The organism is Pseudomonas sp. M1, from assembly GCF_022760135.1.
Classification (GTDB): Bacteria; Pseudomonadota; Gammaproteobacteria; order Pseudomonadales; family Pseudomonadaceae; genus Pseudomonas; species Pseudomonas citronellolis.
On record NZ_CP094343.1, the window covers coordinates 2,707,372 to 2,762,883 of the forward strand.

Here is a 55,512-nt window from a genome sequence, read left to right on the forward strand (position 1 = left end):
CCAAGTCCCGCGAGGATAAGTTCAACGGCGTCGAGCACCACGACGGCCACGGCGGCGCGCCGGTGCTGGCCGGCGCGGCGGCGCACCTGGAATGCGAGCAGGTGGCCGCCTATCCCAGCGGCGACCACCTGATCTACATCGGCCGGGTGCTGCGCATCGGCCACGCCAACCGCCGGCCGCTGGCCTTCGCCGGCGGCCGCTACATGCTCGCGCATTCCTGGGACCTGGAGGCTTCCTACCTGCAGTTCGAACAGGCCCCGGCCTTGCCGCCGCAGGCCCTGCGCAACGTCGTCGCGGCGCTGCCGGAGCTGGCCGCGAGCCTGGGCGAGCACAGCCTGTGCCTGGCGGCCTGGGGCAACCGCGGGCCGGTGGCGCTGCACTGGGAGGCGTCGCGCCAGCCGGTCAGCGAGCACCTGGTCAGCGGCCTGGTCATGCCGGTCACCCGCTCGGCCACCGGCCAGGCCTTCGCCGCCTTCCTGCCGGAGGCCTGGACCACGCCCTTCATCGAGGAGGAACTGCGCCAGTTCGCCGAGCCCGGGCAGGACCTCGATGCACGCCGCGAGCAGTTCCGCGCGGCCCTCGACGAGGTGCGCCGGCGCGGCCTGGCCCGCGAGCTGGGGCCGGCGCCGGCGCGTTTGCACAAAACCGCGGTGAATACTTTCAGCGCACCCATTCGCGACACGAATGGTGACATGATCATGGCGTTGACCTTGGCAGGCAGCCCGGCACGCCTGGGTGCAGACTGGGAGGGCGAGGTTCCCCGGCGCCTGCTCGCGGCCGCCGCCGAACTGTCCCGGCAACTCGGCCACCCGGCGGCGGGCTCCGCGGCCTTGCCGCGCTGAAGCCCGGCGTGCCGGTGTCCATGACAACAAGAACAAGGGAAACACCATGCAGCAGCACAGCCAGCAGGCGGACAATGCCTGGCGCATCCTCTTCCTGCTTTTCCTCGCCAACCTGTTCAATTTCTTCGACCGCACCATCCCGGCGATCCTGGTCGAGCCGATCCGCCACGAGTGGAACCTCAGCGACTTCCAGCTGGGCCTGGCCGGCACCGTGTTCACCCTGGTCTACGCCATCGCCGGCCTGCCCCTGGGGCGCATGGCCGACCGCGGCTCGCGCAGCCGCATCATGGGCTGGGGCCTGGCCACCTGGAGCGGGCTGACCGCGCTCAACGGGCTGGCCTGGAACTACACCAGCTTCCTGCTCATCCGCATGGGCATCGGTGTCGGCGAGGCCAGCTACGGGCCGGCCGCCAGCTCGCTGATCGGCGACCTGTTCCCGGCCCACAAGCGCGCCCGCGCCATGGGCATCTTCATGCTCGGCCTGCCGCTGGGGCTGATCCTGGCGTTCTTCACCACCGGCGCCATCGTCAAGGCCTTCGACAGCTGGCGCGCGCCTTTCTTCATCGCCGCGGTGCCGGGGCTGCTGCTGGCGTTCTTCACCCTGCGCATCCGCGAGCCGGCACGTGGCGCGGCCGACGGCGTGGTCGCCGACAGCACGCCGGTGGCGCGCCCCATGCGCCGGGTGCTGGCGATCCGTACCTTCTGGTGGCTGATCCTCGCCGGGCTGGCGTTCAACTTCGCCAGCTACGCCTGCAACTCGTTCATGGTGCCGCTGCTGCAGCGCTACTTCCTGCTGCCGCTGGAGCAGGCGGGCATCGCGACCGGGCTGATCGTCGGCCTGACCGGACTGATCGGCCTCACCGCCGGCGGCTGGGTCGCCGACTACCTGCACCAGCGCAGCCGCAGCGGGCGCCTGCTGTTCGCCGCCTTCAGCATGCTGGTGGCCGCGCTGGCCACCGGCGGCGCCTTGCTCGCCGGGCGCATCGATACCGGCCTGTTCATCGCCGTGTTCGGCGTCGGCTGGCTGTTCTCCTACGCCTTCTTCACCTGCGTCTACACGGCGATCCAGGACGTCATCGAGCCGCGCCTGCGGGCCACCGCGATGGCCCTGTACTTCATCTTCCTCTACCTGCTCGGCGGCGGCCTGGGGCCGATCGTGGTGGGCCTGCTCTCCGACCACTTCTCGCACCTGGCGATGCTCGCCGCCGGCACCGGGCAGATGCGCGAGGAGTTCCGCGCCCTGGGCCTGCACGACGCCATGCTGCTGATCCCGGTGTCGCTGCTGCTGTGCATGCTGGCGCTGCTGATGGGGGCGCGCACCTACGCCGCCGATGCCCACCGGCAGAGCGCCGCGCTAAGCGAGGCCACGCCCCAGGGCGCCAGCTGAGGCCCGGTCGGCCGAGCGCCGCGGCCGACCAGCGCTCGGCCGGGCCACTGCTGTAGAGTACGCCTTCGCAAAGCTCCGCCCCGCGGAGCGCAAGGGCGTGATCGAAGGACGGCGCATGTCGAGCAGAAAGCCACACAACCAGCCCGGGGCGCCCGCGCCCCAAGCGGATGCCGGCGCGGCCACGCGCAACGCCAAGGCGCGCTCGCGCACCCGCGCCAAGCTGATCCGCGCGGCGCGCGAGGTCATGGGCCGGCAGGGCATCGAGGCCACCGCCATCGGCGAGATCACCGAGCGCGCCGAGCTGTCGCTGGGCTCGTTCTACAACTACTTCAGCAGCAAGGAAGCGATCGCCCGCGCGGTGTTCATCGAGGACGCCCTGGCCCTGGCGGACCTGCTGGACGCCGAGGCCGCGAACAGCCGCGACATCGTCGAGCAGGTCGGCCACAACATCCGCAGGACGCTGCACCATGCGCTGCACGACCCGGTGTGGGGCTGGTTCTTCATCCACTCGGCGCACAGCATCAACGACCTCGGCGCCACCCTCGGCAGCCGGCTGCTGCGGGACCTGCGCAGCGGCGCGCAGCAGGGATCGTTCGCCATTGCCGACGCGCAGGCCGCGGCCGACTGCATCATCGGCGGCTGCCTCTACCTGTTGCGGCAGATTCTCGAAGGCGAGCGGCAGGCCAGCGCCATCGAAGGCGCGGTGGAGTTCTTCCTGCTCGGCCTGGGCGTTGCCGGGGAAGCGGCCGGGCGGGTGGCGCACCGGCCGTTGGCGGCGGGTTCCAGCGCCTGAGGCTGGATGAGGGGAACCCCGCGCGGCTTGTGGCTGCGCGGGGTGGGCGCGGTCAGCGCGGTTCGGCGATGACGCGGTTCTCGATGTGGCCGATGCCGTCGATCTCCACGCGCATCACGTCGCCGACGGCGAGGAAGCGCGGCGGGTCCATGGCCAGGCCGATGCCGGCCGGGGTGCCGGTGATCAGGATGTCGCCGGGCTGCAGGGTCATGACCTGGCTGAGGTAGGCGATCTGCTTGGCGACGCTGTAGGTCATCTTCGCGGTGGAGGATTCCTGGCGCGTCTCGCCGTTGACCTGCAGGCGGATGTTCAGCGCCTGCGGGTCGGCGATCTCGTCGGCGGTGACGATCCACGGGCCGATCGGGCCGTGGGTGTCGAAGGACTTGCCGAGCGTCCAGGTCGGGCTCTTGGCTTGCCAGTCGCGGGCGCTGACGTCGTTGGCGACGAAGTAGCCGGCGACGTGTTCCAGGGCCTGTTCCTCATCGATGTAGCGCCCCGGCTTGCCGATCACCACGCCCAGCTCGGCCTCGTAGTCCATGCGCTCGCACACGGCGGGGTAGTGCACGTCGTCGAACGGGCCGGTGATGCAGGACACCTGCTTGCTGAACCACACCTGGGAGGTGGGGATGGGTACGCCGGCGCGGCGCGCTTCGGCTTCGTGGTCCTTGTAGTTCATGCCCAGGGCCATGAACTTGGACGGCCGCAGGATGGGCGCGCCCAGGCGCACCTCTTCCAGCGCCAGGCGGTTGCCGGCGTGGCCCCGCAGGGTGCGCGCGGCTTCCAGGGCCGCGGGCGAGGCGAGGATGTCGGCGACGTCGCGGGCGCCGGCGGGCAGCACTTCGGACAGGTCGATCAGGTATTGGCCCTCGACCTTGCCCAGGGAGGTGCGGCCGTTGTGGCTGTAGCGTGCGAGTTTCATGGGGTTTCCTCTTGTGCGTTGCCGCCCCGGGCGGTGGCCGGGGCGGGGCTGGGGTGGGGACGGCTCAGTTCAGGAAGTCCGGCGACAGCGGCGGCGCCCATTGCGCGAAGGCGTCCGGCGTGAGCGGCTCGTGGGTGGTGGGCGTGGCGTCGTTGACCAGGTCGCCGTCGGTCCAGTGCTCGATCTTGTTGCCGAAGGGGTCGCGCCAGTAGTCGAACACCTGGCTGCCCTGGATGTGCCGGCCGATGCCCCAGGCGTGCTGGCGCTCGCGGGCCGCCAGGTGCTGGTTGCCGCGCACCAGGTCGTCCCAGTCCAGCACCTCGAAGGCGCTGTGGTCGAAATCGCGCTCCTGGCTGCCGATGTTGATCAGCGCCACGGTGTGGTGGTCGGTGTAGTGCTCGCCCAGGCCGCAATGCAGGAAGGCGGCGACCATGTTTTCCGGCGCCTGCGCGTAGTAGCTGTCGGAAATCCGCAGGCCCAGCACCTTCTGGTAGAAGTCCATCATGGCCGGGAAGTCGACGGTCTTGAGCACCACGTGGCCCAGGCGCATGACGTGCGAGGGGCCGGCCGGCACCCGCGCGGCCTGGCCCAGGCGCGGGCGCTGCTGGGCGTTGTTCAGGCGCAGCGCGGCGCGGGTGGGGGCGGCCTGGACCACTTCGCCGCCGTGCAGCAGGTCGACGCGGAAGCCGTCGGGGTCGGCGAGGGTGACGATGGAGCCGGCGCCCAGTTCGTCGTTGTCACGCACCTGGGTGCCGAACTCGGCGGCGATGCGCTGCAGGTCGGCCAGCTCCTGGGCGATGAGGCCGATGCCCAGGGCCTGGCGCGGGCCCAGCTGGGAGATGTGCAGCGGATAGCCGCCGGCGTAGGAGCCCATGTACAGGGCGGTGTCGGTCCTGCGTTGTTGCCGCATGCCGAAGTCCTCGAGGAACGCGGCCTGGGCGTCCAGGTCCGGGACCTGGTAGCGGACGTAAGCGATGTCGCGCACGCTGATCATGTTTGTGCACTCTTGTTGTCGTTCGTGAAGGAAAGGCGGCTCAGCCGAAGTCGTGCCAGCAGTGGCTGGGGTCCAGGGCATGCAGCTGCTTGTAGGCGCCGGAGAAGAACAGCAGCGGGCGGCCATCGGACTCCTCGATGGCCTCGACGTCGGCCGTGTAGATCAGGTGATCGCCGCCGGGGTACACCGCGTTGGCGCGCACCGCCAGCTGTACCAGCGCGCCCTGCAGCAGCGGGGTGCCGCGGTGCTCGCCGAAGGCGACCTGGCAAGCCGCATCCGGGCGGCCGCCGAAGTGCCGGCTCAGCGCCTCGTGCTCCTCGCGCAGGAAGGCGATGCCGAAGCCGTCGCCGGGCTTCACGCTGCCGGCGAAGCGCGACTCCTTGCGGATCGACACCAGCACCATCGGCGGGTCCACCGAGAGCGACATGAAGGCGTTGGCGGTCATGCCCGCCGGCTGCCCCTCGTGCTGGTAGGTGATGACGGTGACGCCGGTGGCGAACTTGCCCATCACCCGGCGAAAGCGCTTGGCATCGAGTGCCGCTGTCTGCATGTCCATGGGCTTCTCCTGGCTGGCCACGGGTTCAGATGAAGGGCGTGCCCGGTTCCATGCCGCAGAGGATGCGGCCGTAGGTCTCGAAGTTGGTGGCCGGGGTGACGATGCCGTGCAGCGAGGCGATGCGCGCGTCCTGCCAGAGGCGGTTGAAGGGGTTGCCCACCGTGGCCAGGGAGCCGCCGGAGGCGGTGGCCAGCATGTCCACGGCTTCCCACAGCAGCTTCTCGGCGAAGCCGACGTCGCGGCGCACCCGGGCGCGGTCGAGGAACTCCATGTAGCGGCCGTCGCGGGCGCAGGCGTCCAGCGCGTCGGCGTGCTTCTCCAGGATGGCGCGCGCGCCCTCCAGCTTGGCCGAGGCCTCGCCGAGCATCAGGTGGGTGACCGGCGCCTCGGCCTGCTTGGTGTACCAGCTGTACTGGATGCCGCGGCGCGGCAGGCCTTCGAGGAAGGTTTCCAGGGCGGCGACGCCCAGGCCCAGGGCGGGGAAGGCGAGGATGATCGCCAGCATCGGCATGCAGGCGACGCTGTACAGCGGCTCGTCCGCCAGATGCGTCGACTCGTAGTCGCCGACGATGGCCTTGCTCACCGAGGTGACCCGCGCATCCGGCACGAAGACGTTGCTCACCGAGACGCTGGAGCTGCCGCTGCCGGAAATGCCGATCACGTTCCAGTCGTCGAGGATCTTCACCTGCGAGGTGGGGACCAGCGACACGCCCTGGTCGATCACGTTGCCGGCGGCGTCGACGATGGGGATGCCCAGCAGGTCCCAGTTGGCGTGGTAGATGCCGGAGTTGAAGCCCCACAGGCCTTCCTCGATCAGGTAGCCGCCCTCGACCTTCTTCACCACCGCCTTGCGCGGCGAGAGCACGCCGACCACGCGGGCCTTGGGCCCCTCGCCGAACAGCTCCTCGGCGGCTTGCTCGCCGAAGAAGGTCGCGGCGCTCCAGGTGCTGACGTTGGTCAGGGCGGTGACCCAGGCCACCGAGGCATCGGCCTTGCCCAGCTCGGCGACGACTTCCAGGAAGGTGCGCACCGACACCGAGGGGCCGCCGTACTTGCGCGGCGTGGTCATGCTCAGCAGGCCGCCGGCCTCGAGGTCGGCGATGGTCTCGGCGGGCAGCCGGCCGAGGGCGGCGGTTTCTTTGGCGCGGGCTTTGAGGGTGGGGGTCAGCGAGGCGGCGTAGGCACGCAGGTCGTCGGCGCTGCGCTCGGTTCTGGCGGGTGTTGCGGCATAGGCGATGGTGCTCATGGAAATACCTTTGTCTTGTCGATTGTTATCAAGGCTCTTCTGCGCCTCCCCCGGCTGAGCTGGGAGGGGAGGGTGGTTTGATACTAGCATCAAATTTGAAGGATATTCAAAAAATAAAATCGACGAGATGAAGGTGAGGATTGGAGGGCGTGTGGTGGGTGGCTGGTGTGGCTTTTCGTAGGAGCTTGCTCGCGAACGGGGCTCGCCGGTGGCTTCGGTGTTTTGGATTAACTCCGCTCCCTCTCCCTAACCCTCGGCTGCGCGCCCCGCCCTGAAGGGAGAGGGGACCGTTCGGAGTGGACTGGCTTTCCCGAGTTAGCCGGCAAGCGCGGTGGTTTCCGGCTGGAACCATTCCTTCTCTCGGCACGGACTAGCCCCCTCTCCCTTCAGGGCGGGGCGCGCAGCCGAGGGCTGGGGAGAGGGTGTTCTTGGTCCTGGCGCCGAAGCCCCCGGAAGCCTCGTTTGCGAGCTTGCTCGCTCCTACGAAAAGCAACCTCTGCCGCGGTGCACGAAGTCCTCGATGCCTTCCCGGGGATGTCTGCGCGCCGCTGCGGCGCCCGTGCCGGCGGCGGAAAAAAAGCAGCCACCTGGGTGGCTGCAAGGCGTTGCGTCAGGAGTTGCAGGGGCAGGCCGGGGCCCGCCCATGCCCGGGGCGGCGTGCTCAGCGCACGCCGGCATTCCTCAGCGCGGTCGGGGTGAAGTCGGCGGCCACCGCCTTCACGCCGAACTCGATGGCGTTGCGTTCCTGGTTGCGCATGCCCGAGGCGATGTAGCGGCCGTTCTGCAGGTCGTACAGGGTTTCCACCGCCAGCCACGGCACCTTCACGTCGTAGAAGGGTTCCATGTGGCCCTCGGCGACGCGCCACAGGTTGCCGCGGCCGTCGTAGTGGTCGGCCAGGGCGATCTGCCAGGAGTCCTCGTCGACGAAGTACACGCGCTTGGCGTAGATGTGCCGGGCGCCGGGCTTGAGGTTGGCCTCCACCACCCACACGCGATGCAGCTCGTAGCGGGTCAGGTCGGGGTTGAGGTGGCCGGCCTTGATCACGTCGGTGTACTGCTTGCCGGGCGCGTCCAGGGCGAAGGCGTTGTAGGGGATGTACATCTCGCGCTTGCCCAGCAGCTTCCAGGTGTAGCGGTCCTGGGCGCCGTTGTACAAGTCGAAGTTGTCGCCCACGCGCTGGCCCTCGGAGGCCGGGTAGGGGCCGTCGTAGGCCACCTGCGGGGCGCGTCGCACGCGGCGCTGGCCGGCGTTGTAGATCCACGCCTGGCGCGGCTCGGCGACCTGGTCGATGGTCTCGTGCACCAGCAGCACGTCACCGGCCAGGCGCGCCGGCGCGGTCACCGCTTCCTTGTAGTAGAAGAGCACGTTGCCGGGGTTGCCCGGGTCGAACTCCTTGAGCCGGTCGCGGTAGGTGAACTGCAGCTGGAAGAACACCGGAGTGAAGCCGCCGTCCTTGTCCGGGGTGGCCTGCACGCTCAGGCGCTTGACGCTGCCGCCGCGGTAGCGGGTGGTGTGGTTCCACATCACTTCCTGGGCGTTCTGCGGGATGGGGAAGGGGTAGGCGGTGAGGAAGTCGGCCAGGCCGTTGCCGTCCTTGACCATCTTCGCGTGCAGGGCGTTGGCCTTGGCGTCGTTGTAGATGGCGTCGGGCAGCGAGACGCTGCGGTGGCTCGGGTACACCGGCATGCGGTAGCTGTCCGGGTAGCGCTTGAACATCGCCAGTTGGCCGGGGCTGAGCTTGTCCTTGTACTTGTCGACGTTCTTCGCGTCGATGACGAACAGCGGTTTCTCCGCCGCGTAGGGGTTGCTCAGGAAGCCCGCGCCGTCCTTGCTGCCGGCGTTGCTGGGCAGCCCGCCGGTCCATTCGGGAATGCTGCCGTCGGCGTTGCCGGCGCGCTCGGCGCCCAGCGGGGTGAGGCGCTTGCCCAGCTCCGCGGCCTGTTCCGGGGAGACGGCGGCGAGGGCGCTGCCGGCCAGCAGTGAGAGGCCGAGGGTGGTGCCTTTGATCAGGTGGTTCATGAGGGGACTCCGGCTCAGAAGGACATGCCGACGCTGAAGGCGACGAAGTCGCGATCGACGTTGGTGTTGTAGCGGCCATCGAAGAAGTCGGTGACCGACAGGCTGGCGCTGTAGGTGTTGCGGTAGTCGGCGTCGATGCCGAGGCTGACGGCCTTGCTGCCTTCGTTGAAGCCCGGCTCCGGCGCGTAGCCTTCGACGTCGTGGGACCAGGCGATGTTGGGCTTGAGCGTCACCGAGGGGATCAGGTTGCTGTACTCCCAGATGGCGCGCATGCGGTAGCCCCAGGAGAAGTCGGTGGTGAAGCCGTGGTCGTTGCAATTGCGCGCGGTCGCCGGGCTGTTGGAGGCCTGGCACAGGCTGTTGTCGGGGTACAGCGCACCCTGGCCGAACACCGGGTCGCGGCCATAGCGCAGGCCGCCCTTGCCTTCGAGGTTGCCGACGTGGACCGCGCCGACCTCGCCGATCAGCGTCACCCGGTCGGCGCCCATCACCTGGTCGAAGAACTGCACGGCGGTGACTTGCGCCTGGGTCACCGGCTTGCGCTGGTAGCCCTGGATCAGTGCGTCGTCGGCCACCGGATAGGCGCCCGAGGACAGCAGCGGGGAGAGGGCGGAGATGCCGCTGGAGGCCGACACCTGGTCCACCGCGTTGAGCTGCAGCGGCATGTTCGGCCGGTAGCTGATCTCGCCGGACAGCGCCGTGCCGGTGGGCAGGGTGGTGGCGAAGCTCAGGCCGTAGAGGCGGATGTCCTCGGGGTAGGTGACCTGGTACCTGGAGGTGCCCAGGCGGTAGGCCACCGCCAGGTCGTTCAGCGCAGGTCCCAGGGCGCCGGCGCAGGCGCCGGGGTCGCCGATGCCGAGGTTGCCGCACAGCTGCGGGACGAAGTTCAGGTTGTCGGCGTTGGGGCTGGAGTAGGAGTTAACGTAGGGCTGGCGGCTGTGGTAGTTGATGAAGTAGGCGCCGAACTCGGTGTCCAGGCTCGGCACCATCCAGCGCAGCGCCACGCCGAACTGGCCGCTGTCGCGCGCATCGTCGTCGCCCAGGCGCGGCACCACGATGCCCTGGCGGCTGAGGTTGATGCCGAAGGGCGTCAGCGCCGCCATGGCCGCCGGGTTGCCGGTCAGGTTCGGGCCCACCGGCACGCCGTTGCAGCCGTCGGGGACGAAGTCGTTCTGCGAGAAGAAGGTGCCGCAGTTGTCGATCACCGTCTGCTGCCAGCCGAGCTGGTAGAAGCCCTCGGCGGACAGGTCGTCGGTGATGGCCTGGGACAGGTAGAACATGTTCACCGGGATCAGGCCTTCCTTGATCTCGGCGCCGGGGCGGCGGAACGCCGAGACGTCCACCGGGTTGATGCTGTTGATGCCGCCCTGGATGAAGGTGCTTTCGCCCCAGCTGACCACCTGCCGGCCCAGGCGCACGGTGCCGGGCAGGTCGGCGATGCTGTAGTTGTGGTAGAGGAAGGCATCGAGCAACTGCCCGCCGGAGGACTTGGCGCCTTCCTCGCGGCCGTGGTCGTCGATGTCCTGGACGAGGCGGTGCTCGTCCTTGAGCTCGAAGTCGTACCAGTACTTGCCGCGGACGAACACGCCGCTGTCGCCGTATTTCAGTTCCAGTTCGTGCAGGCCCTTGAAGATCTTCGAGAAGGTCTCGCCCTTCTTGAAGTTCAGGCGGCCGTCGTCGGTACCGGTGGCGAGGCCCTTGCCGCCGTTGTTCTCGCCGACCAGCTTGGAATCGGCGTCACGCAGGGCCCAGCTGGCGCCCAGGCTGAAGGTGCTGTCGAACTGGCCTTCGATCTCGCCGGCGTTGAAGGTCACGCCGTAGGCCGGCACGGCCAGACTGCCGGCCAGGCCGAGCGCCAGGGGCACGCAGGCGCGGTACCGGAACATGGGTTTGTGGTTCATGACTCATACCTTTTTGTTGTTGTGTGGCATGCAGTGCACTTTTTTCGGGGCAGACAGGTCCCCTGCGAGGAACGCGGCGTTCTTCGCGGCGGCGACGTGAAAGGTTCCCTTGCTCGAGAAAATCCGGAAGCGGCAGGCACTGGGCTCATCCAGGGCAATGGCTGTGCCAGGCGCGGTGCGCGGCGCCTTGCCCGGCCAGTGCCGGTGAGGGCTTCCTATTGATTCCTATGGTGTTTTTCCGTGGTCTGGGCCCTCGCTCGGTCGGTTGCGGTCAAACTTCGGTGGCGCCTTGCTTGCGACTTACAGCAAATCCCCGGCTTTTCCCGCCGGGGCGGTTGGCGAAAATTCGTCAATGCGCGGGCAGGGCGCGGTCGTTCATGGCAGGCATTCGACCTGGAAGGCGTAGCGCCCCAGCGCCGCAGCCAGGTCGTGGCGGTCCGGGCCCTGGAGCCGGGCGAGGGTGCCGCGGCGGCCGTCCTGGACGACTTCCACTTCCACCGCGTAGCCGGCCTGGGCGGCCTCCTGGCGCACCACGCGCTCGATCTCGCGGCGTTGCAGGGCGGGCTTGAACAGCTTGCCCACCGGCGTCACCGGCAGGCTGGCGAGAATCTCGATGCGCTTGGGCACCGCGGCGCGCTCGCTGACGTGGCGGGCGGCGAAGGCCAGCAGTTCCTCGCTGTCGGCCCGGGCGCCCTGCACCAGCTGCACGTAGGCCACCGGCACCTCGCCGGCGTAGGCGTCCGGGCTGCCCACCGCGGCCGCCAGGGCCACCGCCGGGTGCCCCTGCAGGGCCTCCTCGATCTGCTTGGGATCGATGTTGTGGCCGCCGCGGATGATCAGTTCCTTCTTGCGCCCGGTGAGCCAGAAGTAGCCCTCGGCATCCAGGCGCCCGAGGTCGCCGCTGTTCAGCCAGCGCTGGCCGTCGATGTCCAGCCACACGCCACGGTTGTGCGCCTCGTCCAGGTAGCCGGCGAACAGGTTGGGCCCGCGCAGGACGATGGCGCCCACTTCATCCACCTCGGCGTCGCGCAGGTAGCGGCCGTCGTCGTCGAGGACCACCGCGCGCATCGGCTGGTAGGGCAGGCGCAGGCCGATGGAGCCGATGCGCCGCTCGCCGTCGGGCAGGTTGCAGGACGATACGCAGGTGCCCTCGGTCAGCCCGTAGCCTTCGAGGATGCGCACGCCGCTGACGCGCTCGAACTCGCGGAACAGCTCCACCGGCATGGGCGCGGCGCCGCACAGCGCGTAGTCCAGGCTGGAGATGTCGGCATCGCCCACCGGCTGCTGCAGCAACGTGGCGTAGACGGTGGGCACGCCGGAGAAGAAGGTGATCCGGTAGTGCTCGACGATCCGCCAGAAGCGCGCGAGCAACCCGGCGCTGCGGTAGCCCTGGGGCGTGCCGAGGATGACGTGGCCGCCCTGCAGCCAGGGGCGCAGCCCGGTCACCAGCTGGGCATTCACGTGGAACAGCGGCAGGCCGCAGAAGTAGCGCTCGTTGGCTGGGTCGCCGGCCAGCACGGCGCCCAGCGCCCAGGCGTCGAAGACCTCGGCGCCGTGGGTGCGCACGGCGATCTTCGGCAGGCCGGTGGTGCCGCCGGTACAGAAGTACGAGGACGGGTCCGTGGCCTGGATGACGCGGCCGCTGGCCAGGCGGTCGGCCGGCTGTTCCGCCAGCAGGCCATGCAGGTCGTGGACGTTGCGGCCCTGGCGTTGCCGCTCGACATGCTCGCGCAAGGCCTGGGCGCGCTCGGCGTCCAGGTAGGGCGCGGTGCTCACCCAGACCACTTCGCGCAGCGCCGGCAACTGGTCGAGGTGCGGGGCGAGGCGCTCCCAGGTGTCCTGCCCCGGCGTCGGTTCCAGGGTCACCAGCACCTTGGCGTTGGCCGCGCGCAGCAGGTCGGCCATCTGCGCGCCATCCAGCAGCGGGTTGATCGGCATGACGATGCCCGCCGCCTCGCCGCCCCAGGTGCAGAAATGGGTTTCCGGCAGGTTCGGCAGCACCAGCGCCACCACGTCGTCCGGGCCGACGCCCAGCGCGTGCAGGGCGTTGGCCGTGCGGGTGATGCGGGCGAACAGTTCGGCATGGCTCCAGTGCCAGGCCTGCTGGTAATGTTCGGCATCGAAGAAGAAGCTCAGCGCCGGGGCCTCCGGGCTGCGTTGCGCGCTGCGCTGCAGGGCCGCGTAGGTGTTCTGCGGCAGGTCGTGGGCGGCGAGCGGGGTGCGTTCCAGGTGTTCGATGTCGGCCAGGTTGCGCAGGATCATGCGGCGCACCCTCCGGCGGCGACGTGGCTGCCGGCAGATACCGGCAGGCGGGAGCGAAGGGCACTGGGGCTGCACGCAAAGGCAATGCGTTGTTGGATGGGCATCGGGGCCGGCTCCATTGTTATTGTTTGGAAGCGTTAATTGAATGTATTTCAGAAATGAAAGATTTTCAATACCTGGCCCGTCCGCTATTCTTCGTGGCGAGCAAACGGAGCATCTATGGCCATAGGCAAACGAGACAGGACACGCAGCAAACTGCTGATCGCGGCCCAGGAACTGGCCCTCGAAGGCGGGGCGGGCGCCCTGACGGTCTACAACCTGACCGAGCGGGCCGAAATGGCCCCCGGCACCTTCTACAACTACTACCGGACCCGCGAGGACGTGCTGGACGACGTCTTCGAATTGCTGGTCATGGCCGCCCGCCAGGCCGTCGTCGAAGTCACCGAGGGGATGACGGACCTGCGCGCCATAGTCGCCACCTCCGTGCGCCAGACCTTGCGCATGGCAGCGCCGGGGCACGCCGTCGGCCATCTGCTGTTCGACGCCAACCTCCCCACCCAGCACTTCATCCTGGGCGTGCGGCAGTTCTTCCGGCGCGACCTGGAGAACGGCATGGACAACGGCGCCTTTCACGTCAGCAACGAGTCCGCGGTGATCGCGATGGTTTCCGGCAGTTCCTACGGCGTGATGCAGGAGATCTACCAGGGCCGGCTGCCCATGGCGATGATCGAGGACGTCGCCGAGCTGACCCTCGGCCTGCTGGGCGTGGAAGCCTCCGTTGCCGCGGCCCAGGCCCGCCTGCCCATCGATTTCAGGGCGCCGCCGAAGCTGCCGCTGATCGCCACCGAACTGCTCCCGCCGCTGGGCGCCGCGGCGCGCTAGCGGCGGCGGGGCTGCTTCCGTCGTATTGCCCGCAGGCCCGCGGGCATCGAGAATGCAGCCTTCCGAGCCAGAGGTGAGCGGCCATGATCCTGCGCGGTATGGCACAGATGCATATCGACGACCTGCCTCCCGGGTTCCAGTCGCTGGTCCGCGGGCTGGCGGATGGGGAGCCGTTGGGGTTCGTCTGGGTGGTGTTCTACCAGGGGCGTATTTTCGGGGCCTATCCCTGTGCGGACCAGGCGTTGCGCAAGGTGACCGAGATCGAGCATTGCATCAGCGAGGACGAGGTGCCGAGCGCGCAGGGGTGAGGGCTGGTTTTCGACATTCGCCTGATCGCGGATGAATCCGCTCCTACGTCTCCAGGGAAGCACGGCTTTTCGTAGGATGGCGTTGAGCGAAGCGATACCCATCACCACGGCAGCATGGGTATCGCAAGCTCAACCCATCCTACAATTCCAGGCCACGCCGGACGCCCCGGCGGCACGGCCGGCGGCGCATAACCGCGAACGGTTATGCGCCCTACGCGTTCAGGGTTTCAGGCCACCGGGATAAGCGGATCGGCCGCCGCCAGGGCGATGCTGCGGTCGGCTGCCGGCGGGTAGATCCACAGGGTGTTGATCTGCGTCTTCAGCTCCTTGGCCTGTTCGCCCAGCAGCTTGACCTGGCGGTCCCAGCCCTCGGTGTACACCGCGCCCCAGGCGCCCAGGTCCAGGCAGGTCACGTACTTGGGCTGGCGGTAGGGGGTGGGCGGCACGCCCAGCAGGTCGGCGGCGGCGTTGTTGCCGGCGTGGCGACCCAGGGAGATGGCGTGCTGGCAGGACATCACTGCGTGGTTGCCGAGGTCGTCGGTGGCGGCGTAGGCCACGTCGCCGGCGGCGAACACCTTGGCCTGGCCGCGCACCTTGAGGTTGCCGTCCACGTGCAGGCGGCCCAGGGCATCGCGTTCGCCGCTCAGTTGCCCGGTCAGCGGGCTGGCGCGCAGGCCGCCGGTCCAGATGACCGTGTGGCTGTCGATGCGGCGGCCGTCGGCCAGGCTCACGCCGTCGGCGTCCACCGCCGCGACGCTGGCATCGGGCACCCATTCGATGCCCAGTTTTGCGGAGGCCTCGATGATCGACGGGCGGATGCCTTCGCCCAGGGCGGCGGCCACCTGCGCGCCGCGGTCGACGACTATCACGTGGATGTCCTGCTCCGCGCCCAGCGCTTCGCGCAGGCGCGCCGGCATTTCGGTGGCGGTCTCGATGCCGGTGAAGCCGCCGCCGACCACCACCACGGTGTTGCGCGCCGGGCTGGCGGGGCGGTTGCGCAGGGCCTTGAGGTGCGCTTCCAGGCGCGCCGCGGATTCGATCTGGTCGACGTCGAAGGCGTGGCTGTCCAGGCCCGGCACCGGCGGCCGGGCGAGCTGGCTGCCGGTGGCCAGCACCAGGCGGTCGTAGCCCAGCTCGCCCTGGCGGCCGGCGGCGTCGCGGTAGCCGACGCTCTGCGCCTGCTCGTCGATGCGCTCGGCGCTGCCCTGGACGAAGCGGATGCCCACGGTGTCGAACAGCGCGTCCAGCGGGGCGAACATGCGGCCCACGTCGGGTTCGTAGAAGCGCGGGCGGATGCGCAGCTCCGCCTGGGGCGCGAGGAGGCTGACCTGCACGTCGTGACGCTCGTGTCGGTCCAGCAGGCGTGCCGCGCTCAAGGCGCTCCAGAGCCCACCGAAGCCTGCGCCCACCACCAGAATCTGCTGTTTCATGATTTGCTCCCGAATATACGTAGTGATGAATGACCTTGAAGTTTCGGCTCCAAGCCCGGCGTGACTGTCGAGTCGTCCGCTGTGGAGTTCATGCTATTCGGGGAAGTTGCGCCGCACACTTCTACATGGGGTTCGCGGAATAGTGCGTTGGTCTGGCGGATATATACCCAGGTATCGACAGGACTTGCCGGGGAAGTTTCAGCGCGGCTGGCGCAGGGCGGTTTCGATGCACGCGAGCAGGCGCTCGGCGTCGAACGGCTTGGGCAGGCAGGCGAGTGGGGCGGGAACCGCCTCGGGGTAGGCGGTGATGAAGATGACGGGAATGCGCAGGCCCATGGCGATGAGCCTTGCGTGCAGCTGCAGGCCGCTCATGCCGGGCATCTGCACGTCGGACACCAGGCACTGCGCCTCGCCGGGCGCGGCGGCGAGGAAGTCCAGGGCGCTGGAATAATTGCGCACGCGGTAGCCGCTGGCACGCAGCAGGCTCTGCAGCGCCGCGCGCACGGATTCATCGTCGTCGACCACGGCAATCACGGCCGTCTGGCGACTCGGGGGTTCTTGGGTCATCTGGAATTGCTCGTGGCGGTATCTGTCGAGACTTCAAGATACGCCAGCGAACAAGGCGAAGAAGTATACCTGGGTATAGTCCGGCGAGACCTGGGTATGGGTTCTTGCAAACTTCCGTCGAGGCACTTTCCGCAACTTGGCAACTTCTTTGATCAATGAAGGGCAAGTTCATGGATACGAAGGTAGTACTCAGGCCTCGCGGGTAAAGCGGCTGCGGTAGTCGCGCGGGGCGATCGACAGGTGGCGCTGGAAGGTGACGCGCATCCGCTCCTCGTTGCCGAAGCCGCATTGCCGGGCGATCTGCTCGATGCTCTGCGTCGAGTGTTCCAGCAGGCGCCGGGCGGCCTCCAGGCGGAACAGCTCGATGGCCCGGGCCGGGGTGCGGCCGGTGCGCTGTTTGTAGACCCGCGAGAAGTTGCGCGGGCTCATCCGCACGCGCTCGGCCAGTTGCTCCACCGTTAGGCTGCGCTCGCCCAGGTGCTCGGCCAGCCACAGGTGCAGCTCGTCGAACAGCGGGCTGTCCGCGGCCTGGGACTGCAGCAGGATGCTGTACTGCGCCTGGCCGCCGGGGCGCTTGAGGTACACCACCAGCTCGCGCGCCACGGCCATGGCCACCTCGCGGCCGCAGTCGGCTTCCACCAGCGCCAGGGCCAGGTCGATGCCGGCGCTCACGCCCGCCGAGGTCCAGGTTTCGCCCTGCTGGATGAAGATCGCGTCGGCATCCACTTCCACCTCCGGGAAGCGCTGGCGCAGGGCGTCGCACAGGGCCCAGTGGGTGGCGGCGCGGCGGCCGTCGAGCAGGCCGGCGCGGGCCAGCAGGAAGGCGCCGCTGCACACCGAGGCGACGCGCCGGATGCGCGGCGCGGCGGCGCTGATCCAGGCTGCCAGCTCGGCGTGGCTGTCCAGCGTGTGGCAGATGTCCGGGGCGCCGGGCACCACCAGGGTGTCGGCCGCCACGGCGTGCGGCGGCGGCAGGCGCGTGCTGTCCACCGCCAGGCCTTCCACGGTGCGCACCAGGCCGCCGGCCAGGCTGGCGGTGTGCAGGCGGTAGCCGGGCAGGCCGCGTTCGGCCAGCGCCTTGGAGGCGGCCCAGAACACCGTCTGGGCGCCGCTGAGGTCGAGCAGGCCCATGTCCGGGTAGGCCACGAACAGCACCTCGCGCGGGCCGTTGCCGGGCAACGCATTCTGGGGGTTGTCGCTTGGGGTGATGTTCATTGCCAACGCTGCCATGCCTATTCCAACCAGCAGCGAGATACCGCCTGCGGCGGCGCTTGGCAAGCCCGGCGCCGGCGCTGGCCGATAACCTGGGATTTCTGTCCTGGCGAGCGGGCGCGGCGGCGCGCTAACTTCGTCCGGATGCCGGGCGTCCCGCCGCGTTGTCGGAGGCGCCGTGGTGGACTAGTTTTTTCAGTCGTATGCCAGGCGCGGCGTCGGTCGCAGGAGAGCAAGCCGGATGAATTCGTGGTCGCAATCGGGGGCGCAGCAGGGTAGCGCCAAGCCCAGGGAGCCGGTGGTCTACGTGGTCGACGACGACGAGTCGATGCGCCTGGCGCTGTCCGGGCTGCTGCGCTCCATCGGCCTGCGCGTGGAGACCTTCGAGTCCCCCGCGGATTTCCTCGCCTTCCCCCGCGACGACGCCCCCAGCTGCCTGGTGCTCGACGTGCGCCTGCGCGGCGAGAGCGGCCTGGCCTTCCAGGAACAGGTGGAGAAGCACGGCCTGCGCATGCCCATCGTGTTCATGACCGGCCACGGCGACATCGCCATGACCGTCAAGGCCATGAAGGCCGGCGCGGTCGACTTCCTCGCCAAGCCGTTCCGCGACCAGGACATGCTCGACGCCGTGGCCAACGCCCTGGCCAAGGACGCCGAGCGCCTCGCCGCCGAGCGCTCCAGCGCCGGGCTGCGCGAGGCCTATGCCGCGCTCACTCCCCGCGAACGGGAGGTGATGAGCTATGTGGTGGCCGGCCTGATGAACAAGCAGATCGCCGCCGAGCTGAACCTCAGCGAAGTGACGGTGAAGGTCCACCGCGGGCAATTGATGCGCAAGCTGGCGGCGCGCTCGGTGGCGGACCTGGTGCGCAAGTCCGAGGCCCTGGGCATCGCGCCGCAGACGCGCCGGGCCCCCTGAGCGGGCGCGGCGTGGAGCGGGGATGAGCGACAGACGACAGGTCCTCTGGGACGACGGCGAGCGGGTGTTCAGCCGTGGGCGGCATCCGCGCCAGGAGGGGCTCGGCGTGTTGCTCGCGCGCCCGGCCGGCGAGCCGCCGCAGCCCGCCAGCGTCGAGCGCCTGGCCCACGAGTTCGGCCTGAAGGACGAGCTGGACGGCGCCTGGGCGGTGCGCCCGCTGGAGCTGCTGCGCGAGGGCGGGCGCAGCCTGCTGGTGCTGGAAGACCCCGGCGGCGAGCCGCTGTCCGCGCAACTGGGCGCGCCCATGGAGACCGGCCGCTTCCTGCAACTGGCCGTGGGCATCAGCGCGGCCCTGGGCCACCTGCACCAGCGCGGCCTGGTGCACAAGGACCTGAAGCCGCCGCACATCCTGGTCGACTGCGCCGACGGCCGCGTGCGCCTCACAGGTTTCGGCCTGGCCTCCTGGCTGCCGCGCGAGCGCCAGGCGCCGGAGCCGCCGGAAACCATCGCCGGCACCCTGGCCTACATGGCGCCCGAGCAGACCGGGCGGATGAACCGCTCGATCGACTCGCGCAGCGACCTCTACGCCCTGGGCATCACCCTCTACCAGATGCTCACCGGCGACCTGCCGTTCGCCGCCAGCGAGGCCATGGAGTGGGTGCACTGCCACATCGCGCGCCAGGCGGTGCCGCCCACGGCGCGGGTGGCGAGCATCCCCGCGCCGCTGTCGCAGCTGGTCATGAAGCTGCTGGCCAAGACCGCCGAGGAGCGCTACCAGAGCGCCGCCGGGCTGGAGCACGACCTGCGCCGCTGCCTGGCGAGCTGGCAGCGCCAGGGGCGCATCGACGACTTCCCGCTGGACGGGCACAGCGTGCCGGAGCGCCTGCTGATCCCCGAGAAGCTCTACGGCCGCGAACGCGAGGTCGGCACCCTGGTGGCCGCCTTCGAACGCATAGTCGCGGGCGACGCGCCGGGGCTGGTGCTGGTGTCCGGCTACTCCGGCATCGGCAAGTCCTCGGTGGTCAACGAGCTGCACAAGCTGCTGGTGCCGCCGCGCGGTCTGTTCGCCTCCGGCAAGTTCGACCAGTACAAGCGCAACATCCCGTACTCCACCCTGGTGCAGGCCTTCCAGGGCCTGGTGCGCATGCTCCTGGGCAAGAACGACCGCGAGCTGGCGCGCTGGCGCCAGGCCCTGCTACAGGCGCTGGGCGCCAATGCGCGGGTGATGACCGAGCTGATCCCGGAGCTGAAGCTGATCATCGGCGAGCAGCCGCCGCTGCCGGCGCTGGAACCGCAGCAGGCGCAGCGCCGCTTCCTGCTGGCGCTCAAGCGCTTCATCGGCGTGTTCGCCCGGCCGGAACACCCGCTGGCGCTGTTCCTCGACGACCTGCAATGGCTGGACGCGGCCACCCTCGACCTGCTGGAAGACCTGCTGACCAGCGACGACCTGCGCCACCTGATGCTGCTCGGCGCCTACCGCAGCAACGAGGTGGACGAGGCCCACCCCCTGCGCACCACGCTGCGCAAGGTCGGCAAGGCGCAGGTGCGCATCGACGAGATCCGCCTGGCGCCGCTGGGCCGCGGCCATGTTGAACAGCTGATCGCCGAGGCCCTGCACGGCGCGCCGGCGCATATCCGCCCGCTGGCGCAGCTGGTGCACGACAAGACCGCCGGCAACCCGTTCTTCGTCATCCAGTTCCTCCAGGCCCTGGCCGAGGAGGGCCTGCTGGCCTTCGAGGCGCAGGTGCGGCAGTGGCGCTGGGACCTCGGGCGCATCCAGGCGATGGGCTACACCGACAATGTCGTCGACCTGATGCTAGACAAGCTGGCGCGGCTGCCGGCGCAGACCCAGGAGGTGCTGCAGCAGCTGGCCTGCCTGGGCAACCGCGCCGAGGCCGCGACCCTGGGCAGCGTGCTGGCGCTATCGCGCAGCCAGTTGCAGCGGGCCCTGTGGGACGCCATCCGCCAGGAACTGGTGGAGCGCGGGGAGGGCGCCTACGCCTTCGCCCACGACCGTATCCACGAAGCGGCCTACCTGTTGATCCCCCAGGCCGAGCGCGCCGCGGCGCACCTGCGGATTGGCCGCCTGCTGGCCGAGCAGACGCCGCCGCAGGCGCGCGAAGAGGCGATCTTCGAGATCGTCGGCCAGCTCAACCGCGGCGCCGCGCTGATCGCCGAGCCGGCCGAGCGCGAGCGCCTGGCCGGGTTCAACCTGCTCGCCGGGCAGCGGGCCAAGGCCTCGACCGCCTATGCCTCGGCCCTGGCCTATTTCGCCCGTGGCGTGGAGCTGCTGGACGAGGCGAGCTGGCAGGGCCGCCACGAACTGCTGTTCGCCCTGGAGTCCGGCCGCGCCGAATGCGAGTTCGCCACCGGCCAGGTGGCCCAGGCCGAGCAGCGCCTGCGGATGCTCTCCGGGCGCGCCGCGACGACCGTGCAGCGCGCCTGGGTGGCCTGCCTGCAGGTGGACGTCTACCTGATCCTCGACCGCCGCGACGATGCCGTGGCGGTCTGCCTGGACTTCCTCCGCCACGTGGGCATCGACTGGCCGGCCCACCCGGACGACGCCACGGTGCAGGCCGAGTACGAGCGCATCCGCGCGCAGCTCGGCACGCGGCCCATCGACACGCTCATCGACCTGCCGCCGATGCGCGAGCCGCTCGCCCTGGCCACCATCGAGGCGCTGACCACGCTGTTCTCGCCGGCCCTGCACACCGACGGCAACCTGGCCTGTCTGACCATCTGCAAGGCCATCAACCTGAGCCTGGAGCACGGCAACGGCGACGCCTCCTGCGTGGCCTACGCCAACATCCCGCGGGTCGCCGGGCGGCGCTTCGGCGACTACCAGGCCGGCTTCCAGTTCGGCCGGCTCGGCTGCGAACTCGTCGAACGCCGCCGCCTGGAACGCTACGAGGCGCGCACCTACCTGTCGTTCTCGCTGTTCGCCCAGCGCTGGGTGCAGCCGGTGCGCGCCTGCGAGGAGCAGCTGCGCCGCGTCTTCGACAGCGCCAACCGCACCGGCGACCTGCCATTCGGCGCTTTCGCCTGCAACAGCCTGGTGTCCAACCTGCTGTTCAGCGGCGAGCCGCTGCCCGAGCTGCAGGCCGAGGCGGAGCGTGGCCTGGCCTACGCCGGCAAGGTCGGCTTCGGCCTGGTGATCGACTTCCTCGACAACCAGCTCGCGCTGATCCGCACCCTGCGCGGCCTGGCCCTGCGCTTCGGCCACCTCGACCAGGGCGATTTCCGCGAGGCGGAGACCGAGGCGCGCCTGGCCGATGCGTCGCGGGTGTACAGCTGCTGGTACTGGGTCCGCAAGCTGCAGGCGCGCTACTTCGCCGGCGATTACGCCGCGGCGCTGGAGGCGTCCGCCCAGGCGCAGCCGTTGCTGTGGACTTCCCACGCGTTCATCGAGGAGGGCGAATACTGCTTCTTCGATGCGCTCGCCCACGCCGCGCTGTGCGATGCCGCCTCGCCGGACGATGGCCACCTGGACGTGATAGCCGCGCACCGGGACGAACTGCGGGTATGGGCCGACCTCTGCCCGGCTAACTTCAGCTGCCACGTCCTGCTGCTGGAGGCCGAACTCGCCCGCCTGCAGGGCCGCGTGGCCGACGCCGAGCTGCACTATGAGCAGGCCATCCGCGCCGCGCAGGACGACGGCTTCCTCCAGGTGGAGGCGCTGGCCAACGAACTGGCGGCCGCCTGCTACGCCGCGCGCGGGCTCGACAGGGTCGCCCGCGTCTACCTGCAGGGCGCGCATGCCTGCTACCGGCGCTGGGGCGCCGAGGGCAAGCTGCGGCAGTTGGAGGCGCGCCATCCCTTCCTCGGCGAGCAGGCGCCGGCGCCGGGCCCCACCGCCACCATGGCCGCCCCGGTGGAGCAGCTGGACCTGGCCACCGTGCTCAAGGTACTGCAGACCACCTCCGGCGAAATCGTGCTGGAGCGGCTGGTGGATAGCGTCATGCGCACGGCCCTCGAACAGGCCGGCGCCGAACGCGGCGTGCTGGTGCTCCAGGGCACCGAGGGGCCGCGCATCGTGGCGCAGGTGACGGTCGACGACGACGCGCCACGCCTGCAACTGCGCGACGAGCCGCTGAGCGAGACGCTGCTGCCGGAGGCGCTGCTCTACCAGGTGCTGCGCACCGGCGAGAGCCTGGCGCTGGACGACGCCCTGGCCGAGGCGGCATACGCCAGCTCGCCCTACGTGCGCAACCGCCAGGCGCGCTCCATCCTCTGCCTGCCGCTGATGAACCAGGGCCAGCTCAGCGGCGCCCTGTACCTGGAGAACAACCTGACCGCCCGCGCCTTCAGCCCGGCGCGCACCGCCGTGCTCAAGCTGGTAGCCTCGCAGGCCGCCGCCTCGCTGGAGAACGCCCGGCTGTACCGCGACCTCGCCGAACGCGAGCGACGCTACCGCGAGGTGCAGGGCGAACTGGCCCACGCCAACCGCGTGGCGACCATGGGCCAGCTCACCGCGTCCATCGCCCACGAGGTCAACCAGCCGATTGCCGCAACCATCACCAATGCCTACGCGGCGCAGCGCTGGCTGGGGGCGCAGCCGCCGGACCTGGGCGAGGTGGGGCAGGGGCTCGAACGCATCGTCAAGGACGCCAACCGCGCCGCGGACGTGCTCAAGCGCATCCGCGGGCTGCTGCGCAAGGCGCCGTCGCAGAAGGCCGCGCTGGACATCAACGAGGCGATCCTGGAAATGGTCGAGTTCACCCGCGGCCAGGCCGCCAAGGGTGGCGCCACGGTGCGCACGCAACTGGCCGACGGCCTGCCGCCGGTGGAGGGCGACCGGGTGGAGCTGCAGCAGGTGCTGCTCAACCTGATCATCAACGCCATCGAGGCCATGGGCGAGGTCGACGACGGCGTGCGCCGGCTGGACATCGAGACGGCGCCGGACGGCGCAGGCGGCGTGCGGGTGAGCGTCAGCGACACCGGGCCGGGCTTCGCCGCGCAGGACGCCGGGCAGGTCTTCGCGCCTTTCTACACCACCAAGCCCAGCGGCCTGGGCATGGGCCTGTCGATCTGCCGTTCGATCATCGAGGCCCATGGCGGGCAGCTGCAGGCCTTGGCCAACCCGCCGCGTGGCGCGCTGGTCCGCTTCGACCTGCGGGGTTGCCCGGGGCAGGCCCTAGAGCTGCGATAGGCCGCCGTCCACGCACAGGTCGATGCCGGTGATGAAACTGCTGTCGTCCGAGGCGAGGAACAGCGCGGCGTTCGCCAGCTCCTCGGGGCGGCCGAGCCGGCCCAGGGGAATCTGGCCGGCCACCTGCCTTTCGAAGGCGGCGAACTGCTCGTCGCCGATGCCCATCTTGCCGATGATCGGCGTCAGCACCGGGCCCGGGCTCAGGCAATTGACGCGGATGTTGCGCTGCCTGAGTTCCCCCGCCCAACTGCGCGCGAAGGAGCGGACGGCGGCCTTGGTGGCGGCGTACACCACATGGGCGTCGAGGGCCTTGAGGTGGGCGATGGACGACACCAGCACGATGGAGCCGCCGTCGCGCAGCAGCGGCAGGGCCTTCTGGATGCTGTAGAAGACGCCTTTGACGTTGATGTCGAACTGCTCGTCGAATTGCGCCTCGTCCACCTGTTCGCCCGCGGCGGGGCGGATGATGCCGGCATTGGCGACCAGCACGTCGAGCCGCCCGTACAGCTGGCCGATGCGCTGGTACAGCGCGTCGATATCGGCCAGCCGGCTGGCGTCGGCGCAGATGCCCAGGGCGTTGCCGCCGATCTGCCCGACGGCCTCGTCCAGCACCTGGCGGCGCCGCCCGGTGATCACCACCGTTGCGCCCTCCCGGGCGAACCGCTGCGCGGTGGCCAGGCCGATGCCGCTGTTGCCGCCCGTCACGAGCGCGATCTTGTCGTTCAGCTTTCCCATCGTTCCTCCAACGTCGTTGCCGGGTGAGTTTGCGTGGGGGGTTGCCATGCAGGATCGGCCGGCAGCGGCAGGTAGCGCCCGATCTTCTCCGCCAGCTTCGCGCGGCGATCGGCGAGCCGGGCCTGGAGCGCGTCCAGCGCCTGGAGCTTCTCCAGGTGCTGCTGCAGGCAGGCGAGGAAGCCTTCGCTGTCTTCCTCCTCCTCCAGGTGCTGCAACAGGCCGTGGATCTGCCGGGTGCTGAAGCCGCACTCGATCAGTTCGCGTATCCAGAGCACGCGCCGCACCATGGCCGGGGCGTAGTCGCGATAACCGTTTTCCAGCCGCGACGACGCGATCAGCGCCCGGGCCTCGTAATGACGAAGCGCGCGGGTGCTCGCGCCGGTACGCAGTGCCAGTTCGCCAATCCGCATGTTCACCTCCACCGGCGGAACTCTAGGGGCTTGACGCTAGTGTCAAGGTCAAGCGCCTGCATTGCCCGGCGCGGGACCTCGGGGTGGCGATTATAGGAACGCGGCCCGGCGGCCAGAAATGCACATGGGTATAGGCCGGGCATACCTGGGTATGACGGCCGGCGGGGCACGCAGGCCGGCTCGTCTATGCTGGAGTTTTCGATTGCCAGCGAGGGTGCGTCATGGGCCTGAACGAAGCGAGCCAGCGGCTGCGGCGCGAATTATTGAACATGGCCTTCCGCCATGAGGGACTGGCGACCGACCTGGGGCGGGCCGCCGAGCAGCTGCCGGCGTCCCAGGCGGTGCACCTGGTGCGCATGGCGGCGTTCCTGCAGGGCGATGCCGAACGGCTGATCGCCATGGCCGAGCAGGTGCGCACGGGCGTCATCAGCGCGAGCGACCCCTGACCCCTCCAAAGCACTATTCCCTTCCTCCGGCGTGCGGGTAAGGTGGCGGCAGAACACCACTGGATTGCCCATGAACCGCAACGCCGCGCCCCCGCAGGCCCGCCAGGTCGTCCTGGCCAACGGCCTGGAGCTGACCCTGGTGCACGATCCGCAGGCCACCCGCGCCGCCGCCCTGGCGCGGGTGGCGGCCGGCAGCCATGACGAGCCGCAGGCGCACCCCGGGCTCGCGCATTTCCTCGAACACCTGCTGTTCCTCGGCGGCGCGCGCTTCGCCGCGGGCGAGCGGCTGATGCCCTGGGTGCAGGCGCGGGGCGGGCGGCTGAACGCCAGCACCCGGGCGCGCACTACCGACTACTTCTTCGAAGTGCCCGCCGCGGAGCTGGACGGCGGGCTGGCGCGCCTGCTCGACATGCTGGCCCGACCGCGGCTGGAAGTTGCCGCGCAGCTCGGCGAGCGCGAGGTGCTGGAGGCGGAATACATCGCCCGCGCCAGCGATGCCGGCACGCTGATCGATGCGGCCCTGGCCGCCGGGGTGGCCGAGGAGCATCCGCTGCGCCGCTTCGTGGCCGGCCGGCGCGCCAGCCTGGCGGTGGAGGCGGCGGATTTCCAGAGCGCGCTGCGGGACTTCCATGGCGGTTTCTACCGGCCCGGCAATGTGCAGCTGTGGCTGCAGGGGCCGCAGTCCCTCGACGAGTTGCAGGCCCTGGCTGCCCGGCACTGCGGGGAATGGCCGGCCGGCCCGGTGCCGGCCCGCGACCTGCCGCCGGCCCTGGCGCCGCTGGCCGGCGACAGGCTGCACCTGCGCCTGCCCGGTGCGCCGCGCCTGGTGCTGGGCTTCGCCGTGGCCGAACTGGATGCTGCCGGCGAACAGACCTTCGACGCCCTGGCCGGCCTGCTGGGCGACGAGGCGGACGGCGGGCTGCTGGCCTGGCTGGACGAGCGCGGGCTGTGCGATGCGGCGAGCTTGCGGGTGGCCTACCGCGCGCCGGGGCAGGCGTTGCTGGCGGCGACCTTCGAACTGGCCCAGGCGCGGGATGCCGCGCGGGTCGAGGCGGCCTTTCTCGATTGGCTGCGGGCGTTGCGCGAGGGTGGCGGCGCTGCGTTGGTGGCGGACGAAGCAGGGCAACTGCCTCCCCTGGAACAACTGCAGCGGCGTGCCAGGGGCCTGCCGGCGCCGGTCTCGCCGCAATGGCTGGCGGCGCTGGACGCATCATGCCTGGTCCGCCTGCTGGTGGTGGCGGATGCGCCGGGCCAGCTCGCCTGCGTAGCCGGCTTCGACCTGCACCTGGGGCGCAGCTCGGTCGAGCCGATGGCCTTCGCTCCTCAGTCCTGGCGTTTTGCGGCGCCGCCAGCGGCTAGCAGCGGACCAACGGGCGCGATCCATTTGCGTTGGCGCTTCCCGAGCGCGCCAGCCCATAGCCACTTCCTCGCTGTGCGCCACGGCCTGCGTCCGCTGGCCGGGTTGGCGCGGCGCCATGGCGTGAGCCTGCGCCTGGACGAGGAGGGCGCCGACTGGGCCCTGGGCCTGCAAGGCCCGGCCGACCGTCTGGAAAGCTGCCTGGACGGCGCCCTGGCGCTACTGGCCGAGCCTCCCGCGGCAGCGCTGGCCCAGGGGGAGCGCCTGCTATTGCGCGAGCGGCAGCAGAAGGCCGCTGAACTGCCGATCCGCCGTCTGCTCGACGCCTTGCCGGTCCAGTTGGCGGGGGAGGGTACGGCTTTGCCGGACTGGTCCTCGGCGCGCTGGGACGTGCTGGTACGCAACGTCGAGCCGCCGCTGGCGAGCCAGGTGCCCGGCCTGTTGGCGACGGAGCTGCTGTTGCCGCCGGCACTGGTTCCCGGCCGCTATCGCTGCGTCATGGCGGGTGAAGGCGAGTCGGCGCTGCTGCTGTTCTACCCGCTGCCAGGGCGGGATGCGCCGCAGGAAGCCGCCTGGCGCCTGCTGGCGCGCGAGCTGGAAGGTGGCTTCTACCAGCGCCTGCGTGTCGAGTTGAACCTGGGCTACGCGCTGTTCTGCGGCTTCCGCCAGGTCGCCGGCTGGCGCGGGCTGCTGTTCGCCGTGCAGTCGCCGCACGCGCAGCCGGACGCGCTGTTCGAGCACCTGCGCACCTTCCTGGAAGACGCCGCCGTCGCCTTGGGCGAACTGCCCGACGCCCGCATGCGCGACCTCGCCCACAGCCTGGCGAACGAGCCGGCCGGCGAGAACGCGGCCTGGCGCGACCAGCTCGCGGGCGTGGATGCCGGCCACGCGCAACGCGTGGCCGAGGCCGCTCGCCACACCACCCGCGCCGATCTCCAGGCCGCCCACGCCGCATTGCTGGGCGAGCAGGGCGGCTGCTGGCTGCTGACCAACCGCGCCTGATCTCTTTCTACACCTCCTTCCGCTGCTGCCCGGACGTACCGCCCCGGGCACGTGCGCCTGCGACTTTGGTCCTGCGCCGCAAGGCCCGCTGCCAAGGTGCCGCTACCCCCGCGACCAAGGCGCCGGGCCTTGTGGTGGCCTGGTGCCATGGCCTTGCGCAGCGCTCCGCCAAGCCCCACGCAAGCAGCGTCGAAGCGCGCCCAAAGCAGCGTATGGCGCCGCGCGGGGCGTTTCGATAATCGCCTCCGCCACGACCCCGAACGGTCATCCATCCCCTGCGGAGCGCGTCATGAACAAGAACAACACCGCCATTCGCCGTTTCCTGCCCCTGGCCCTGGCCTCGCTGGGCAGCCTGGGCAGCCTGCCGGCCGTCGCCGACATCAAGCTGTACGACAAGGACGACACCACCTTCTCCACCGACGGCTACTTCAACGCCTTCTACGTCAACAGCGACGTGGACCGCGAGGGCGACACCTACGACCGCCGCCAGTCGCGGGTGAAGATGGGCTTTTTGCCCAACTACATCGGCTTCAACTTCGGCAAGAAGATCGACGGCCTGACCCTCACCGGGCGCTCCTCGTTCTGGGTGACCATCAACGACAGCGAGCAGGACGGCACCGACACCGCCATCGACGTGCGGCAGTTCTACGGCAACGTGGCCGGCGACTGGGGCGAGGTGCTGATCGGCAAGGACTTCGGCCTGTTCTCGCGCTCCAACATCTTCCTCGACGAACTGCTGGCCGGCTTCGGCAACGCCAGCGACACCCTCGGCCTGGTGGACGGCAAGGGCGTGTCCTTCGGCAACATCGGCACCGGCTACCCGTACCCGTTCCCCACCTCGCAGATCACCTACCGCAACAACAACCTGGCGGACGGCCTGCGCGTGGCGGTGGGCATCATGGACCCGATCGACACCAACCAGATCGACAAGGACGCCAGCGACGGCCTGGACGACAAGGCCTACCAGGACAACCCGCGCTACGAGAGCGAGATCAGCTACCAGTTCGACCTGGGCGGCGCGCAGATCTACAGCTGGGTCAACGGCGCCTACCAGACCTCGAAGAACACCAACGACCAGGTCGACGACGTCACCTCCAAGGGCCTGGGCTACGGCATCCAGGCCAAGTTCGGCGGCGTGTCGCTGACCGGCTCGGGCTTCACCGCCAAGGGCATCAACCCGTTCTTCACCAACAACGCCGGCGAAGCCGCGCTGCGCGAGGTGGACAGCCGCGGCATGCTGCTGCAGGGCTCCTACACCTGGGGCAAGAACCGCCTGGCGCTGTCCTACGGCAAGACCGAGGACGACGGCAACGGCCTGGGCAGCGCGGCGGACTACTCCACCCGCGGCATCGCCTACTTCCGCACCATCAACGACAACCTCAAGCTGGTGGCCGAGTACAACCAGTACGAGATCGACGGCCGCAAGGGCTCGCTGGTGAGCGAGGACACCGACACCTTTGCGGTTGGCGCGGTACTGAACTGGTAATCCTCAGAGCTCCTTTGGCAGTAATTGGGCGGGGCGGCGGTGGCGTCGGTCCGCCGTTTTTTTGTGGGGGGATGGTGTTCTGTTGGAAGGGTTGGTGTGGCTCTGGAGAGCGCCCTCTCCCTAACCCTCTCCCTGAAGGGAGAGGGGACCGTTCGGCGTGCGCTGGTATTTCTGCGTTAGCCGGCTTGTTCCGAGTGGCCGGCTGAAACCATCACCTCTCTCGGCACGGACTAGCCCCCTCTCCCTTCAGGGAGAGGGCTGGGGAGAGGGTTACTGACTCCAACCCCCGCTCCGCAGCTGAACCTGACTCCGCTGTTCGCTATACCGCGAATCGCGCGCAGGGCGCGCTCCTACAAAGGAAATGGGGAGTAACTGTCTTGCCGACTGCGCCGAGGTGCTTTTCGTAGGATGGGTTGAGCTTGCGATACCCATCGGACCCTGGTGATGGGTATCGCTTCGCTCAACCCATCCTACGGGCGTTTCCCTTGCATCCGGAGCAGATCTTGCCCGCGAACCACACCGGAACCTCCAGCCCGCCCCTACACCTTTCGGAGGTCCCCGCCAGCACCCAAGTAGCATGGGGCCGCGCCGGGCGCCTTCGTAGAATGCCCCCGTGGTCAACCGGCGTTGAGGCAGGCTTATGCAGGAAGGGCAGGGCGAAGGGGTAGTCAGGGGCATGTCCAGCGCCCGCGACGCGGAGGCGGTGGCCCAGGACCTGGCGCGCCAGTTGATCCACCCGCACCTGGGCTTCGTGCTGTTCTTCTGCTCCGCCGAGTACGACCTGCCGGCACTGGCCGCCGCGCTGGAGCAGTACTTCGGCGGCATCGAGCTGGTCGGCTGCACCACCGCCGGCGAGATCACGCCCCAGGGCTACGGCCGCGGTTGCGTCAGCGCGGTGGGCTTCGACGTGCGCAGCTTCGCCGTGGCCAGCGCGCTGATCGACGAGATGGAACGCTTCAGCCTGATCGACGCGCAGCAACTGGTGGAGGCCCTGGTGGCCGACTGCCGTAGCAGCGAGTTGGCGCCGATCAAGGACCACAGCTTCGCCCTGACCCTGCTCGACGGCCTGTCCAGCCGCGAGGAAGTGGTGCTGGCGGCGCTCAGCGCGGCGCTTGGCGCCATCCCGCACTTCGGCGGCTCGGCCGGCGACGACAACCACCTCACCCACACCCACGTCTACTACCAGGGCCAGTTCCACACCGGCGCGGCGGTGGTGCTGCTGTTCAACACCTGGCTCGACTTCGAGGTGTTCACCACCCACCACGTGGTGCCGCGCGGCGAGAAGCTGGTGGTGACCCGCGCCGACAGCGCCAGCCGCCGGGTGCTGGAGCTCAACGCCGAGCCCGCTGCCCTGGAATACGCCCGGCTGATCGGCGTGGAGCCCCACGAACTGAGCTTCGAGCTGTTCTCCCGCCACCCGCTGGCGGTGCGCATCAAGGACCAGTACTACGTGCGCTCCATCCAGCAGGTGCACGACGACTTCAGCCTGACCTTCTACTGCGCGGTGGAGAACGGCATCGTCCTCACCGCCATGAGCACCGGGCCTCTGCTGCCCAACCTGCAGGCGCAGTTCGCGCGCCTGCACGAACGCCTCGGCCCGCCGCTGCTGACCATCGGCTGCGACTGCTTCCTGCGCCGCCTGGAGCTGGAAGTGGCGGGCGACAGCGCAGCCACCGCCGCTTTTCTCCGCCACCAGCAGGTGATCGGCTTCAACACCTACGGAGAGCAATTCAATGGCATGCACATCAACCAGACCTTCACCGGCGTCGCCATTGGCCGTCCCCGTGGCGGCGCCGGCTGAGCTGCTGGCGCGCATCGACGAACTGGAGCGCGACAAGCTCAAGCTGCAGCGCATCAACACCGCGCTGATCGAGCGCATCGAATCCAGCGCCTCGCGCGGCGACGGCGCCTACGGGGCCTTCCAGCACTCGGTGGTGCTGGCCGAGCAGGTGCGCGAGCGCACCGACGCCCTGAGCCAGGCCATGGCCGAGCTGAAGTCCAGCAACCAGCTGCTCAGCGACGCCCGCCTGCGCGCCGAGACCGCCCACCAGCACCTGCTGGACGCCATCGAAAGCATCTCCGACGCCTTCGTGCTGTTCGACCCGCAGCAGCGCATCGTGCTGTTCAACGAACGCTTCCGCGCGCTCTGGGCGCCCACCCGCGCGCGCCTGGGCGCCGGTACCCGGCTGGCCGAGGTGCGCCGCCTGGCGCAGAGCAGCGGGCTGATAGTCGAAGAACAGCGCAGCAACGACGACGAACACACCCTCTACCGCCTGCGCGACGACCGCTGGGTGCGCATGAGCGAGCGGCCGACCCGTGACGGCGGATTGGTGGTGCTCTACACCGACATCACCGAGATCAAGCTCAGCGAGACCGCGCGCCGCGAGCAGGCGGTGGCGCAGAAGTCGCACCTGCTGCAGCGCGCCGTGGACAACCTGTCCCAGGGCGTGGCCATGGTCGGCGCCGAGGGCGCGCTGGAGCTGTGGAACCGGCGCTTCCTGGAGCTCTGCGGGCTGGCGCCGATCGGCGCGCACCGGCCCTTCGCCGACGTCATGGGCGAGAGCGGCCTGCCGCTGCTCACCCCGCGCAGCCGTGGCGACGACGGCGCGCCCCTGGCGGCCCTGGAGCAGCGCCTGTTCGACGGCCGCATGCTGGAAATCCGCACCCACGCGCTGCCCACCGGCGGCTTCGTCAACACCTTCACCGACATCACCGAGCGCTACCGACATGCCGAGGCGCTGCGCGAGAGCGAACGCTGGATCCGCCTGATCACCGACCAGGTGCCGGCGCTGATCGCCTACCTCAACGCCGACCTGGTCTACGAGTTCACCAACAAGGTCTACGAGCAGTGGTACCGCTGGCCCAGCGGCGCGATGCTCGGGCGCAACCTGCGCGAGGTGCACGGCGCCGAGCACTGCCGGCGCCTGGAGCCGTACTTCGAGCGGGCGCTGTCGGGCGAGAGCGTGACCTTCGAGATCGCCGAGACCAACTTGGCCGGGCAGGAGCGCTACATGCAGCGCTCCTACGTGCCCAACCGCCAGGCCGACGGCCAGGTCGCCGGGCTGTTCGTGCTGATCCGCGACATCACCGAGCGCCGGCGCACCGCCGAGGCGCTGCACCAGGCCTACCAGAACCTGGAGCAGCGGGTGCGCGAACGCACCGCCGAGCTGACCAGCCTGAACGACCAGCTCAAGCGCGAGATCGACGAGCGCAGCCAGGTGCAGGCGCGCCTGCGCGAGGCCAAGCGCGAGGCCGAGCAGGCCAACCTGTCGAAGACCAAGTTCCTCGCCGCGGTCAGCCACGACCTGCTGCAGCCGCTGAACGCCGCGCGGCTGTTCACCAGCGCCCTGCAGGAGCGCGGCGAGGGCGACGGCCTGGTGCGCAACATCAGCCACTCGCTGGAAGACGTGGAGAACCTGCTGGGCACCCTGGTGGACATCTCCAAGCTAGACGCCGGGGTGATCAAGCCGGACATCGCGCCCTTCGAGGTGGGCGAGCTGCTCGGCAACCTCGCCGCCGAATACCGCCAGATCGCTGCCAGCGAAGGCCTGCGCCTGGACTATGTGGCCTGCAGCGCCCAGGTGCGCAGCGACCTGCAGCTGCTCGCGCGGATCCTGCGCAACCTGCTGTCCAACGCCATCCGCTACACCCCCGCAGGCCGCGTGCTGCTGGGTTGCCGGCGGCGCCGGCAGAGCCTGTGGATCGAGGTCTGGGACACCGGCATGGGCATCCCGGCAGACAAGCTCGGCGAGATTTTCCAGGAGTTCAAGCGCGGCGACACCCAGCGCTCCCACCAGGACCGCGGCCTGGGCCTGGGCCTGGCGATAGTCGAGAAGATCGCGCGCATGCTCGGCCACCGCATCCAGGTCGGCTCGGTGCCCGGCAAGGGCTCGCGCTTCGCCATCGAGGTTCCGCTGGCGCGCGGGGCGGTGCGCGCGCGCCCGGAGCCGGCGCAGCAGGCCGAACACCTGGTGGAACGCCTGCGCGGCTCGCGGGTGTGGGTGCTGGACAACGACGCGGCCATCTGCGCCGGCATGCGCACCCTGCTGGAAGCCTGGGGCTGCCGGGTGGTCACCGCGCTATCGGAAGAAGATCTGGCGCGCCAGGTGGACAACTTCCACGCCGAAGCCGACCTGCTGATAGCCGACTACCACCTGGACGACGGCTGCAACGGGGTGGACGCCGTGGCCTCGATAAACGCCCGCCGCGGCGCGCCGCTGCCGGCGTTGATGATCACGGCCAACTACAGCAACGAGCTCAAGCAGCAGGTGCGGGAGTTGGGGCATACGCTGATGCACAAGCCGGTTAGGCCGATGAAGCTGAAGACGGCGTTGTGTCATTTGATGGATAGGGCTGGCTGAGGTTGGCGCCGTACCTGTAGGAGCGGGCCCTGCCCGCGATTTTCGCGCGCAGGGCGCGCTCCTACATGGGGGATGGGGGCGGAGTAGGGCGGATAACCGTTCGCGGTTATCCGCCGTTGGTTGGGGGGCGTGGCGGTGAGGTTCGACTTCGGTGCCGGGGTTAGGTCCGCAACCCTCTCCCCAGCCCTCGGCTGCGCGCCCCGCCCTGAGGGGAGAGGGGGCTATCCGTGCCGCTGGTGGTTTTCGTGCCATCCGGCAACACCGGCGTGGCCGGCGAGCGCTGAAATCACACTTCACGCCGAACGGTCCCCTCTCCCTTCAGGGAGAGGGTTAGGGAGAGGGGGGGCTTGTTTGTGCGGTGAAGGGATCTGGTGCCAGCCGGATACTCGGTACGAACCGGCTAACGCCGAAACGTCAGCGCACGCCGAACGGTCCCCTCTCCCTCTGGGAGAGGGTTAGGGTGAGGGAGCGGAGTCACCGGCAAAGAAAAGCCAGCCAGTGCTCAAGCCCGCTGAGCAGCCGGCACACGCACCTTGGCCCGCAGTATCAGCGCAATCCCCCCCAGCACCGCGCAAGACACCAGCAACAACCGCAAACCGATGTGCTCCCCCAACACCAACGCCCCGGACAACGCCGCCAGCACCGGCACACTCAACTGCACCGACGCCGCCTGGATCGCCGACAGCCCCGGCAGCGCCGCGTACCAGATGGCATAGCCAATCCCCGAAGCCAGCGCCCCGGACAGCACCGCATAGACCACTCCCAGCACATCCCCCCGCAACTGGCCATGGAACACCAGGGCCAGCACGGCAGCAAAGGCAATGCCACGAACGAAGTTGCCCGTCGTCACCGCCAATGGATCGCCCGCATTACGCCCCAGCAGCGAATACAGCCCCCAGGCCACGCCGGACAGCAGCATCAGCAGCGCCCCGGTCAGCGGCGGGGCGCCGGCGCCGGGCAGCAGTTGCACCAGCAGCCCGCCCAGGGCCAGGGCGAAGCCCAGCAGGGCCTGGCCGGCCAGGCGTTCGCCGCGCAGCAGGCCGACCACCAGCATGGTCACCTGCACCGCGCCGAACAGCAGCAGCGCGCCGGTGCCGGCGTCCAGCTGCACGTAGGCGTAGGAGAAGGCCGCGGCGTAGACGAACAGCGCCGCCGCCGCGCGCCAGTTGCCTTTGGCCTCGCCGGCCCGGCCGCGCAGGCGCAGCAGCAGGCCGAGCATCAGCGCGCCGGAGAGGATGCGGATGCCGGTGAAGCTCACCGCGTCCAGCTGGGTGGCCTTCAGGGCCAGGCGGCAGAGCAGGGAATTGCCGGCGAAGGCGAGCATCGCCAGCGCCGTGAGCAGCAGGGTGCGCGAGGCGGGCATGGGCGGCTCCCTAGCGGCGCAGGTAGGCGGCGAAGTCGATGTCGCCGGCGCTGAGAATGGCCTGCACGCGGTTGTGCACCTTGAGCTTGCGCAGGATCGCCGAGACGTGGGCTTTCACCGTGGTCTCGGCGATCTCCAGGTTGTAGGCGATCTGCTTGTTCGACTCGCCCTTGGTCATGCGTTCCAGCACCAGCAACTGCTTGCGCGTCAGCGCCTGCAGCAGCTCCGGCGGGATGCCGTGCTCCTCGTGGCCGTTGCGCCGCGGCGAGGCCTTCTGCGTGCGGATGATGTCCGAGGGCAGGTAGACGTTGCCGTTGAGGATCTGCTCGATGGCCTCGGTCATCTGCGCCCGCGGCGAGGACTTGGTGATGAAGCCCACCGCGCCGTAGGTGATGGCCTGCAGCACCACCTGCTTGTCCTGCTCGGCCGAGACGATCACCACCGGGATGGTCGGCGCCTCGTTGCGCAGGTTCATCAGGCCGCTCAGGCCGTGCATGCCGGGCATGTTCAGGTCGAGCAGGATCAGGTCCAGGTCGTCGTGCTCCTGGGTCAGGCCCAGGGCGCTGTCGAGGTCGGCGGTCTCCATCACCTCGCTGCCGGGGAAGCCGTCGGCGATGACGTTGTGGATGGCCTCGCGGAACAGCGGGTGATCGTCGGCGATCAGGATCTTGTACATGGCCTACACCTCGTTGTTGTCGTTATGGGCGGCGGCTAGCCGTTGCCGGGTGTGCTCAGGGGAAAGGGTGCGGCTGGGCGTCCTGCAGGGGCAGGCCGGCCTGTTCCCAGGCGTCTATTCCGTCACGGTACCAGTAGAGCCTGGAATAGCCCAGCGCGTGGGCGCGGCGGACCGCGTTCCAGCTGGCCCAGCAGTCCGAGCGGCAGTAGAACACCAGCGGGCGCGTCGGGTCGCCCTCGCTCAGCTGCCGCAGGTTCTCGCGGAAGTAGGCCTGCCAGGGTGCGCTCAGCACGCCGTCGCCGGTGTTGGCCAGCCACAGGCTGCCGGGTAGGTTGCGGTGCGGCTCGTTGGCCACGAACCGGCCGTTGAGCCAGGTGCGGCGGTATACGTCCACCAGGCGCGTGCGCGGCTCGCGCTTGAGCAGCGCCTGCAGGGCGGCGGTGTCCAGGGTGGTGGCGTGGTCGGCGCTGGCCGGGGTCGGGCTGCGGTACTGGCTGGTGCGGTAGCCGTCGCTGGAGAACAGCGCTTCGTCCGCATGGGCCAGCGGCAGGCCCAGCAGCGCGCAGAGCAGGGCAGGGGCTAGGCGGGGCATGGTGGCATCTCGATATTTATTCTTCTGCCCGCCATTACATGCCAGGGGCGCTGCTTTGGAAATTCGACGTCCGGAGGGTTGATCCAGTACCAAAGTAGGAGTTTTCAGCCCTTGCGCAGCGCCGCGTGCTGCGGGTTGAAGGTGAGCAGCGCAAGGCCGGCGAACAGCAGCGTCAGCCCCAGGCACACCGCCAGCGCCAGCGGGTCGAAGCGCTGGTACAGGGCGAAGCGCACCAGCTCCACGGCGTGGCTGAAGGGGTTGAGCGCGCACAGCCAGTACAGCCCCACGCTGGCCTCGCGCATCTTCCACAGCGGGTACAGCGCCGAGGACAGGAAGAACAGCGGGAAGATCACGAAGTTCATCACCCCGGCGAAGTTCTCCAGCTGGCGGATGGCGTTGGACAGCAGCAGGCCCAGGGCGCTCAGCAGCAGTGCAGCCAGCAGCAGCGCCGGCAGCGCCGCGAGCAGGCCCCAGGCCGGCGGCTGCACGCCGTAGAGCCAGGCGATGGCGAGGAAGGCGTACACCTGCAGCAGCGACACCAGCGCCGTGGCCAGCAGCTTGCCGGCCAGCAGGAAGGCGCGCGGCAGCGGGCTGGTGAGCAGCACGCGCATGCTGCCCATCTCGCGGTCGTAGACCATCGACAGCGAGCCCTGCATGCCGTTGAACAGCAGGATCATGCAGCACAGCCCGGGGACGATGTAGGTCTCGTAGGTCACGTAGGTGTCGTAGGGCTCGATGATCGAGATGCCCAGCGCGGCGCGAAAGCCGGCGGCGAACACCAGCAGCCACAGCAGCGGGCGCACCAGGGCGCTGAGGAAGCGCGAGCGCTGCAGCACGAAGCGCAGCCACTCGCGCACCACGATGCCGCGCAGGCACTGCCAGTAGGCGGCGGGGCCGAAGCCGAGGGTGTCGTAGTTCATGCGCAGGCTTCCAGGCGGGTGAGGCGGGCGAAGGCGCGGGGCAGGTCGCCACCGTCGGCGGCGCTGACCTGAGCCGCTTCGCCCTGGGCCACCAGGCGGCCGCGGTCGAGCACCAGCAACTGGTCGTCGCCGCGCACCTCGTCCAGCAGATGGGTGGTCCACAGCACCGCCAGGCCCTCGTCGCGGCACAGCTGGCGCACGTGTTCGTTCAGCCCCTGGCGCGCCGCTGGGTCCAGTCCCACGCTGGCCTCGTCGAGCAGCAGCAGGTGCGGGCGGTGCAGCAGCGCGCGGGCAATCTCCACGCGGCGGCGGTGGCCGCCGTTCAAGGTGCGCACCTTGTCGCGGCGGCGCTCCTGCAACTGCTGGCGGGCCAGTTCCTGCTCGATGCGGTCGGCCGCCAGGGCCCGCGGCAGGCCGTGCAGGGCGGCGTGGTAGCGCAGGTTCTGCTCCACGCTCAGGTCCAGGTCCAGGGTGCTCTGCTGGAACACCACGCCCAGCTGGCGCAGGGCCAGGCGCGGCTGGCGGGCCAGGCTGCAGCCGCACACCTCGATCTCGCCGACCTGCAGGTCGTACAGGCGCGTGAGCAGGGCGATCAAGGTCGACTTGCCGGCGCCGTTGGGCCCCAGCAGGGCGGTGAAGCGCCCGGCCGGCAGGGTGAAGTCGATGCCGTCCAGCGCCTTGCGCGCGCCGTAGGCGAAGCCCACGCCCGCCACCCGCAGGGCGTTCATGGCGTCACCACCACGCCCCAGGGGTAGCGCCCGACTTTGATCGAGCGGGTCACCTTGAGGTCTTTCACGTCGATCACCGACACGTCGCCGCTGACGCCGTTGGTGGCCAGCAGCAGGCTCTCGTCCGGGTTGAACGCCAGGTGCCAGACGCGGCGGCCCACCAGCAGGTAGTCGAGCACCTCGAAGGTCTTCGCATCCACCACCGCCACGTGGTTGGCCGGGCCCAGGGCGACGAAGGCGTACTTGCCGTCGCTGCTCAGCTTCACCCCCACGGGCTGGATCTTGTCCGGGTGCACGCCCTTGATGGCGAAGCGCAGGCTCTTGAGGATCTTGCGGCTGGCCACGTCCACCACGCTGACGCTGCCGCCGATCTCCGCCGACACCCAGACCTGGCTGCCGTCCTTGTTGAACTCCGCGTGGCGCGGGCGCTGGTCCACCAGGGTGCTGTCCACCAGCTTCTGCGTGGCGGTGTCGATCCAGTGCAGCATGTTGGTGGTCTCGCTGGTGTTCACCGCCCACTTGCCGTCGGGGCTCACCGCCATGCCCTCGGGCTCCACGCCCACGTCGATCTGGCCGAGCACCTGGGCGGTCTGGGTATCGACCACGGTCACCAGCGCGTCGTCCTCGTTGGAGACGTACAGCCAGCGGTCGTTGGGGTGCAGGGCGAACTGCTCGGGGTCGGCGCCGGAGGGCAGCTGCCTGACGATCCTGCCGCTGGCCAGGTCCATCACCTGCACGGTGTCGGAGTCGCTGGCGCAGATGTACAGCAGCTTGTTGTCGTGGGACAGCGCCAGGCCGCGCGGGCGCTTGCCGGTCTCCAGGGTGCCGGTGACGGTCATGCTGTCCAGGTCGATGACGCTGATGTTGTTGTCCTTCTCGTTGGATACGTAGGCCTTGGCGGCGAAGGCCGGCGGCGCCAGGCACAGGGCGGCGGCCAGCAGGGAAGGGATCAGGGTGGCCGGGAGCATGGCAGGTCGGAAAATGGCGGCGCGGAACATGGTGTATCTCCAGATCAGGGCTTGGCGTCGGCGAGGCGGCAACGGCTTTCCGGGGCATCCAGGCCGAGGCTGTCGAGTTCGCTTGCGGGGTGCAGGAAGCCTTCCTGCGGCGAGGTGCTGACCAGCGCGCGCGGCTGCACCAGGGGAATGGGTTGGCGCAGCTGGCCGTCCCAGGGGCGGTAGCTGAGCTTGTAGCCCTTGAAGCCGTCCAGCGGCAGGTCCGGCGACAGCGCCAGGGCGCGGATGGCCTGCGGCTCGGCGTTGCGCAGGCGCGTCACGGCGCTGGCCACGCTGCGCACGGCGACCCAGGCGGCGAAGTCGCGGTCGTTCATCCAGCGCTTGGCCTGGGCCTCGAAGCGCTTCTGCAACTGCGCGGCGCCGAAGGTTTCCACGGTCTTGTGCCAGCCCGTGGCGACCAGGCCCTGGGTGCCGGCCACCGGGCGCGGCAGCCAGGTGTTGTAGGGCACGTACTCGCCGAAGTCGCCGTGCTCGTCGGCCACCAGCACCACGTCGTAGTCGTCGCCGGCCTGGGTGAACAGCGGCATGTCGGCCTGGGCGCTGCGGCGCTGGTCGTTGGCGAAGGTGAAGGCCTTCTCCTCGACTATCTTGGCCCCGAAGCGCCTGGCCGAGCGGCGCAGGGCGGCGGCGTAGGCCTGGTCCCCGGGGCGCTGGCCGATGATCAACAGCCAGTGCGTCCACTTGCGCAGCACCAGGAACTGGGTGAGGGCGTCGGTCAGCATCAGCCGGCTGGGCAGGGTGTGCAGCACGTTGGCCGGGCACTGGTCGGCGCGCAGCTCGTCGTCGGCGGCGCCGGCGTTGAACAGCAGGCTGTCCGGCAGCGCGGCGGCCAGTTGGCGCAGGCTCTCGGCCGGGGCGTTGACCACGAACAGGCGCAGGCCGTCGTCGTGCAGCTTGCGCGCCTCGGCCAGCAACTGCTGGGCATCGGCGCTGGTGGCGCTGACCAGGCTGTAGCGCTGCTTGAGGAAGCGCCCGGTGGTGTTGCTGTCGTCGATGGCCAGCTCGGCGCCGCGCAGGCCGGCGTCGGTGGGCTCGGGGATGATGTTCGACAGCAGCGGGCCGGGGTCTGGTGTGTAGCCGAGATAGGCGATGCGCACCTGCAGCTCGGCCGGGGCATCCTCGGCACGCGCGTTCAGGCAGAGCAGGGCAGCGCAGGCGACCGCCAGCAGGTAGGCCACGCCGTGCAGGGCGAACTGGCGCATGGGCGACTCCATTGTTGTTGTGTCGCCAGCATAGGAACGCGCCAGGGCCTGGGAAATATGCAGAAAGTACCGCCGGGGCAATACCAAGGTAGTAGATCGCCGCCCGCGGCCGCCCCCTAGCATGGCCCTACAACAACAAAGACAACGGGAGCCGAGCCATGCGTATCGCCGTCACCCTGGTACTGCCCATCCTGCTGATCCTCAGCCTGCTGGGCTTCGATTTCATGTACAGCCTGCACACCCGCCCCGGCGTGCCCAGCGCCTGCGTCGCCGGCCAGCCCTGCCGCGTGGGGCCCTAGGGCGCGGCCATGTCGGCGCTGTGGCGGATCAACCTGCTGGTCGGGCTGTTCTTCGCCCTGGTCGCCGCGCTGTGCGTGGCCGTGCTGCTGCACCAGGGTGACGAGGACGTGCGCCGCGAACTGGACGCCGCCCGCGCCGTGGTGGAATACCTGCGCGAGGCGGCGCTGCGCGACCCGGCCAGCCTCGACCAGAGCCTCACCGGCGGCCTGCGCCACGTGCGCGTGCACTGGCTCGACCAGCCGCCGCCGGCGCCGCGCGGCTGGCTCGACGAATGGCTGGCGGCGCGCCTGTACCCGGACGTCTACCACGCCGCGCCGCTGCAACTGGCCGATGGCCGCCGTGTGCAGCTGAGCGTGGACCCGCGCGACGAAATCGACGAAGTCCGCGACTCCCTGGTGCAGCTGCTGGCGCTGTTCGGCGTGGCCCTGGCGGTCAGCCTGCTGGCCATCCGCTGGGCGGTGCGCGGCGGGCTGCGGGTGGTGGAACAGTTGCAGGCCGCGTTCGGCGAGATCGCCCAGGGCCGCCTGCAGGTGCGTCTGCCCGGCCATTCGCTGCCCGAAGCGCAACGCCTGGCCGGACGCTTCAACGGCATGGCCGAGGCCCTGGAGCGCGCCTGCCAGGAAAACGCCGAACTGACCCACTCGCTGCTCGCCGTGCAGGAGCGCGAGCGCCAGGAACTGGCCCAGGCCCTGCACGACGACATCGGCCAGTACCTGGCCGGCATCCGCGCGCAACTCTTCCTGCTGCACAGCCTGCACGACCAACCCGCCGCGCAACTCACCCTGGAGCGCATGGACCAGCACTGCCGCGGCCTGAACGACAGCTTCCGCGCGCTGATCCGCGACCTCTACCCGGTGGTGCTGGAGCACCTGGCCCTGGACGAAGCGGTGCGCGCCTACGTCGAGGACTGGCAGGCCAGCCAGGGCATCGCCTGCGCCCTGAGCCTGCCCGACAGCCTGCCGCCCCTGGGCGACGCGGCCAAGGCGCACCTGTACCGCCTGCTGCAAGAGGCGCTGACCAACGTCGCCCGCCACGCCGGCGCCACCCGCGTGTGGGTGCGCCTGCAAACCCGCGGCGGCCACCTGTACCTGGCCGTGCGCGACGACGGCCGCGGCAGCGACGGCCCGCCCCGCGCCGGCATCGGCCTGCGCTCCATGCGCGAGCGCGCCCGCTGCCTGGGCGGCGAACTGCAACTGCGCAGCCAGCCCGGCCTGGGCCTGGCGCTGCGCCTGCGGGTGCCGCTGCCGGTGGCGGCATGAGAGGAGAGAAAGCGATGAAAATCCTGCTGGTGGACGACCATTTCGTGGTGCGCGAAGGCATAGCCGCCCTGCTGCGCGGCCTGCTGCCGGAAGCGGACGTGGTGGAAGCGGGCGACGGCGAGGAAGCGCTGCAAGCGGTGCAACGCGAGATTCCCGCGCTGGTCATCCTCGACATCGGCCTGCCCGGCATCAGCGGCCTGGAAGTCACCCGCCGCCTGCGCCAGCGTCTGCCGCAGTTGCGCGTGCTGTTCTTCAGCATGCACGACGAACTGCCCCTGGTGCGCCAGGCCCTGGACGCCGGCGCCGCCGGCTACGTGACCAAGGGCGCGGCCCCGGCGGTGCTGCTCGAAGCGGTGCGCCGCGTGCTGGCCGGCCAGCTCTACATCGAACAACCCCTGGCCACCCGCCTGGCCTGCCAGCCCAGGGGCCTGGAAGCGGGCGACCCGCGCCTGCACGGCCTGACCCGCCGCGAATTCGAAATCTTCGTCATGCTCGCCCGCGGCCTGCCGGCAAGGCAGGTGGCCGAACACCTGTGCGTGAGCGCCAAGACGGTGTCCAACCATGTGACGTTGTTGAAGCAGAAGCTGCAGGTGAGTTCCCATGCGGAGCTGGTGCACCTGGCGATCGACAGCGGGGTGCTGCGCGTGAGCGGCGAGGCATTGGCAGGGTAGGGACCTGGCTTTGCAGGGAATGGTGTGGGTGGTGCCGCGTAGGAGCGAGCATGGCTTTTCGTAGGATGGTGTTGAGCGAAGCGATACCCATCACCATGGTCCGATGGGTATCGCAAGCTCAACCCATCCTACGAAAAGCGTTCCGGCGCAGCCGGCAAGGCAGTCGCTCCCCCAGGGTCTGGGAGGCGCAGGCATAGGATGGCGTGGAGCGCAGCGATACCCATCTTTTCCCCACGCATAACCTGATTGGGTTTCCAACTACCTGTTGCTTGGTGTGATGTATTGCATCACACTTCGCCGCATGATCGTCAGCTTCCAGCACAAGGGCCTGGCTCTGTTCTTCAGAACTGGCTCCACCCGAGGAATCCGTGCCGACCACGCCAAACGCCTGGCGCGTATGTTGCCGTTCCTCGATCGAGCGGCCGCTCCGGACGACCTCAACCTGCCGGGCTGGCGTCTGCATCCCTTGAAGGGAGAACTGGACGGTTTCTGGTCACTCACGGTCAGCGGCAACTGGCGGGTGATCTTCCGCTTCATCGGCAACGACGTGGAACTTGTCGACTATCTTGATTACCACTGAACAGGAGGGGGTGCCCATGGTCATGTTCAATCCACCACATCCTGGCGAAACCCTGCGCGAAGACGTGCTGCCGGCGCTCGATATCAGCGTCACCGAACTGGCCCGCCGCCTGGGCTTCGCACGCGAAACCCTGTCGCGGGTGCTGCACGGCCGCGCGCCCATCAGCCCGGACCTGGCCGTGCGCCTGGAGCTGGCCGGCATCGGCACGGCGCGCACCTGGCTCGGCGTGCAGGCCGACTACGACATCTGGCAGGCCAGGCACCGCGAACAACCGCATATCGAGCGCTTCGCCGATATCGCCTGAAAACTGAAAAGCCCTGCGAATGCGGGGCTTCTCCTGTTCCGAAGCATCAGGGAGCTGCTCCGTAGGATGGCGTGGAGCGCAGCGATACCCATCGCCCCCTTGCGCACCACCTCCCCTGTAGGAGCGGACTTCGTCCGCGATCCGCGGCCACGCCCCCTGCAACGGTCGCCCTCAAGGCTCGAAAGTCACCGGCCGCAGCGGTGCGGTATTCACCTTCAGCTCGAACACATCCGGCCGCGCGTAGTGGCCGCAGGCGTCGAAATCGAGGTTGCCCTTGCTCAGCTGGGCCATGTCGAGGTCGGCGTAGAGTTCGGTCTCGCAGTCGAACTCCGGGCCGGCCAGCACTTCGCCCTGCGGGCCGACGATCATGCTGCCGCCGCGCATCACGTACTCGTCCTCCTGATAGTCCAGGCCGAACGCCTCGCGATGCTGCTGCGGGTACTCGCCCAGGCGGATCGCCTGGCAGGCGGAGAGCACGAACACCCGGCCTTCCAGGGCGATATGCACCATCGAGCTGGCCCAGGACGGGCGGTCGTCCGCGGTGGGCGCGCAATACAGTTGCACGCCCTGGGCGTACATGGCCTGGCGCAGCGCCGGCATGTAGTTCTCCCAACAGATCACGCTGCCCAGCACGCCGAACTCGGTGTCCACCGGCTCTATCGTAGAACCGTCGCCGAAGCCCCAGATCAGCCGTTCCTGCCCGGTGGGCATCAGCTTGCGGTGGTAGCCGGCGATGCCGCGCCCCGGCGCCAGGGTCACGGCGGTGCAGTACAGGGTGCGGCCGAAGCGCTCGATGATGCCCACCACCACGGTCACCCCGGTCTGCTCCACGCACTCGGCGAGCACCGCCAGCTCCGGGCTGTCCAGCGCCACGGCGCCTTCGACGTAGCGCTGGTACAGCTCGCGTCCCGCGGCGCTGCGGTTGCCCACCACGCTGCCGAAGGCCACCCCCTTGGGGTAGCCGCCGATGAAGGCCTCGGGGAACACCGCCAGCTTCGCGCCCTGTTCCGCCACGCGGCGGAGGATGCCGCAGGCCTTCTCGACGCCGGCCATCGGCTCGTAGGGAACGGAGGCGGCCTGGATGATTGCTACACGGGTCATTGGGGGCTCCTGACTGTCTGTTGAAAGGCTTAGAAACGGCTGATGTCGTTGTCGCGGGTTTCCGGCAAGGTCTTCCACAGCACCACCAGGCACACCAGGGAGACCGCCGCCAGGTAGGCCGCGGGCAGGTTCGCGTCGCCGGTCTGGCGAATCAGCGCGGCGGCGATGAAGGGCCCCGGCCCGGCGAGGATCGCCAGCGCCAGGTTGTGGCCCAGGGCCGCGCCGGTGGAGCGGATCGAGGCCGGGAAGACTTCCACCAGCAGCACCACGTCCATCACCGCGGTGATCGCCACCAGCACGCCCATCACGATCAGCCCGGCGAGAATCGCCAGCGGGTTGCCGCTGTTGAGCAGCAGGAAGATCGGATAGGCCAGCAGCGTCAGCGCGGCGGCAGCGCCCAGCAGCAGCCTGCGCCGGCCGATGCGGTCGCTGAGTTGGCCGATCAGCGGGTTGACGATCACATAGATCACCAGCGCCGCGCTGCACAGCCACAGCGCGCTGCTGCGCGGCAGGCCGACGGTGGAGACCAGGTGGTTGTTGGCGTAGGTGATGAAGTAGTAGAGCGAGACGCCGAACAGCGCGGAGAAGGCGAAGGTGGTGACGAAGGCGCGGCGGCGCACGGCGCGGCTCGGGGCTTGTGCCTTGTGCGAGTCGCGCTGGCGGACCATCTCCTCGTAAACCGGGGTGTCGCCCAGCTTGCGGCGGATGAACACGGCGATGCCGGTCATCACGATGGACGCCACGAACGGCAGGCGCCAGCCCCAGGCCGCCAACTGCTGGTCGTCCAGCGCCGAGGCGATGCTCGCGGCGGTGAAGGTACCGAACAGGAAGGCCAGCCCCGCGGTGCCGGTGATCACGCTGGCGGCGGTGGCGCGGCGGTTGGACGGGGCGCTCTCGACGATGTAGATGCCGGCGCTGGACCACTCGCCGCCGACCATCATGCCCTGGATGAAACGCATGGCGATGAGCAGGATGGGCGCGGCGATGCCGATCGCCTCGTAGGAGGGCAGCAGGCCTATGATGGTGGTGCACACGCCCATGCCGAACACCGTGATGATCAGCACCGCGCGGCGGCCGAAGCGGTCGCCGATGGGCCCGAGGATCAACGCGCCGAAAGGCCTGGAGAGAAAGCCGACGGCGAACACCGCCAGCGATGAGAGCAGCGACACGCCCGGCGCGCTGGAGGGGAAGAACAGCATGCCGATCACCGCGGCGAAGTAGCCGTAGATGGCGAAATCGAACCATTCCATGAAATTGCCGATGCCGACCGCGATGGCCCGCTTGCGGATATCCGACTGTCCACCCCTGGTCCGGATGCCGCCTGCACCCATGCTTTGCTCAATCGCGTCCACAGAATTCTCCAGCGCTTGTTATGTTGTTGTGGACGCCAGACTAGGAATCTCCTCGGGCACGGGGCAAACGATTAGCAAATATGAGCCGGATTAACGTACGTAATATCTCGCGGATCGACCTCAACCTTCTGCTCACCTTCCACTGCCTGATGACCGAGCGCAGCGCCACCCGCGCCTCGGCGATGCTGCATGTGACCCAGGGCGCGGTGAGCGCGGCGCTGCGCCGGCTGCGCGAGCATTTCGGCGACGAACTGTTCATCCGCACCGCCTCCGGCATGCAGCCCACGCGCAAGGCCATGGAGCTGGCGCCGAAGATCGCCGAGGCGCTGACCTCCATTTCCGGCGTGCTGGGCGCCGAGCCGGAGTTCTCCCCGCGCGATTCCAGCTACCTGTTCAACATCGGCCTGTCCGACGACATCGAGTCCTACCTCGCCCCGCGCATCGTCAGCGCGGCGGCGGAGCAGGGCCTGGGCGTGACTTTCGCCTTCCACCAGAGCAACAGCTCGCTGTGGAAGCAGTCGCTGCAGGACCCGGACATGGACCTGGTGATCTGCAGCGAGCCGAAGGACTTCAACACCAGCTACTCGTCCCAGGTGCTGTTCTCCTCTTCATACTCCTGCCTGTTCCGCCCGCGAGCCGGCGCGGCGGACGAACTCATCGGCCTGGAGGAATACTTCGCTGCCGACCACGTGCGCATCTCCTACGACGGCCGCCGCGGCTTCATCGACGACATGTTCGAGTCCGCCGGCTACGCCCGCCGCGTCATCGCCTCCTTCACCCACTTCAGCGGCGCCTTGACCACGCTGGTGAGCAGCGAGGCCATCGCCACGCTCCCGACCTTCGCCGCCGAGAGCTACGCGGCCATGACCCAGCTGCGCGCGAGTCCGGCGCCGCTGCCGGTGCCGTCCTTCCGCTGCTTCATGGTCTGGGACATCGCCAAGCACGGCAAACCGCACCACGAATGGCTGCGCCAGTTCATCGGCGAGCTGGCGCAGAAGCTCGGCTAGCCACGAGAGGGCCGTCCATTCGGCATCAACCTGTAGCGGGCCCTGCCCGCGATATCGCGCGCAGGGCGCGCTCCTACGAAGAGCGCCCCGGCGCGGCCGGCACTATGGCACCAGGGAGGCACGGTCGTAGGAGCGGACTTCGTCCGCGATTGGATTCACCGGCCACGCCGGACGCCCCGGTGGCACGGTCGACGGCGGATAACCGCGAACGGTTATGCGCCCTACGCCCGCCCATGCTCCTCAGCTGCGGCATACAACCGCTCGGCATCGGTCGTCAGGTATTCAGCGCTGAAGGTGCCGTCCAGTACATCCTCGGCGGGCGTTCCCCCTGGTCCGGCGCGCCGGCCAGCAGGCGCATGGTGGGACTGGGCAGCGTCGTAGAGGTCCGACGGGGCAGCGTGCTTGAGGGGATGGGATAGAACATGGGCTGCAAGGCTCATGAAAATCTCCTAGATCGACTCAGTCTTCCGTCTCCCGACGCCAATCGGGGAGGGCGGACCGTACAGGTTGGCGTACCGGAATCTGGGAACCGGCGCATCCGAAGATGCCCCGCACGGCCCGCCCATAACATGGGGACAGCCATGCAAGGTGCCGGAGATTGACCCAGACACCTTCCAGAATTCCGTGACGCCAATCCCACACCGTTCTGTTGAGCGGCTGAGCAACGTCAGGGAGTTGCCGTGAGGCTGTCAATCGGGCGTGGCAAAGAGCGAGGCGGGGTGTGCAGTTGGCCTGCATAGCAGCCGTAGGCGAATGGCTGCTTCCGACCCATGGCGGCCGTTGGCAGGAGCTAAGAGAGTCTGCATTTCTCTGGAGAGGTGACAAATGATGGAAATAGAAATATCAGAGAGCGCCGACTGGCAGCTTTTCGAGAACGTAGCGCAGGTTCTTGAGCAAGGTCTTGGCGGTTACTGGAAAGAAAAGCTCGATGAAACGGATCAGCGCTACTGGGATTTGGCGGTAGGGGAGCAGATTCTTACGCTGCATCTTGAGCACTATTTGGGAATTTCGATGCTGATCCCTGATAGTGCCCATGAGACCGCCCAACGAGTGCGAACGTTACTCAAGCTAGATTGAGCAACTGCGCTTCTGAGCACACGGCCGGTAGCCATTGCCTTCAAACAGGCTATATCTGCTCCTGGCCGATTGCAGCCCTTAGCAGAATCATCGCTTTGACTCTTCAGGTTCTGCCGATACAAACTGAACCGATGATCGCAGGGAATAAGGCGAAATGAGTCAGTTGAGCCCCACGCTACATGCAGACCTCTCCGAAGTGCTGGATGAGGTCTCTGCACTGATGTCCGCTGCCTATGCGCAGCTCGGCCCCATACCTGATGACCATCCACTGGCTCAGGCGGGTCTTGAGAATGGGGCAGAAATCGTTCTGGACTACCTTGCACACGGCGAGGCGGGTATCGCCCTTGATCATCTGTTCTACATGATCAAAGAGCCGCCTCTCGCTATTTCTGCCAAGTCCGCTGAGAAGCTGGCTCGTGTTGCAGAAGCGTTTGGAACACCTTTGAGCTGGTGTCCTTGAAGCTGGTCGTACAACGAAATACGTACTCACTGCGAGAGACCGCTCCTGGCCGGTAGCAGTCGCTCGTGAGGGGCTGCTACCCGCCAAAAGCAGCCGGTCGGCCAGCAGCCTATCGAGTACTTACCTCAAACAGCCAATCGCGAAAGGCCTTGAGGCGAGGCAGGTTTGCGCACTCCTGGCGGTAAACCACGTAGTAGGCGAGAGCCGACTCGAATTGGATCTCCGGGAAAAGCCGCACCAGCCGTCCAGCAGCCAGATCGTCGCGCGCCATCACGCTGCGGGCCAGTGCAATGCCTTGGCCGTCAATGGCCGCTTGCAGTACGGCGGCGGAGTTGTTGATCTTCAGCCCGCGAATGGTGGAAACCCCCGCTAGACCTGCCTTTTTTAGCCAGCTGTCCCAGGTCGGGAAACCGGTATGGCTGTCCATCGACAAGTCGTGAATCAGGGTGTGCTTGGTAAGGCTCTCCGGGAGCTGCAAGCGGAGCGTCTCGTTCAGCAGGCTAGGTGAACACACCGGGTAAACCTCTTCCTCCATCAGCTTTTCGGCCACCAGTCCCGCCCACTCACCGGCCCCGTAGCGCACACCGATGTCGATACGCTGGCTAACGAAGTCGACTGCGCGCAGGTTGGTATCCAGGCGTACGTCGGTGTCTGGCCAGGCGCTATGGAAACTGTCGATGCGCGGCAGCAGCCATTTAGCCGCAAATGCGGGGCTGACCGTCACGGTCAGTACACCGCTGACGGAGCCTTCCTTGAGCTTCTCCAGCCCCAAGGTCAGCCGATCGAAACCCGCTCTGATTTCTGGTAACGCGCGCTCTGCCGCCTCGGTGGGGACGAGGCGCACCCGGCCGCTGGTGCTTCTGTGAAACAGCGGCGTTCCAAGCCAATCCTCCAGCGTGCGCACCAACTGGCCGACCGCTGCCGGCGTGACATTCAGCTCGGCTGCCGCCGCAGAAAAGCTTTGATGCCGCGCGCTTGCTTCGAATGCGCGCAGGGCATTCAGATGAACTGGAATATTCATGTCGGTAAATTTTTTCTTTAGTGGAAGGACACTTTATCTCGTTTGTTCGGGCTGACGAAAGAATCGAATATCTGCTCACGGTCAGGGCGGGAGCCAACAGCTCCGGTCCAGCTTGTTTTCACCATTCAACCATTGCTTGCCGTGAGCAAGCGCAAGGAGGTTAGCCATGAGTGCTCAATTCAAAGGCAAGAAGCTGTTGGTCGTCGGCGGTACAAGCGGCATGGGTTTGGAAACCGCGCGCCTGGTGCTTTCCCAAGGCGGCAGCGTTGTGATTGTAGGGAGTCGTCCTGAGAAGACCGAAGAGGCCCGTAAGGAGCTCTCCACATTGGGTCCAGTGGCGGCTCTGGTCGCGGACCTCACCAGTGACGAAGGCTTGAGCGGATTGCTCAGCATCATCAGCGAACAGCATGCCGACATCGATCTGCTGGTCAACGCGGCGGGTGTGTTCTTCCCCAAGCCATTCCTGGAGCATCAGGAGGCTGATTTCGACCAATACATGAAGCTGAACAGGGCGACTTTCTTCATCACTCAGAAAGTAGCAGCGAACCTGGTTAAAAGCGGTCGCCCAGGCGCCATCGTCAACATCGGTTCGATGTGGGCCAAACAGGCGATTGCCGCCACTCCATCTTCCGCCTATTCCATGGCCAAGGCAGGTCTGCATTCTCTGACTCAGCATCTGGCGATGGAGCTGGCCGCCTACAACATCCGCGTAAATGCAGTCTCGCCTGCGGTGGTGCAAACCCCGATCTACGAAGGCTTCATCCCCAAGTCTGAAGTCCACAGTGCGCTGCAAGGCTTCAACAGCTTCCACCCGATCGGTCGCGTGGGTACGCCGGAAGATGTTGCCGGCGTGGTGGCCTTCCTGCTTTCCGAGCAGGCCAGCTGGGTCACTGGTGCCATCTGGGATGTCGACGGCGGCGTGATGGCTGGCCGTAACTGAACACCCGCCTTGAGCGGCTGATCAAGCCGCTCCATTGCCTTGTGCCAGCCAATTGTCCGGTTGCATACCTCTGAGGAGACAGGATCATGATGAATGACTGGAATGCCTATCGCGAAGCCCTACTGGACCGTGTGGGGGCGCTCGCCAAGCAGAGCCCTGATGTCGTTCGCGGCCTTGCCACGATTGACGGTGCGGCGGCCAAGACCGGCCACCTCGAACCCAAGGTCCATGAGTTGATCGCGCTCGCGGTAGCGGTCACCACGCGCTGCGACGGCTGCATCTCGGTGCATACCAAGAAGGCTGTCGAGCACGGCGCAACCTCGCCCGAAATCACTGAAGCGTTGGGGGTGGCCATTGCCCTGAACGCGGGCGCCGCACTGACTTACTCGGCCCGGGTCATTGAAGCTCACGCACAACTGAGCAAGGCATAACCGGCCCGCATGGCCTCCTGATGGGGGCCTTTTCCCCACCTTCCATGGTGTAAAGCACATGCTAGTCAACGCAGATTTTGCCCACCCAGCGCTCGTTTCACCCAGGGACTATCGTTGGGTGGCATCGCCGCAGCCGGGTGTCGAGCGCGTTATGCTCGACCGGCTAGGAGGGGAAAAGGCCCGAGCGACCAGTATTGTGCGCTACGCCAGCGGGTCGTTCTTTCCGCAACACCCCCACCCTGGGGGCGAAGAAATCCTGGTGCTGTCGGGCACCTTCTCCGAGGGAGACGAGGATTACCCCGAGGGCTGGTATTTGCGTAATCCGCCTGGCTCCATCCATCAACCTTCCAGCCGCGATGGGGCAGTGATTTTCGTGAAGCTATGGCAGATGGATGCTGATGAAACGGAACAGGTCCGGATCGATACACGCGACGAATCGAGATGGTCGGTGCGCGATGGCCGTGCCGTCTGCCAACTGTTTGGCGATGGTCGCGAAACCGTGTGTCTACAGCGCCTAGTTTCGGGGGAATTGCTGTTCTCCGAACCGGTAGGCGGTGCTGAAATCCTGGTGCTTTCAGGGCGTTTGCATATGGCAGGAAGCGCTTACGAATGCGGCAGTTGGCTGCGCCTGCCCCAAGGCTTCCTTACCGACCTCGCCGCCGGGCAAGAGGGGGCCTGCATCTATCTGAAGACTGGCCGTCTGGACGATTCGGCGGGTGGAAGGTGAGCCTTCATCGTGCACGTATTGCCATTGTCGGGGGAGGGCTTAGCGGGCTGCATGCGGCTTATCTGCTGGAGCAGAAAGGCGTTAGGGATTACGTCGTTCTCGAAGCCCGCCAAACGCTCGGTGGACGGGTTGTTTCACACCCCGATCCACGGCCGGTTACCGGGGCGAATGCGGTGTCGAGTTTCGACCTGGGCCCGTCGTGGTTCTGGCCTGAATACCAACCGCAACTCGATGCGCTTGTGCGAGAGCTGCAGGTAGGTCGCTATGAACAGTTCGAGCAGGGGCAGATGCTCATGGAGCACAGGGCTGACCGGCCTGTCGTGGCCATGCCCGGATATGCGAGCTCGCCTGCATCCGTGCGCCTGGTCGGTGGCATGGGCGCGTTGATCAATGCGCTGCACTGTCGCGTGGACCCGAATCGAATCTTCATGGGGCATACCGCAAAGAGCCTGCATAGCGTCCGGGAACACATCCGGGTCATCTGTGAGCGCGCAGAGGAAGAAACTGTCACCTGGACAGTCGAGCACGTGCTACTGGCCGTCCCTCCGCGCCTGGTCGCCAGTCGCCTAGCGTTCTTTCCCGAACTACCGGAAAAGCTCAGTGCCAGTTGGAGCGCGACGGAAACCTGGATGGCGCCCCATGCCAAATATTTCGCTGTCTTTGAAACACCGTTCTGGCGCGATCAGGGGCTGTCTGGCCAGGGCCGTAGCCGGGTGGGCCCGATGGTAGAAATACACGACGCTTCGGTCCCGGGTGGCAGCGCAGCGCTTTTTGGTTTCATTGGGGTGCCCGCATGGGCGCGCAGGAACCTGTCCGACGCTCAGCTGAAAGCGCTGTGCCGGGCTCAACTTGTGCGCATGTACGGCGAGCGGGCCAATGAGCCGGTGTTGGAGCTTGTCAAGGACTGGGCGCTGGAGCCATTCACCGCCACACTCGCTGATCTATCCAGTACCGGGCAACACGCGAGTGCGCCGCCAGCAACGCCGGAGAACGGGCCATGGCGTGGGCTCATCACCGGTATCGCCAGCGAGTGGTCGCCAGAGTTCGGTGGCTATCTGGCTGGCGCTGTGGATGCGGCGGCCCGGGGTGTTCAGGCGCAGCAACCTTTTCCCCTTCGATGACAATGATCCACGTGTTCAACCGCTGACCCTGTGATCGCTTCAAACCATGTCAGCCCCACCTGAGTAGAGGCACTCCTTGGCAACTCCGGAAACTTCAACTGCTAACGATTCTTCCGTCGAACTCTCCGAGCGCGACCAGCGAGGAAATATCATTCGCCTCACCCTGGCTCAGGCGCTGGCAGGGGCGAACTCGGTTGTGGTCTACGCTACGGGCGCGATCATTGGGCATATGCTGGCGCCAAACAAGGTTCTGGCCACGCTGCCCATATCCATTTTCGTGGTCGGGATGGCCATGTGCATTCTGCCGATGGGCCTTATCGCTCAGCATCATGGCCGGTTGGCGGCGTTTCTCACCGGCACCGCTTGCGGGGTGTTGACCGGTCTGCTGGCCGCAGTGGCGGTAGTGATTGGGTCGTTCTGGCTGTTTTGCCTGGCTACCTTTTTCGGGGGTGCTTACGCCGCCGTCGTGCTTTCGTTCCGCTTTGCAGCGGCAGATGGCGTGGGTACGGCTCGTCGGGCCCGTGCACTCTCGTTGGTGATGGGCGGAGGGGTCGCCGCCGGGGTGGTCGGCCCGCAGTTGGTGACGCACACCATGTACCTTTGGCCAACGCACCTATTTGCCGCGACCTTCATCGCCCAGGCTGCGGTGGCGGCTATTTCCGCGATTGTACTGTTGGGCGTACGCCTGCCCAGACCGAATGCAACTGAAGCCGCAGCTGGCAGGCCGCTGAGTTACATCGCCCGCCAGCCGCTATTCATCACCGCGATGATCTGTGGCGCCGTCTCGTACATGCTGATGAACTTCTTGATGACCGCTGCACCGTTGGCCATGCAGATGTGCGGTCATTCCCAGGAGAGCTCCAACCTTGGCCTGCAATGGCACGTGATCGCCATGTACGCACCAAGCTTCTTCACCGGCCGTCTCATCAGCCGTTTTGGCGCCAGCAACGTGGTAGTCACAGGGCTTCTGCTGACCGGCCTGTCCATTCTCGTGGGGTTGCTGGGCGTGGACATCGCTCACTTCTGGCTCACCCTCATCTTGCTGGGCGTTGGCTGGAATTTCGGGTTTATCGGTGCCTCTGCGCTTGTTCTGGAGTGCCATCGTCCAGAGGAAAAAACGCCGGTGCAGTCGCTCAATGATTTTGTCGTATTCAGCACCATGGCGGTGGGGTCGTTCGCCTCCGGTAGCGTGCTCGCGGCCTACGATTGGGACACCGTGCTGTGGGTATCCCTTGTGCCGTTGCTAGTGGCTCTAATTGCTCTTTTTGCTAGGCCATCGACACCCAAGGTTGAGGCGTAGCCAAGGTTGCGCATTGGCATTCATGGCGCATTTCTGGAGTCGGAATTGTGCTTCCCGGATAGTCGCTTCGGCGTGCAAGTGCCCCAATCAACGTCAGCTTCTGGCCGAAAGCTGCCTTCGTTAAGCGGCAGCTCTTGACCCATAGCGAACGTTGCGACGCCCCATCTCGGCAATGACGACGGAAGCTCGCTGCCTGCTCATCCGCACTTTCCCGGAGGCGCTTTGTATTCCAGTGTGTCCGCAGCGCGTTTTGACATTCGCAGAGATGGCCACGCCTTTTCTCGACACGGTGCAGATACCCCAAGGGCTTTTAATTCGCTCTAACAGGACATCGGCGCGCGGTTGGAGCCAGCACTCTTCCAGAGCGTTCTTTCCCACTCCGATGGACTGCTCCCCCTAACCCTTGAGGAACAATGCCATGAACACTCTGAAGACCCTCGTGACCGCCATTACCTTTTCGCTGGCCGGCGTGGCGGTGCATGCGAATGCGGCCGAGGCGCGCTGCTCCCACGGCACCGTCTGTTTCCAACTGACGCCCCTGGCTGAAGAAGGCGCAACCCCGCAACTGGCGGAAGACGGCTTCAGCAGGACGCCCCTGGGCATGCGTGTGAACTCGGCAGCGCCTACGCAACAGACCATTGCCGCAGATGGCTACAGCCGGACGCCGTTGGGCAAGCGCGTGGCGTCGTCCCATGAATCGGCAACCGTCTGATTCCCGGGTTTTCACGTTTTCAGTCAATGAAGGTGAGGCGATGAAGCGAGACGAAGCAGGGAATGACAAGGTCGCCATTGTTTTTGGTGGCTCCCGGGGCATCGGCGCGGCAGCGGCGAGGCAACTCGCCGCCGACGGTTTCTCGGTGGCGCTGACCTACGTGTCCCGGCCGGACAGCGCCAACGCGCTGGCCGCCGAGATCGAGGCGGGTGGCGGCCGTGCCCTTGCGATCCAGGCCGACAGCAAGGATGCCGCTGCCATCCGGAATGCGGTGGCGGCGGCGGTCGAGCGCTTTGGCGCGATAGACGTGGCGGTGGTCAATGCCGGCGTGCTGCGGCTCGCCCGCATCGATGCCCTTGGCGTCGAGGACCTCGACCTGATGCTCGACGTGAACATCCGCGGCGTCATTCTCTCGATCCAGGCCGCCGTGGCCAGCATGCGCGACGGCGGGCGGGTGATCACCATCGGCAGCAATTCGGCCTCTGGGCGCACCTCGGTCGAAGGCGCGGTGTACGCGATGACCAAGGCCGCCGTTGCGCGCCTGGTGCAAGGGCTCGCGCTGGATCTCGCGGCGCGCCGGATCACCGTCAACAATATCCAGCCCGGCCCGACCGCGACCGACATGACGCAAGCGCACCTGGACGCGCTGGCGGAACTCGTCCCACTCGGACGCGTCGCCCAGCCCATGGAGATCGCCGGCCTGGTCGCGTATCTCACCAGCCCGGCAGCGGCCCACATGACCGGGGCGAGCCTGACGCTGGATGGTGGCTATGCCCTGTAACGCCAGAAACGCCCGGGGGCCGCGACGCTCAAGGGCTTGAACGGCAATGACGCAGACGCCCCATTGTGGAAGAGGAACAGATTTATTCCTTCTGCTCTAAAGCTGTCCGGATGGACGAGACTAGAATGCTGAAAATAAACCTGTCTTGCACGGACACCATACCGGTGGGCACGGCTTCTCGTAGGAGCGAGCTTGCTCGCGAACAGGCTCCGCTGCGGGCTCATTCGCGAGCAAGAACCAGGCGTCCCCCCTCGATCCTACGAAGAGCCCCCGCACGGCCGGTAAGAGAGTCGCTCTTACGGCACCAGGGCGGGCTGTGCAGGTTGGCGTACCGGACTCGGACCGGCGCATCCGAAGATGCCCCACACGGCCCCCATGGCGGGCATCCACGATAAGGCGCGCTGATCCCGGCCCGAATGCCTTGATGGAAGAGGTGGCATAAAAATATAATGCGATTCATTCGCATATGATGGAATGCCACTCCATGCACGCTACTGCCGCTACAGAGGATCAGCTGCTGCTCGGCCGGCTGTACCAGGACCACCACGGATGGCTGCGCGGATGGCTCCATCGTCGATTGGGCAACCGCTGCGATGCGGCCGACCTGGCCCAGGATACCTTCGTCCGGTTGCTCGTTTCGCCCGCTGCGCTGCAGCAGCCAATCGCGACGCCGCGAGCCTACCTGCTGAC

Annotated in this window: 51 protein-coding genes (2 of these 51 cut by a window edge); 28 read left to right on the plus strand and 23 right to left on the minus strand. The window is 68.1% G+C overall.

The features are described from left to right. The 3 genes from PM1_RS12235 to PM1_RS12245 form a co-directional block, all read left to right on the plus strand. Positions 1-842, plus strand: the 3' portion of a protein-coding gene (locus PM1_RS12235; RefSeq protein WP_009623023.1) for a flavin reductase. 271 nt of this gene lie to the left of the window's left edge; 842 of the gene's 1,113 nt are visible here — the last part of the coding sequence; its start codon lies off the left edge, out of view; it ends in the stop codon at positions 840-842. A 46-nt stretch (positions 843-888) separates the two neighbouring features. Next, complete coding sequence (locus PM1_RS12240; protein ID WP_009623022.1) at positions 889-2,229, plus strand: spinster family MFS transporter; 1,341 nt, start codon at positions 889-891, stop codon at positions 2,227-2,229. Positions 2,230-2,344: 115 nt separating this feature from the next. Continuing rightward, positions 2,345-3,022 carry a TetR/AcrR family transcriptional regulator gene (locus PM1_RS12245; RefSeq protein ID WP_024128686.1) on the plus strand — a complete coding sequence of 226 codons (678 nt, stop codon included), beginning with the start codon at positions 2,345-2,347 and terminating at the stop codon, positions 3,020-3,022. Between the two features lie 52 nt (positions 3,023-3,074). On the opposite strand, the gene PM1_RS12250 is transcribed toward PM1_RS12245, so the two are convergent. The 7 genes from PM1_RS12250 to PM1_RS12280 form a co-directional block, all read right to left on the minus strand. After that, the gene (locus tag PM1_RS12250; protein ID WP_009623019.1) at positions 3,075-3,941 is read right to left on the minus strand and encodes a fumarylacetoacetate hydrolase family protein; all 867 of its coding nucleotides are present in this window, start codon (positions 3,939-3,941) and stop codon (positions 3,075-3,077) included. Positions 3,942-4,005: 64 nt separating this feature from the next. Then, on the minus strand, positions 4,006-4,935 hold the full coding sequence (locus PM1_RS12255; RefSeq protein WP_009623017.1) for a VOC family protein: 930 nt from the start codon (positions 4,933-4,935) through the stop codon (positions 4,006-4,008). Between the two features lie 40 nt (positions 4,936-4,975). Beyond that, positions 4,976-5,491, minus strand: coding sequence for a flavin reductase family protein (locus PM1_RS12260; protein ID WP_009623015.1), 516 nt, complete (start codon positions 5,489-5,491; stop codon positions 4,976-4,978). Between the two features lie 25 nt (positions 5,492-5,516). Next, positions 5,517-6,737 (minus strand): acyl-CoA dehydrogenase family protein, encoded by a 1,221-nt coding sequence (locus PM1_RS12265; protein ID WP_009623013.1) that lies wholly within the window; start codon positions 6,735-6,737, stop codon positions 5,517-5,519. A gap of 661 nt (positions 6,738-7,398) precedes the next feature. Next, positions 7,399-8,757, minus strand: coding sequence for a DUF1329 domain-containing protein (locus PM1_RS12270; protein WP_009623011.1), 1,359 nt, complete (start codon positions 8,755-8,757; stop codon positions 7,399-7,401). Positions 8,758-8,771: 14 nt separating this feature from the next. Next, on the minus strand, positions 8,772-10,658 hold the full coding sequence (locus PM1_RS12275) for a DUF1302 domain-containing protein (protein ID WP_009623009.1): 1,887 nt from the start codon (positions 10,656-10,658) through the stop codon (positions 8,772-8,774). Positions 10,659-11,033: 375 nt separating this feature from the next. Then, on the minus strand, positions 11,034-12,920 hold the full coding sequence (locus tag PM1_RS12280; protein WP_009623006.1) for an acyl-CoA synthetase: 1,887 nt from the start codon (positions 12,918-12,920) through the stop codon (positions 11,034-11,036). A 219-nt stretch (positions 12,921-13,139) separates the two neighbouring features. Here PM1_RS12280 and PM1_RS12285 point away from each other — a divergent pair, with 219 nt between their 5' ends. Both PM1_RS12285 and PM1_RS12290 read left to right on the plus strand, forming a co-directional pair. After that, complete coding sequence (locus tag PM1_RS12285; RefSeq protein ID WP_009623004.1) at positions 13,140-13,802, plus strand: TetR/AcrR family transcriptional regulator; 663 nt, start codon at positions 13,140-13,142, stop codon at positions 13,800-13,802. Between the two features lie 83 nt (positions 13,803-13,885). After that, on the plus strand, positions 13,886-14,110 hold the full coding sequence (locus tag PM1_RS12290; RefSeq protein ID WP_009623002.1) for a hypothetical protein: 225 nt from the start codon (positions 13,886-13,888) through the stop codon (positions 14,108-14,110). 227 nt (positions 14,111-14,337) lie between these two features. Here PM1_RS12290 and PM1_RS12295 read toward each other — a convergent pair whose 3' ends face one another. The 3 genes from PM1_RS12295 to PM1_RS12305 form a co-directional block, all read right to left on the minus strand. Further along, positions 14,338-15,540, minus strand: a complete 1,203-nt coding sequence (locus tag PM1_RS12295) for an NAD(P)/FAD-dependent oxidoreductase (protein WP_009623000.1) — start codon at positions 15,538-15,540, stop codon at positions 14,338-14,340. 198 nt (positions 15,541-15,738) lie between these two features. Beyond that, positions 15,739-16,107, minus strand: coding sequence for a response regulator transcription factor (locus tag PM1_RS12300; RefSeq protein WP_009622999.1), 369 nt, complete (start codon positions 16,105-16,107; stop codon positions 15,739-15,741). Between the two features lie 189 nt (positions 16,108-16,296). Beyond that, on the minus strand, positions 16,297-17,322 hold the full coding sequence (locus tag PM1_RS12305; protein WP_024128688.1) for a GlxA family transcriptional regulator: 1,026 nt from the start codon (positions 17,320-17,322) through the stop codon (positions 16,297-16,299). A gap of 238 nt (positions 17,323-17,560) precedes the next feature. On the opposite strand from PM1_RS12305, the gene PM1_RS12310 reads away from it, so the two are divergent. Then, complete coding sequence (locus PM1_RS12310; protein WP_009622997.1) at positions 17,561-18,235, plus strand: response regulator transcription factor; 675 nt, start codon at positions 17,561-17,563, stop codon at positions 18,233-18,235. A gap of 22 nt (positions 18,236-18,257) precedes the next feature. Further along, positions 18,258-23,384: a trifunctional serine/threonine-protein kinase/ATP-binding protein/sensor histidine kinase gene (locus PM1_RS12315; protein ID WP_009622996.1), complete on the plus strand. Its 5,127-nt coding sequence runs from the start codon at positions 18,258-18,260 to the stop codon at positions 23,382-23,384. Here the strand turns inward: PM1_RS12315 and PM1_RS12320 are convergent. Both PM1_RS12320 and PM1_RS12325 read right to left on the minus strand, forming a co-directional pair. Next, positions 23,370-24,119 carry an SDR family NAD(P)-dependent oxidoreductase gene (locus PM1_RS12320; RefSeq protein ID WP_009622995.1) on the minus strand — a complete coding sequence of 250 codons (750 nt, stop codon included), beginning with the start codon at positions 24,117-24,119 and terminating at the stop codon, positions 23,370-23,372. The two genes, PM1_RS12315 and PM1_RS12320, sit on opposite strands and share 15 nt — an antisense overlap. After that, on the minus strand, positions 24,107-24,529 hold the full coding sequence (locus PM1_RS12325; RefSeq protein ID WP_009622993.1) for a MerR family transcriptional regulator: 423 nt from the start codon (positions 24,527-24,529) through the stop codon (positions 24,107-24,109). The genes PM1_RS12320 and PM1_RS12325 overlap by 13 nt, the downstream gene beginning before the upstream one ends. A gap of 221 nt (positions 24,530-24,750) precedes the next feature. Here PM1_RS12325 and PM1_RS12330 point away from each other — a divergent pair, with 221 nt between their 5' ends. The 5 genes from PM1_RS12330 (at position 24,751) to nahK (ending at position 33,181) form a co-directional block, all read left to right on the plus strand. Then, on the plus strand, positions 24,751-24,975 hold the full coding sequence (locus PM1_RS12330; protein WP_009622991.1) for a hypothetical protein: 225 nt from the start codon (positions 24,751-24,753) through the stop codon (positions 24,973-24,975). 70 nt (positions 24,976-25,045) lie between these two features. Further along, positions 25,046-27,334, plus strand: coding sequence for a pyrroloquinoline quinone biosynthesis protein PqqF (pqqF, locus tag PM1_RS12335; RefSeq protein ID WP_009622989.1), 2,289 nt, complete (start codon positions 25,046-25,048; stop codon positions 27,332-27,334). 289 nt (positions 27,335-27,623) lie between these two features. Next, positions 27,624-28,820, plus strand: coding sequence for a porin (locus PM1_RS12340; protein WP_009622987.1), 1,197 nt, complete (start codon positions 27,624-27,626; stop codon positions 28,818-28,820). 640 nt (positions 28,821-29,460) lie between these two features. Then, positions 29,461-30,621, plus strand: a complete 1,161-nt coding sequence (nosP, locus tag PM1_RS12345) for a nitric oxide-sensing protein NosP (protein WP_009622985.1) — start codon at positions 29,461-29,463, stop codon at positions 30,619-30,621. Then, a complete protein-coding gene (gene nahK / locus PM1_RS12350) occupies positions 30,554-33,181 on the plus strand; it encodes a hybrid sensor histidine kinase/response regulator NahK/ErcS' (protein ID WP_084229677.1) in 2,628 nt (875 codons plus the stop codon). The genes nosP and nahK overlap by 68 nt, the downstream gene beginning before the upstream one ends. A gap of 502 nt (positions 33,182-33,683) precedes the next feature. Here the strand turns inward: nahK and PM1_RS12355 are convergent. From PM1_RS12355 to PM1_RS12385, 7 genes are all read right to left on the minus strand, one after another. Then, positions 33,684-34,544, minus strand: a complete 861-nt coding sequence (locus PM1_RS12355) for a DMT family transporter (protein ID WP_009622979.1) — start codon at positions 34,542-34,544, stop codon at positions 33,684-33,686. A gap of 10 nt (positions 34,545-34,554) precedes the next feature. Continuing rightward, the gene (agmR, locus tag PM1_RS12360; RefSeq protein WP_009622977.1) at positions 34,555-35,220 is read right to left on the minus strand and encodes a response regulator AgmR; all 666 of its coding nucleotides are present in this window, start codon (positions 35,218-35,220) and stop codon (positions 34,555-34,557) included. A gap of 55 nt (positions 35,221-35,275) precedes the next feature. After that, positions 35,276-35,812, minus strand: coding sequence for a PQQ-dependent catabolism-associated CXXCW motif protein (locus PM1_RS12365; RefSeq protein WP_009622975.1), 537 nt, complete (start codon positions 35,810-35,812; stop codon positions 35,276-35,278). A gap of 104 nt (positions 35,813-35,916) precedes the next feature. Then, positions 35,917-36,732, minus strand: a complete 816-nt coding sequence (locus PM1_RS12370) for an ABC transporter permease (RefSeq protein ID WP_009622973.1) — start codon at positions 36,730-36,732, stop codon at positions 35,917-35,919. Next, positions 36,729-37,460, minus strand: coding sequence for an ABC transporter ATP-binding protein (locus PM1_RS12375; RefSeq protein ID WP_009622971.1), 732 nt, complete (start codon positions 37,458-37,460; stop codon positions 36,729-36,731). Before PM1_RS12375 ends, PM1_RS12370 begins: the two co-directional genes overlap by 4 nt. After that, positions 37,457-38,428, minus strand: coding sequence for a YVTN family beta-propeller repeat protein (locus tag PM1_RS12380; RefSeq protein ID WP_043300392.1), 972 nt, complete (start codon positions 38,426-38,428; stop codon positions 37,457-37,459). The genes PM1_RS12375 and PM1_RS12380 overlap by 4 nt, the downstream gene beginning before the upstream one ends. Before the next feature lie 44 nt (positions 38,429-38,472). Next, positions 38,473-39,678 carry an ABC transporter substrate-binding protein gene (locus PM1_RS12385; protein WP_009622967.1) on the minus strand — a complete coding sequence of 402 codons (1,206 nt, stop codon included), beginning with the start codon at positions 39,676-39,678 and terminating at the stop codon, positions 38,473-38,475. Between the two features lie 158 nt (positions 39,679-39,836). On the opposite strand from PM1_RS12385, the gene PM1_RS12390 reads away from it, so the two are divergent. From PM1_RS12390 to PM1_RS12410, 5 genes are all read left to right on the plus strand, one after another. Continuing rightward, positions 39,837-39,977, plus strand: coding sequence for a hypothetical protein (locus PM1_RS12390; protein WP_009622964.1), 141 nt, complete (start codon positions 39,837-39,839; stop codon positions 39,975-39,977). A gap of 9 nt (positions 39,978-39,986) precedes the next feature. Continuing rightward, complete coding sequence (locus PM1_RS12395) at positions 39,987-41,237, plus strand: sensor histidine kinase (protein WP_009622962.1); 1,251 nt, start codon at positions 39,987-39,989, stop codon at positions 41,235-41,237. Between the two features lie 14 nt (positions 41,238-41,251). Then, positions 41,252-41,908, plus strand: coding sequence for a response regulator transcription factor (locus PM1_RS12400; protein ID WP_009622960.1), 657 nt, complete (start codon positions 41,252-41,254; stop codon positions 41,906-41,908). A 301-nt stretch (positions 41,909-42,209) separates the two neighbouring features. Further along, on the plus strand, positions 42,210-42,488 hold the full coding sequence (locus PM1_RS12405; RefSeq protein ID WP_024128692.1) for a type II toxin-antitoxin system RelE/ParE family toxin: 279 nt from the start codon (positions 42,210-42,212) through the stop codon (positions 42,486-42,488). A 16-nt stretch (positions 42,489-42,504) separates the two neighbouring features. Further along, positions 42,505-42,792 (plus strand): HigA family addiction module antitoxin, encoded by a 288-nt coding sequence (locus PM1_RS12410; RefSeq protein ID WP_009622956.1) that lies wholly within the window; start codon positions 42,505-42,507, stop codon positions 42,790-42,792. A gap of 171 nt (positions 42,793-42,963) precedes the next feature. Here PM1_RS12410 and PM1_RS12415 read toward each other — a convergent pair whose 3' ends face one another. Together PM1_RS12415 and PM1_RS12420 are read right to left on the minus strand one after the other, a co-directional pair. Beyond that, on the minus strand, positions 42,964-43,893 hold the full coding sequence (locus PM1_RS12415) for a carbon-nitrogen hydrolase family protein (RefSeq protein ID WP_009622954.1): 930 nt from the start codon (positions 43,891-43,893) through the stop codon (positions 42,964-42,966). A gap of 29 nt (positions 43,894-43,922) precedes the next feature. Next, entirely contained in the window at positions 43,923-45,224 is a 1,302-nt protein-coding gene (locus tag PM1_RS12420; protein ID WP_152604520.1) for an MFS transporter, read from the minus strand. A gap of 101 nt (positions 45,225-45,325) precedes the next feature. Here PM1_RS12420 and PM1_RS12425 point away from each other — a divergent pair, with 101 nt between their 5' ends. After that, positions 45,326-46,252, plus strand: coding sequence for a LysR family transcriptional regulator (locus tag PM1_RS12425; protein ID WP_009622951.1), 927 nt, complete (start codon positions 45,326-45,328; stop codon positions 46,250-46,252). A 221-nt stretch (positions 46,253-46,473) separates the two neighbouring features. Here PM1_RS12425 and PM1_RS12430 read toward each other — a convergent pair whose 3' ends face one another. Then, positions 46,474-46,692, minus strand: coding sequence for a hypothetical protein (locus tag PM1_RS12430; protein ID WP_024128693.1), 219 nt, complete (start codon positions 46,690-46,692; stop codon positions 46,474-46,476). A 385-nt stretch (positions 46,693-47,077) separates the two neighbouring features. Between PM1_RS12430 and PM1_RS12435 the strand changes: the two genes are divergently transcribed. Continuing rightward, complete coding sequence (locus PM1_RS12435; protein WP_024128694.1) at positions 47,078-47,329, plus strand: DUF3630 family protein; 252 nt, start codon at positions 47,078-47,080, stop codon at positions 47,327-47,329. 154 nt (positions 47,330-47,483) lie between these two features. Then, positions 47,484-47,789 carry a hypothetical protein gene (locus PM1_RS12440; RefSeq protein ID WP_084229678.1) on the plus strand — a complete coding sequence of 102 codons (306 nt, stop codon included), beginning with the start codon at positions 47,484-47,486 and terminating at the stop codon, positions 47,787-47,789. Positions 47,790-47,898: 109 nt separating this feature from the next. Here PM1_RS12440 and gcvA read toward each other — a convergent pair whose 3' ends face one another. Further along, positions 47,899-48,810, minus strand: a complete 912-nt coding sequence (gcvA, locus tag PM1_RS12445; RefSeq protein WP_009622948.1) for a transcriptional regulator GcvA — start codon at positions 48,808-48,810, stop codon at positions 47,899-47,901. Between the two features lie 166 nt (positions 48,811-48,976). On the opposite strand from gcvA, the gene PM1_RS12450 reads away from it, so the two are divergent. From PM1_RS12450 to PM1_RS12485, 8 genes are all read left to right on the plus strand, one after another. Beyond that, complete coding sequence (locus PM1_RS12450) at positions 48,977-49,750, plus strand: SDR family NAD(P)-dependent oxidoreductase (RefSeq protein WP_009622946.1); 774 nt, start codon at positions 48,977-48,979, stop codon at positions 49,748-49,750. An 89-nt stretch (positions 49,751-49,839) separates the two neighbouring features. Then, positions 49,840-50,181, plus strand: coding sequence for a carboxymuconolactone decarboxylase family protein (locus PM1_RS12455; RefSeq protein WP_202964468.1), 342 nt, complete (start codon positions 49,840-49,842; stop codon positions 50,179-50,181). Positions 50,182-50,239: 58 nt separating this feature from the next. After that, a complete protein-coding gene (locus PM1_RS12460) occupies positions 50,240-50,908 on the plus strand; it encodes a cupin domain-containing protein (RefSeq protein WP_024128695.1) in 669 nt (222 codons plus the stop codon). Then, a complete protein-coding gene (locus PM1_RS12465) occupies positions 50,905-52,029 on the plus strand; it encodes a flavin monoamine oxidase family protein (RefSeq protein ID WP_024128696.1) in 1,125 nt (374 codons plus the stop codon). Before PM1_RS12460 ends, PM1_RS12465 begins: the two co-directional genes overlap by 4 nt. 76 nt (positions 52,030-52,105) lie before the next feature. Next, complete coding sequence (locus tag PM1_RS12470; protein WP_024128697.1) at positions 52,106-53,329, plus strand: MFS transporter; 1,224 nt, start codon at positions 52,106-52,108, stop codon at positions 53,327-53,329. Between the two features lie 418 nt (positions 53,330-53,747). Then, positions 53,748-54,041: a hypothetical protein gene (locus PM1_RS12475; RefSeq protein ID WP_009622938.1), complete on the plus strand. Its 294-nt coding sequence runs from the start codon at positions 53,748-53,750 to the stop codon at positions 54,039-54,041. A gap of 40 nt (positions 54,042-54,081) precedes the next feature. After that, on the plus strand, positions 54,082-54,822 hold the full coding sequence (locus tag PM1_RS12480) for an SDR family oxidoreductase (protein WP_009622936.1): 741 nt from the start codon (positions 54,082-54,084) through the stop codon (positions 54,820-54,822). 484 nt (positions 54,823-55,306) lie between these two features. Beyond that, positions 55,307-55,512, plus strand: partial view of a sigma-70 family RNA polymerase sigma factor gene (locus PM1_RS12485; RefSeq protein WP_009622934.1) — the start only. The gene runs 328 nt beyond the window's last position; the window shows 206 of its 534 coding nt (coding positions 1-206); the start codon lies at positions 55,307-55,309; its stop codon lies beyond the right edge, outside the window.

What these genes read in the sequence shown, in the direction of transcription:
- PM1_RS12410 (WP_009622956.1), top strand. Translation starts at nt 42,505, where the DNA reads ATGGTCATGTTCAATCCACCACATCCTGGCGAAACCCTGCGCGAAGAC.
- PM1_RS12430 (WP_024128693.1), bottom strand. Translation starts at nt 46,692, where the DNA reads ATGAGCCTTGCAGCCCATGTTCTATCCCATCCCCTCAAGCACGCTGCC.
- PM1_RS12270 (WP_009623011.1), bottom strand. Translation starts at nt 8,757, where the DNA reads ATGAACCACCTGATCAAAGGCACCACCCTCGGCCTCTCACTGCTGGCC.
- PM1_RS12440 (WP_084229678.1), top strand. Translation starts at nt 47,484, where the DNA reads ATGAGTCAGTTGAGCCCCACGCTACATGCAGACCTCTCCGAAGTGCTG.
- PM1_RS12405 (WP_024128692.1), top strand. Translation starts at nt 42,210, where the DNA reads ATGATCGTCAGCTTCCAGCACAAGGGCCTGGCTCTGTTCTTCAGAACT.
- PM1_RS12435 (WP_024128694.1), top strand. Translation starts at nt 47,078, where the DNA reads ATGATGGAAATAGAAATATCAGAGAGCGCCGACTGGCAGCTTTTCGAG.
- PM1_RS12370 (WP_009622973.1), bottom strand. Translation starts at nt 36,732, where the DNA reads ATGAACTACGACACCCTCGGCTTCGGCCCCGCCGCCTACTGGCAGTGC.
- PM1_RS12460 (WP_024128695.1), top strand. Translation starts at nt 50,240, where the DNA reads ATGCTAGTCAACGCAGATTTTGCCCACCCAGCGCTCGTTTCACCCAGG.
- PM1_RS12480 (WP_009622936.1), top strand. Translation starts at nt 54,082, where the DNA reads ATGAAGCGAGACGAAGCAGGGAATGACAAGGTCGCCATTGTTTTTGGT.
- pqqF (WP_009622989.1), top strand. Translation starts at nt 25,046, where the DNA reads ATGAACCGCAACGCCGCGCCCCCGCAGGCCCGCCAGGTCGTCCTGGCC.
- PM1_RS12245 (WP_024128686.1), top strand. Translation starts at nt 2,345, where the DNA reads ATGTCGAGCAGAAAGCCACACAACCAGCCCGGGGCGCCCGCGCCCCAA.
- PM1_RS12355 (WP_009622979.1), bottom strand. Translation starts at nt 34,544, where the DNA reads ATGCCCGCCTCGCGCACCCTGCTGCTCACGGCGCTGGCGATGCTCGCC.
- PM1_RS12390 (WP_009622964.1), top strand. Translation starts at nt 39,837, where the DNA reads ATGCGTATCGCCGTCACCCTGGTACTGCCCATCCTGCTGATCCTCAGC.
- PM1_RS12380 (WP_043300392.1), bottom strand. Translation starts at nt 38,428, where the DNA reads ATGCTCCCGGCCACCCTGATCCCTTCCCTGCTGGCCGCCGCCCTGTGC.
- PM1_RS12315 (WP_009622996.1), top strand. Translation starts at nt 18,258, where the DNA reads ATGAGCGACAGACGACAGGTCCTCTGGGACGACGGCGAGCGGGTGTTC.
- PM1_RS12415 (WP_009622954.1), bottom strand. Translation starts at nt 43,893, where the DNA reads ATGACCCGTGTAGCAATCATCCAGGCCGCCTCCGTTCCCTACGAGCCG.
- PM1_RS12420 (WP_152604520.1), bottom strand. Translation starts at nt 45,224, where the DNA reads ATGGGTGCAGGCGGCATCCGGACCAGGGGTGGACAGTCGGATATCCGC.
- PM1_RS12340 (WP_009622987.1), top strand. Translation starts at nt 27,624, where the DNA reads ATGAACAAGAACAACACCGCCATTCGCCGTTTCCTGCCCCTGGCCCTG.
- PM1_RS12305 (WP_024128688.1), bottom strand. Translation starts at nt 17,322, where the DNA reads ATGAACATCACCCCAAGCGACAACCCCCAGAATGCGTTGCCCGGCAAC.
- PM1_RS12375 (WP_009622971.1), bottom strand. Translation starts at nt 37,460, where the DNA reads ATGAACGCCCTGCGGGTGGCGGGCGTGGGCTTCGCCTACGGCGCGCGC.
- agmR (WP_009622977.1), bottom strand. Translation starts at nt 35,220, where the DNA reads ATGTACAAGATCCTGATCGCCGACGATCACCCGCTGTTCCGCGAGGCC.
- PM1_RS12300 (WP_009622999.1), bottom strand. Translation starts at nt 16,107, where the DNA reads ATGACCCAAGAACCCCCGAGTCGCCAGACGGCCGTGATTGCCGTGGTC.
- PM1_RS12385 (WP_009622967.1), bottom strand. Translation starts at nt 39,678, where the DNA reads ATGCGCCAGTTCGCCCTGCACGGCGTGGCCTACCTGCTGGCGGTCGCC.
- PM1_RS12275 (WP_009623009.1), bottom strand. Translation starts at nt 10,658, where the DNA reads ATGAACCACAAACCCATGTTCCGGTACCGCGCCTGCGTGCCCCTGGCG.
- PM1_RS12290 (WP_009623002.1), top strand. Translation starts at nt 13,886, where the DNA reads ATGATCCTGCGCGGTATGGCACAGATGCATATCGACGACCTGCCTCCC.
- PM1_RS12455 (WP_202964468.1), top strand. Translation starts at nt 49,840, where the DNA reads ATGAATGACTGGAATGCCTATCGCGAAGCCCTACTGGACCGTGTGGGG.
- PM1_RS12260 (WP_009623015.1), bottom strand. Translation starts at nt 5,491, where the DNA reads ATGGACATGCAGACAGCGGCACTCGATGCCAAGCGCTTTCGCCGGGTG.
- PM1_RS12250 (WP_009623019.1), bottom strand. Translation starts at nt 3,941, where the DNA reads ATGAAACTCGCACGCTACAGCCACAACGGCCGCACCTCCCTGGGCAAG.
- nahK (WP_084229677.1), top strand. Translation starts at nt 30,554, where the DNA reads ATGGCATGCACATCAACCAGACCTTCACCGGCGTCGCCATTGGCCGTC.
- PM1_RS12395 (WP_009622962.1), top strand. Translation starts at nt 39,987, where the DNA reads ATGTCGGCGCTGTGGCGGATCAACCTGCTGGTCGGGCTGTTCTTCGCC.
- PM1_RS12330 (WP_009622991.1), top strand. Translation starts at nt 24,751, where the DNA reads ATGGGCCTGAACGAAGCGAGCCAGCGGCTGCGGCGCGAATTATTGAAC.
- PM1_RS12425 (WP_009622951.1), top strand. Translation starts at nt 45,326, where the DNA reads ATGAGCCGGATTAACGTACGTAATATCTCGCGGATCGACCTCAACCTT.
- gcvA (WP_009622948.1), bottom strand. Translation starts at nt 48,810, where the DNA reads ATGAATATTCCAGTTCATCTGAATGCCCTGCGCGCATTCGAAGCAAGC.
- PM1_RS12265 (WP_009623013.1), bottom strand. Translation starts at nt 6,737, where the DNA reads ATGAGCACCATCGCCTATGCCGCAACACCCGCCAGAACCGAGCGCAGC.
- PM1_RS12475 (WP_009622938.1), top strand. Translation starts at nt 53,748, where the DNA reads ATGAACACTCTGAAGACCCTCGTGACCGCCATTACCTTTTCGCTGGCC.
- PM1_RS12285 (WP_009623004.1), top strand. Translation starts at nt 13,140, where the DNA reads ATGGCCATAGGCAAACGAGACAGGACACGCAGCAAACTGCTGATCGCG.
- PM1_RS12450 (WP_009622946.1), top strand. Translation starts at nt 48,977, where the DNA reads ATGAGTGCTCAATTCAAAGGCAAGAAGCTGTTGGTCGTCGGCGGTACA.
- nosP (WP_009622985.1), top strand. Translation starts at nt 29,461, where the DNA reads ATGCAGGAAGGGCAGGGCGAAGGGGTAGTCAGGGGCATGTCCAGCGCC.
- PM1_RS12240 (WP_009623022.1), top strand. Translation starts at nt 889, where the DNA reads ATGCAGCAGCACAGCCAGCAGGCGGACAATGCCTGGCGCATCCTCTTC.
- PM1_RS12280 (WP_009623006.1), bottom strand. Translation starts at nt 12,920, where the DNA reads ATGATCCTGCGCAACCTGGCCGACATCGAACACCTGGAACGCACCCCG.
- PM1_RS12310 (WP_009622997.1), top strand. Translation starts at nt 17,561, where the DNA reads ATGAATTCGTGGTCGCAATCGGGGGCGCAGCAGGGTAGCGCCAAGCCC.
- PM1_RS12400 (WP_009622960.1), top strand. Translation starts at nt 41,252, where the DNA reads ATGAAAATCCTGCTGGTGGACGACCATTTCGTGGTGCGCGAAGGCATA.
- PM1_RS12295 (WP_009623000.1), bottom strand. Translation starts at nt 15,540, where the DNA reads ATGAAACAGCAGATTCTGGTGGTGGGCGCAGGCTTCGGTGGGCTCTGG.
- PM1_RS12325 (WP_009622993.1), bottom strand. Translation starts at nt 24,529, where the DNA reads ATGCGGATTGGCGAACTGGCACTGCGTACCGGCGCGAGCACCCGCGCG.
- PM1_RS12255 (WP_009623017.1), bottom strand. Translation starts at nt 4,935, where the DNA reads ATGATCAGCGTGCGCGACATCGCTTACGTCCGCTACCAGGTCCCGGAC.
- PM1_RS12320 (WP_009622995.1), bottom strand. Translation starts at nt 24,119, where the DNA reads ATGGGAAAGCTGAACGACAAGATCGCGCTCGTGACGGGCGGCAACAGC.
- PM1_RS12365 (WP_009622975.1), bottom strand. Translation starts at nt 35,812, where the DNA reads ATGCCCCGCCTAGCCCCTGCCCTGCTCTGCGCGCTGCTGGGCCTGCCG.